The organism is Paenibacillus sambharensis (assembly GCF_003233845.1).
Classification (GTDB): Bacteria; Bacillota; Bacilli; order Paenibacillales; family Paenibacillaceae; genus Paenibacillus_I; species Paenibacillus_I sambharensis.
The window spans coordinates 169,801-227,471 of the sequence record NZ_QKRB01000044.1; the positions used below are offsets into that span (position 1 = coordinate 169,801).

The 57,671-nt window shown below is 53.8% G+C and carries 50 protein-coding genes and 1 riboswitch (2 of these 51 only partly in view); of the genes, 41 read left to right on the forward strand and 9 right to left on the reverse strand.

All coding sequences use genetic code 11. The features are described 5' to 3' along the window. The 5 genes from DNH61_RS12195 to groL form a co-directional block, all read left to right on the forward strand. On the forward strand, nt 1-295 hold the 3' portion of the coding sequence (locus tag DNH61_RS12195; protein WP_111146935.1) for an FAD-dependent oxidoreductase. The gene continues 884 nt to the left of window position 1, outside the view; the window shows 295 of its 1,179 coding nt (coding positions 885-1,179); its start codon lies off the left edge, out of view; it ends in the stop codon at nt 293-295. Further along, complete coding sequence (locus tag DNH61_RS12200) at nt 288-1,205, forward strand: PDZ domain-containing protein (RefSeq protein WP_111146936.1); 918 nt, start codon at nt 288-290, stop codon at nt 1,203-1,205. Before DNH61_RS12195 ends, DNH61_RS12200 begins: the two co-directional genes overlap by 8 nt. Beyond that, the gene (locus DNH61_RS12205; RefSeq protein ID WP_111146937.1) at nt 1,189-1,566 is read left to right on the forward strand and encodes a cupin domain-containing protein; all 378 of its coding nucleotides are present in this window, start codon (nt 1,189-1,191) and stop codon (nt 1,564-1,566) included. Before DNH61_RS12200 ends, DNH61_RS12205 begins: the two co-directional genes overlap by 17 nt. Nucleotides 1,567-1,775: 209 nt before the next feature. Further along, nucleotides 1,776-2,057, forward strand: coding sequence for a co-chaperone GroES (locus DNH61_RS12210; protein ID WP_111147347.1), 282 nt, complete (start codon nt 1,776-1,778; stop codon nt 2,055-2,057). 38 nt (nt 2,058-2,095) lie between these two features. Continuing rightward, nucleotides 2,096-3,745: a chaperonin GroEL gene (gene groL / locus DNH61_RS12215; protein ID WP_111146938.1), complete on the forward strand. Its 1,650-nt coding sequence runs from the start codon at nt 2,096-2,098 to the stop codon at nt 3,743-3,745. A 20-nt stretch (nt 3,746-3,765) separates the two neighbouring features. Here the strand turns inward: groL and DNH61_RS12220 are convergent, their stop codons facing one another. Beyond that, entirely contained in the window at nt 3,766-4,314 is a 549-nt protein-coding gene (locus DNH61_RS12220; RefSeq protein ID WP_111146939.1) for a hypothetical protein, read from the reverse strand. 199 nt (nt 4,315-4,513) lie between these two features. On the opposite strand from DNH61_RS12220, the gene DNH61_RS12225 reads away from it, so the two are divergent. Further along, nucleotides 4,514-5,437, forward strand: a complete 924-nt coding sequence (locus DNH61_RS12225; protein WP_181438683.1) for a glycosyltransferase family 2 protein — start codon at nt 4,514-4,516, stop codon at nt 5,435-5,437. Between the two features lie 61 nt (nt 5,438-5,498). On the opposite strand, the gene DNH61_RS12230 is transcribed toward DNH61_RS12225, so the two are convergent. Genes DNH61_RS12230 through lexA form a run of 3 tightly spaced genes read right to left on the reverse strand, consistent with a single transcriptional unit; the run spans nt 5,499 to nt 6,817 of the window. Continuing rightward, nucleotides 5,499-5,729, reverse strand: a complete 231-nt coding sequence (locus DNH61_RS12230; protein WP_111146941.1) for a hypothetical protein — start codon at nt 5,727-5,729, stop codon at nt 5,499-5,501. Further along, nucleotides 5,719-5,919 carry a hypothetical protein gene (locus tag DNH61_RS12235; RefSeq protein WP_111146942.1) on the reverse strand — a complete coding sequence of 67 codons (201 nt, stop codon included), beginning with the start codon at nt 5,917-5,919 and terminating at the stop codon, nt 5,719-5,721. The genes DNH61_RS12230 and DNH61_RS12235 overlap by 11 nt, the downstream gene beginning before the upstream one ends. A gap of 58 nt (nt 5,920-5,977) precedes the next feature. Further along, nucleotides 5,978-6,817, reverse strand: coding sequence for a transcriptional repressor LexA (gene lexA, locus DNH61_RS12240; protein ID WP_111146943.1), 840 nt, complete (start codon nt 6,815-6,817; stop codon nt 5,978-5,980). A gap of 298 nt (nt 6,818-7,115) precedes the next feature. Here lexA and DNH61_RS12245 point away from each other — a divergent pair, with 298 nt between their 5' ends. The 12 genes from DNH61_RS12245 to DNH61_RS12300 are packed head-to-tail and all read left to right on the forward strand — an operon-like array spanning nt 7,116 to nt 18,449. Continuing rightward, nucleotides 7,116-7,778: a helix-turn-helix transcriptional regulator gene (locus DNH61_RS12245; protein WP_111146944.1), complete on the forward strand. Its 663-nt coding sequence runs from the start codon at nt 7,116-7,118 to the stop codon at nt 7,776-7,778. Further along, a complete protein-coding gene (locus DNH61_RS12250; protein WP_111146945.1) occupies nt 7,775-8,629 on the forward strand; it encodes a hypothetical protein in 855 nt (284 codons plus the stop codon). Before DNH61_RS12245 ends, DNH61_RS12250 begins: the two co-directional genes overlap by 4 nt. Nucleotides 8,630-8,641: 12 nt before the next feature. Then, nucleotides 8,642-9,871, forward strand: a complete 1,230-nt coding sequence (locus tag DNH61_RS12255; RefSeq protein WP_111146946.1) for a beta-ketoacyl-[acyl-carrier-protein] synthase family protein — start codon at nt 8,642-8,644, stop codon at nt 9,869-9,871. After that, entirely contained in the window at nt 9,868-10,725 is an 858-nt protein-coding gene (locus tag DNH61_RS12260; RefSeq protein ID WP_181438684.1) for a beta-ketoacyl synthase N-terminal-like domain-containing protein, read from the forward strand. Before DNH61_RS12255 ends, DNH61_RS12260 begins: the two co-directional genes overlap by 4 nt. Continuing rightward, nucleotides 10,718-11,983 (forward strand): beta-ketoacyl synthase N-terminal-like domain-containing protein, encoded by a 1,266-nt coding sequence (locus DNH61_RS12265; protein ID WP_111146948.1) that lies wholly within the window; start codon nt 10,718-10,720, stop codon nt 11,981-11,983. Before DNH61_RS12260 ends, DNH61_RS12265 begins: the two co-directional genes overlap by 8 nt. A gap of 15 nt (nt 11,984-11,998) precedes the next feature. Next, the gene (fabG, locus tag DNH61_RS12270) at nt 11,999-12,757 is read left to right on the forward strand and encodes a 3-oxoacyl-ACP reductase FabG (protein WP_245948155.1); all 759 of its coding nucleotides are present in this window, start codon (nt 11,999-12,001) and stop codon (nt 12,755-12,757) included. Nucleotides 12,758-12,773: 16 nt separating this feature from the next. Continuing rightward, nucleotides 12,774-13,022 (forward strand): acyl carrier protein, encoded by a 249-nt coding sequence (locus DNH61_RS12275; RefSeq protein ID WP_111146949.1) that lies wholly within the window; start codon nt 12,774-12,776, stop codon nt 13,020-13,022. Next, nucleotides 13,019-14,065, forward strand: a complete 1,047-nt coding sequence (locus DNH61_RS12280; protein WP_245948156.1) for a DUF1702 family protein — start codon at nt 13,019-13,021, stop codon at nt 14,063-14,065. The genes DNH61_RS12275 and DNH61_RS12280 overlap by 4 nt, the downstream gene beginning before the upstream one ends. Beyond that, the gene (locus tag DNH61_RS12285; protein WP_111146950.1) at nt 14,056-15,798 is read left to right on the forward strand and encodes a CRTAC1 family protein; all 1,743 of its coding nucleotides are present in this window, start codon (nt 14,056-14,058) and stop codon (nt 15,796-15,798) included. Before DNH61_RS12280 ends, DNH61_RS12285 begins: the two co-directional genes overlap by 10 nt. Continuing rightward, complete coding sequence (locus DNH61_RS12290) at nt 15,795-16,595, forward strand: RnfABCDGE type electron transport complex subunit D (RefSeq protein ID WP_181438685.1); 801 nt, start codon at nt 15,795-15,797, stop codon at nt 16,593-16,595. The genes DNH61_RS12285 and DNH61_RS12290 overlap by 4 nt, the downstream gene beginning before the upstream one ends. 10 nt (nt 16,596-16,605) lie before the next feature. Then, nucleotides 16,606-17,526, forward strand: coding sequence for a YqaJ viral recombinase family nuclease (locus DNH61_RS12295; RefSeq protein WP_111146951.1), 921 nt, complete (start codon nt 16,606-16,608; stop codon nt 17,524-17,526). Nucleotides 17,527-17,534: 8 nt separating this feature from the next. After that, a complete protein-coding gene (locus tag DNH61_RS12300; RefSeq protein ID WP_146241007.1) occupies nt 17,535-18,449 on the forward strand; it encodes a hypothetical protein in 915 nt (304 codons plus the stop codon). Nucleotides 18,450-18,632: 183 nt separating this feature from the next. Here DNH61_RS12300 and DNH61_RS12305 read toward each other — a convergent pair whose 3' ends face one another. Beyond that, the gene (locus tag DNH61_RS12305; RefSeq protein WP_111146953.1) at nt 18,633-19,493 is read right to left on the reverse strand and encodes a PDZ domain-containing protein; all 861 of its coding nucleotides are present in this window, start codon (nt 19,491-19,493) and stop codon (nt 18,633-18,635) included. A 273-nt stretch (nt 19,494-19,766) separates the two neighbouring features. Here DNH61_RS12305 and DNH61_RS12310 point away from each other — a divergent pair, with 273 nt between their 5' ends. Beyond that, nucleotides 19,767-21,860 (forward strand): carbohydrate-binding domain-containing protein, encoded by a 2,094-nt coding sequence (locus DNH61_RS12310; protein ID WP_111147351.1) that lies wholly within the window; start codon nt 19,767-19,769, stop codon nt 21,858-21,860. A gap of 87 nt (nt 21,861-21,947) precedes the next feature. Here the strand turns inward: DNH61_RS12310 and DNH61_RS12315 are convergent, their stop codons facing one another. The 3 genes from DNH61_RS12315 to DNH61_RS12325 are packed head-to-tail and all read right to left on the reverse strand — an operon-like array spanning nt 21,948 to nt 23,038. Further along, the gene (locus DNH61_RS12315; RefSeq protein ID WP_111146954.1) at nt 21,948-22,517 is read right to left on the reverse strand and encodes a manganese catalase family protein; all 570 of its coding nucleotides are present in this window, start codon (nt 22,515-22,517) and stop codon (nt 21,948-21,950) included. Between the two features lie 18 nt (nt 22,518-22,535). Beyond that, on the reverse strand, nt 22,536-22,817 hold the full coding sequence (locus DNH61_RS12320) for a spore coat protein CotJB (RefSeq protein WP_111146955.1): 282 nt from the start codon (nt 22,815-22,817) through the stop codon (nt 22,536-22,538). Next, the gene (locus DNH61_RS12325; RefSeq protein ID WP_111146956.1) at nt 22,814-23,038 is read right to left on the reverse strand and encodes a spore coat associated protein CotJA; all 225 of its coding nucleotides are present in this window, start codon (nt 23,036-23,038) and stop codon (nt 22,814-22,816) included. The genes DNH61_RS12320 and DNH61_RS12325 overlap by 4 nt, the downstream gene beginning before the upstream one ends. A gap of 176 nt (nt 23,039-23,214) precedes the next feature. On the opposite strand from DNH61_RS12325, the gene DNH61_RS12330 reads away from it, so the two are divergent. From DNH61_RS12330 to DNH61_RS12350, 5 genes are all read left to right on the forward strand, one after another. Then, on the forward strand, nt 23,215-23,403 hold the full coding sequence (locus tag DNH61_RS12330; protein WP_111146957.1) for a hypothetical protein: 189 nt from the start codon (nt 23,215-23,217) through the stop codon (nt 23,401-23,403). 210 nt (nt 23,404-23,613) lie between these two features. After that, nucleotides 23,614-23,713: riboswitch (purine riboswitch) on the forward strand. Between the two features lie 62 nt (nt 23,714-23,775). Further along, nucleotides 23,776-25,074, forward strand: a complete 1,299-nt coding sequence (locus DNH61_RS12335; RefSeq protein WP_111146958.1) for an NCS2 family permease — start codon at nt 23,776-23,778, stop codon at nt 25,072-25,074. Nucleotides 25,075-25,195: 121 nt separating this feature from the next. Continuing rightward, nucleotides 25,196-27,187 (forward strand): DUF2207 domain-containing protein, encoded by a 1,992-nt coding sequence (locus DNH61_RS12340; RefSeq protein ID WP_111146959.1) that lies wholly within the window; start codon nt 25,196-25,198, stop codon nt 27,185-27,187. A 674-nt stretch (nt 27,188-27,861) separates the two neighbouring features. Continuing rightward, entirely contained in the window at nt 27,862-29,580 is a 1,719-nt protein-coding gene (locus DNH61_RS12345; RefSeq protein WP_111146960.1) for a carbohydrate-binding module family 20 domain-containing protein, read from the forward strand. 238 nt (nt 29,581-29,818) lie between these two features. Then, complete coding sequence (locus tag DNH61_RS12350) at nt 29,819-31,105, forward strand: voltage-gated chloride channel family protein (RefSeq protein ID WP_111146961.1); 1,287 nt, start codon at nt 29,819-29,821, stop codon at nt 31,103-31,105. Between the two features lie 25 nt (nt 31,106-31,130). On the opposite strand, the gene DNH61_RS12355 is transcribed toward DNH61_RS12350, so the two are convergent. Next, the gene (locus DNH61_RS12355; protein WP_111146962.1) at nt 31,131-31,649 is read right to left on the reverse strand and encodes a DUF421 domain-containing protein; all 519 of its coding nucleotides are present in this window, start codon (nt 31,647-31,649) and stop codon (nt 31,131-31,133) included. Nucleotides 31,650-32,000: 351 nt separating this feature from the next. On the opposite strand from DNH61_RS12355, the gene DNH61_RS12360 reads away from it, so the two are divergent. The 17 genes from DNH61_RS12360 to DNH61_RS12445 all read left to right on the forward strand — a co-directional run. Beyond that, entirely contained in the window at nt 32,001-32,774 is a 774-nt protein-coding gene (locus DNH61_RS12360; RefSeq protein WP_111146963.1) for a 2,3-dihydro-2,3-dihydroxybenzoate dehydrogenase, read from the forward strand. 24 nt (nt 32,775-32,798) lie between these two features. Continuing rightward, nucleotides 32,799-33,983 carry an isochorismate synthase DhbC gene (gene dhbC / locus DNH61_RS12365; RefSeq protein ID WP_111146964.1) on the forward strand — a complete coding sequence of 395 codons (1,185 nt, stop codon included), beginning with the start codon at nt 32,799-32,801 and terminating at the stop codon, nt 33,981-33,983. 24 nt (nt 33,984-34,007) lie between these two features. Further along, entirely contained in the window at nt 34,008-35,630 is a 1,623-nt protein-coding gene (locus tag DNH61_RS12370; protein ID WP_111146965.1) for a (2,3-dihydroxybenzoyl)adenylate synthase, read from the forward strand. Nucleotides 35,631-35,637: 7 nt separating this feature from the next. Next, nucleotides 35,638-36,561 carry an isochorismatase family protein gene (locus tag DNH61_RS12375; protein ID WP_111146966.1) on the forward strand — a complete coding sequence of 308 codons (924 nt, stop codon included), beginning with the start codon at nt 35,638-35,640 and terminating at the stop codon, nt 36,559-36,561. A gap of 16 nt (nt 36,562-36,577) precedes the next feature. Continuing rightward, nucleotides 36,578-43,783: an amino acid adenylation domain-containing protein gene (locus DNH61_RS12380; RefSeq protein WP_111147352.1), complete on the forward strand. Its 7,206-nt coding sequence runs from the start codon at nt 36,578-36,580 to the stop codon at nt 43,781-43,783. Next, a complete protein-coding gene (locus tag DNH61_RS12385; protein ID WP_111146967.1) occupies nt 43,780-44,004 on the forward strand; it encodes an MbtH family protein in 225 nt (74 codons plus the stop codon). Before DNH61_RS12380 ends, DNH61_RS12385 begins: the two co-directional genes overlap by 4 nt. Further along, nucleotides 44,004-45,416 carry an MDR family MFS transporter gene (locus DNH61_RS12390; protein WP_111146968.1) on the forward strand — a complete coding sequence of 471 codons (1,413 nt, stop codon included), beginning with the start codon at nt 44,004-44,006 and terminating at the stop codon, nt 45,414-45,416. The genes DNH61_RS12385 and DNH61_RS12390 overlap by 1 nt, the downstream gene beginning before the upstream one ends. 728 nt (nt 45,417-46,144) lie before the next feature. After that, complete coding sequence (locus tag DNH61_RS12395; RefSeq protein WP_281272387.1) at nt 46,145-46,669, forward strand: RNA polymerase sigma factor; 525 nt, start codon at nt 46,145-46,147, stop codon at nt 46,667-46,669. Beyond that, nucleotides 46,653-47,708: a hypothetical protein gene (locus tag DNH61_RS12400; protein WP_111146969.1), complete on the forward strand. Its 1,056-nt coding sequence runs from the start codon at nt 46,653-46,655 to the stop codon at nt 47,706-47,708. Before DNH61_RS12395 ends, DNH61_RS12400 begins: the two co-directional genes overlap by 17 nt. Nucleotides 47,709-48,785: 1,077 nt before the next feature. Then, on the forward strand, nt 48,786-49,550 hold the full coding sequence (locus tag DNH61_RS12410; RefSeq protein WP_111146971.1) for a hypothetical protein: 765 nt from the start codon (nt 48,786-48,788) through the stop codon (nt 49,548-49,550). A gap of 314 nt (nt 49,551-49,864) precedes the next feature. Continuing rightward, complete coding sequence (locus DNH61_RS12415; RefSeq protein WP_342771438.1) at nt 49,865-50,806, forward strand: ribose-phosphate diphosphokinase; 942 nt, start codon at nt 49,865-49,867, stop codon at nt 50,804-50,806. A gap of 181 nt (nt 50,807-50,987) precedes the next feature. Continuing rightward, nucleotides 50,988-51,473: a GAF domain-containing protein gene (locus DNH61_RS12420; RefSeq protein WP_111146973.1), complete on the forward strand. Its 486-nt coding sequence runs from the start codon at nt 50,988-50,990 to the stop codon at nt 51,471-51,473. 25 nt (nt 51,474-51,498) lie between these two features. Beyond that, nucleotides 51,499-53,793 (forward strand): PAS domain-containing sensor histidine kinase, encoded by a 2,295-nt coding sequence (locus DNH61_RS12425; RefSeq protein WP_111146974.1) that lies wholly within the window; start codon nt 51,499-51,501, stop codon nt 53,791-53,793. A gap of 37 nt (nt 53,794-53,830) precedes the next feature. Then, nucleotides 53,831-54,481 carry a response regulator transcription factor gene (locus tag DNH61_RS12430; RefSeq protein WP_342771439.1) on the forward strand — a complete coding sequence of 217 codons (651 nt, stop codon included), beginning with the start codon at nt 53,831-53,833 and terminating at the stop codon, nt 54,479-54,481. A 228-nt stretch (nt 54,482-54,709) separates the two neighbouring features. Further along, entirely contained in the window at nt 54,710-55,132 is a 423-nt protein-coding gene (locus tag DNH61_RS12435) for a chemotaxis protein CheW (protein WP_111146976.1), read from the forward strand. Nucleotides 55,133-55,146: 14 nt separating this feature from the next. Then, nucleotides 55,147-57,207, forward strand: a complete 2,061-nt coding sequence (locus DNH61_RS12440) for a chemotaxis protein CheA (RefSeq protein ID WP_245948159.1) — start codon at nt 55,147-55,149, stop codon at nt 57,205-57,207. 32 nt (nt 57,208-57,239) lie between these two features. Continuing rightward, on the forward strand, nt 57,240-57,671 hold the 5' portion of the coding sequence (locus DNH61_RS12445) for a chemotaxis protein CheW (RefSeq protein ID WP_181438686.1). It continues 36 nt past the right edge of the window; 432 of the gene's 468 nt are visible here — the first part of the coding sequence; the start codon lies at nt 57,240-57,242; the stop codon falls past the right edge of the window.

The window sequence follows — 57,671 nt, forward strand, 5'->3', positions numbered from 1 at the left end:
TAATGCGGTGTGCGGTGCGGAATATCTGGCTGAATCGCTGAACCGGTATTTAACTGGCAGCGCCTCCTGGGAGGATGCTATGCAAGGGTATGCCGCTCAAGTGAGAGAGAGAGTGCTTCCTCAATATGAAGCGGCATGGAAGACACTCGCCCGGGCATTCGTACCTGTCCCTGCCGAGGACGAGCATTATTTGAAGACGATCTGCACATTTCCGAGCCTTGTCCATGGACTTGGAGCCTATGCTCAACAAATCTATTCAGCTTTAATGGAAGGAGTGGCCGAGCAAGATGATTGAATGTCCCAAAGACCGCTCAGTGAATATGACATATATTGAAGCCCCGCTTGAAATGGTATGGCAGGCAGTTGCAACTCCCCACGGGAGTGACTGTTACTTAACCAATCGTGTGGAAACGACAGGAGACGCAGACCACGCGAAAGCAGGCGACCGGCTGACCTTGTACTACGGGGATATAACGAACAGAGCTTATGTCATGGAAGTTGAACCGCTTAAGCGATTTGTGCTGGCAGATGCCTACGAATCAATGGCTCCGGACGGAACAGTGGATCCATTCCGTGTGCGGACGACGTATACCTTTGAAGCCGAAGGGTCTTTCACGAAGCTGGTTCTTGAGGTGATGGGATTCGCTGACAATACGCATGGCCAATGGTTCAGAGAATGCCTGGAGATGGGCTGGCGCAGGTCGCTGGCCAACTTGAAGAGTGTGCTGGAACTCGGGATGGACCTTCGTACGGAGCTGTTCAGCTATCCTCGTCTGGGCATAACCAACTGCACGGTTAATGCCGAACAGGGCATCCGTACAGGTGTTAGGGAAGGACAGGGCAATTATCTGCTTGATGTCTTCCCGGGGGGGCCGGCCCAAGAGGCGGGCTTGCAAGCGGGGGATGTCATTGTGGCTATAGATGGCGTACAGGTGCCTGATTACCGCACCTACGTTAAGACAATTTCACGTTATTATGGACTGAACAAGCTGATTGAAATCACGTATATACGGGCCGGCAAGGAGTGCCGCGCGCATGTGAATGCGTCCATTGAGGACCAGTTCACCGGGCTGATTGAGGGCGGTGCAGATATGCAGGAGCTTGAGAAGGCCAGAAGGCAGCAGATTGCTAACGAAAGGTCGGCCTCTGGCTTGATCTGGAGCACGAATAAGGAGGGGGCAACCACCTATGACAGAGACAGGTAAGCACTTGATCGTACGCCAAGAAGATATGAAGTGGGAATACGGTATGTACCCCGATACCGAGATGACTTACTTGTGGGAGGAGGAGGGAACGGGCCGAGTCGTCTTCCTGGTTAAGGTGGCGCCGGGCTGCTCCATTCCTTTCCACAACCATCCCCGCCGTGAGGTGGCTTTCCTGGTGGAAGGGGAGTGCAGGCTGAATGATGATGTCATGAGAGCAGGTGATTTCCTGACTGCGGTGGCTGACGAGGCGCATGATGTCTATACGGAGACGGGCTGCACCTTCTTTATCTTCATTGACTACAACCTGAATAAGCACCAATTGGTACCCATTGCAGCTGGCAATCCGGCGGAGCCGGCTTAACGGAAACCTGTAATGAACCAAGACTGGATAAGGGCAAGCGGGATAATACCTGCTTGTCTTTGTTTTTTGGCTGTTCTGCATGCAGTCCGGCTGTTTTAGCCGAATTCATGAAAGTTAAGCAGAGAAATAAACGACAGGTTCAAGCAAAATAAGAAGTGTCCAGGAGCAATAAAATATGAATGACAACAGTATGGGAGGCAGGAACAAGCATGATAAGACCAGTAGGAGACCGGGTCATCATCGAACCGATTGAGCAGGAGGAGCAAACACCCGGAGGGATTGTGCTCCCGGGAACGGCCAAGGAGAAGCCGCAGGAAGGGAAGGTTATTGCTGCAGGCCCCGGCCTGTTCAGAGATGGCCAGCGAATGGAACCGGAAGTGAAGGCGGGCGACATCATCTTGTTCAGCGGGCACGCGGGCACAGAGATTAAACATGAGGGCAGAGCACTGCTTGTGCTGCAGGAGAGCGATGTTCTGGCTGTCATTTCTTAAGTGCATAGTGATTTCTTAATCATGGGGGAGGAAATATAATGGCAAAGACATTGGTGTTTGGGGAAGAAGCGCGGAGAGCTCTGCTGAGCGGTGTAGATGCTTTGGCTAATACGGTAAAGGTTACCCTTGGTCCCAAGGGTAGGAATGTGGTACTGGAGAAGAAGTTTGGGGGTCCGCTTATTACCAACGATGGTGTGACGATCGCCAAGGAGATTGAGCTGGAGGATCCGAATGAAAATATGGGCGCCCAGCTCCTGAAGGAGGTTGCGACCAAGACCAATGATATTGCGGGCGACGGAACGACCACAGCAACTGTACTGGCACAGGCTATGGTCCGCGAAGGTTTGAAGAACGTCGCTGCTGGCGCCAATCCCATGGTTATCCGCAGGGGGATGGAGAAGGCAGTCAAGGCAGCGGTTCATGAGCTGGTACGGATTTCGAAGCCGATAGAGGGCAAGCAGTCCATTGCTCAGGTGGCAGCTATCTCTGCTGCGGATGAAAGTGTAGGCGAGCTGATTGCAGAAGCGATGGAGAAGGTAGGGAAGGACGGGGTTATCACGGTAGAGGAGTCCAAGGGATTTCTTACCGAGATGGAGCTCACGGAGGGAATGCAGTTCGACCGCGGATACAGCTCCCCGTATCTGGTAACCGATCAGGAGAAGATGGAGGCGCTGCTGGATGATCCCTTCATCTTGATTACGGATAAGAAAATCAGCGCAATTCAGGATTTAATACCGGTATTGGAGCAGGTCATGCAGCATGGCAAGCCGCTGCTGGTCATTGCTGAGGATGTTGAGGGGGAGGCCTTGGCGGCGCTTGTCATCAATAAGCTGCGGGGTACCTTCAATTGTGTGGCGGTAAAAGCGCCAGGCTTCGGCGACCGGCGCAAGGACATCCTGCAGGACATTGCTGTTCTGACAGGCGGCCAGCTGATCAGTGAAGAGATCGGTCTTGAACTGAAGTCGGTCCGTCTTGACCAGCTTGGCCGCGCCCGTTCGGTACGGGTCACGAAGGAGAATACAGTCATTGTGGACGGCGGCGGGAGCCGGGGAGATATTGCTGAGAGAGCACAGCAGATCCGAACGCAGGCTGCAGAGGCAGCCTCGGATTTTGACAAGGAGAAGCTGTTGGAGCGTGTAGCGAAGCTGTCGGGAGGTGTAGCTGTCATCAAGGTGGGCGCTGCAACCGAGACGGAGATGAAGGAGCGTAAAATGCGTATCGAGGATGCTCTCCACTCGACCCGGGCGGCTGTTGAGGAAGGCATCGTGGCAGGAGGAGGGACGGCTCTGGTTAATGTGTCCGGTGCCGTAGCAGCCGCAGCGGCTCTTGAGGTGCCAGGCGATGAGCGAACAGGCGTAAACATCGTTCTGCGGGCTCTTGAAGAACCGGTTCGTATTATCGCGTCCAATGCAGGGAAGGAAGGCTCGGTCATTGCGGAACGGTTGAAGGGGGAAGCGGCCGGGATGGGCTATAACGCCGCTGCTGACGAATGGGTAGATATGCTGGAAGCGGGTATTGTCGATCCGGCGAAGGTTACCCGTTCCGCCCTCCAGCACGCAGCCTCAGTCGCTGCCATGATACTCACGACGGAATCGCTTGTAGCGGACAAGCCCGAGAAGGAAGCGACACAGGCCCCTGGCATGAGTGCCGGCATGGGCGGCATGGGCGGCATGGGCGGCATGATGTAATAAAAAGCGAACCCCCTAGGCTAGGGGGTTTTCGTTGCATCAGGGTCATGGTTAGTCCAAGACTCTAACTCTGCTTTGAAATCCGCGATATGGGAGTCATAGGCTTTGATACCCGGAAAGGTAACGTCTTCCGATACGGCTTTATATAGAGCTGACAGTTGTGCAGATGCCTGGTACAAACTGTATGCGGCATCCTTGAACTGGCTCGGTGCATATTCGCTTCTTAGCTTAAAGGCATCTATGACAATTATTTTAACCTCCGGAAGCTTTTCGGTCGCATCTTGAACTGTTAGAAACTCTGCTTCCTCCCCGATGGAAGCCCTTAGGCCCTCCATGCTCGCATAGATTTCATTTGCCTTTATTACAAAGCTTTCAGTGTGGCGATACTCCTGCGGTTGTGCAGCTGAGTCTTCATTAGCCGGTTGTTCTATGATTGAGGGATCGAACTGTTTGACTGCCTGGTCTCCATTTTTTAGCGCTTGTTTTCCGAGATCCACTGAAACATCAACGAGTTTTGAGCAGGCAGTCATGAACAGAAGAAGGCAAACAATAACTATTATTTTTTTCATGATTACGACTCCATTACTTTAATTTATGTACCACCGCATACAGCAATAGTAAGGGACATTGGTATAAATGGGAAGAACTATTGTGCATTTCTAGAAAATAGTGCCGGCAGATATGCAAAACCTTCAATCTGAGCCGAGTAAATGGACCTCCCCCAGTGGTAACATGAAGCGGAAAGAAGACAGCGGGGGGATGAGTGTTATGGTACAGGAGATGGAGGCAGCGCGCCTACACGTCATTATTCCGGTATACAACCAATCGTTTGCGCTCGCGCAGACGCTGTACGGGTTTACCAGACAGACCAAGCCTTATAACGAGTGCCGGATTACCGTGGTGGATGACGGGTCAGATGAACCGGTAGATGCCATTGTGGAGGCTTATTCCAATGAACTCAATATTCACTGCATCCGTCTTCCGAGGTCCGGGAGGGCAGCGGCACGCAATGCCGGTGTACAGGCTTCGAATGCCGACGCGGTCGTCTTCTGCGATGCAGACCGGATACCGCAGCCGGGATTCCTGCGTGCGCATGCACATGCCCAGCAGCAGGCAGGCGGGAGTGTGACGGTGGGGCATGTCCGGGAAATGTATGTGTCAAATCCTGAAGCCAACCGGGGCCTTATATTGAAGCGTTACGAGGATGACAGAATGCTGAGGACGCCCCAGTACTGCAGTCTCGTGTATGGGCTGTTCGGCGGGGATGGAAGCACCAACTCCCCTATTGCCTGGATTGCAACCTTGAGCGGGAACCTTTCTGTGCCGCTCAGTTGGGTCCTTGAGGCCGGAGGATTCGACGAAGACTTCAAGGAATGGGGATTTGAGCATATGGAGCTCGGATACCGACTGCATCGGCTGTACGGAACGTTTCGCTACGAGGCGCGAGCGGTCAACGTTCACATTGCCCATCCACGCGCGGGGCATTCCTATGCGTCACTGCTAACGAATAGTCATGCCGTGTTTGCAGCCAAGCATCGTGGCGACGAAGCGGTAAGCCGGTATTTGGATTTCATGCTCGGCAGGATAAGCCTCCGAAAGTATGAATCCATAGCAGGAGGGAACCGCGCGAATGGCGGGTCCCGGACCGGTCATGCGCATGACGGGTATGTGAGAATAACTAACGGCCTGTGATTACACACAAAAAAGGCGAAGCGGTGCTTCGCCTTCCCCGGTAAGCCTTCACGTCTGATGTTCAGGTCTCGGCAGTGAGGATATCAAGCATGATTCGCTTAATATCGGTATGATGCACATAAATCGTCTCGGCATGCACGTGTCCATCCTCGCGATTCTCCGTTAGCTGGAGCAGCTGGATATGATGATTCTCATCCATCCGGTAGGCTTTGGTCCAACAGAAGCACCCTGCATCATGCTGATAGAGAAGGGTGTATTCCCTGCTGCTATACGTAAGCGTGTTATTCCGCATACCGTTTCTCAGCTCCGGCGTGTTTAGCCAGACAGAGCGCGCTGCACAGCCATTCCCCGTAGTAATTCCAGTTGGGTTCCCCGCGGTAAATAGCGTTTCGGCAGCGGTCATACGCACAATCACAGAGCGGCTGCGGTTCCAAGGCCTGGGAGTCAGGCAGTCCAAATTCAAACCGATCAAAGGCTGGCATCAAGTATTCCTCCTTCAACATTTGTGTTGAATTCAGCATACGTCATGTCCCAGCCTGCTCACTCCTCTTTCGTTGCGCTGTGGTCTGGTTTCATTGCTCCGTTGTCTGCCGAGCGCATAATGCCGGTTACCTTGCCCAGTATATTGACCTTGCGCGAGAAGATCGGAGAATACCGGTTATTGGCCGGCTGCAGTCGGATATGCTCCTTCTCCAGATAGAAGGTCTTCAGGGTGGCCTCTTCGCTATCGACCAGAGCAACGACAATCTCGCCATTGTCGGCTGTATGCTGCTGCCTGACGACAACCAGGTCCCCGCTCAAGATGCCCTTATCAATCATACTATCCCCCTGTACGCGCAGCACAAAATGGTTCCCAGACCCGACCAGATGATTGGGCACGCTGATGTACTCCTCTATATTCTCCATAGCCAGAATAGGCGTACCGGCCGTAATCTTGCCGACCAGCGGCAGCTTGGTGAAGTACTCAGCAGCCAGAGATTTCTCCTGGACCAGACCTTCATTACTGGGCCCGTTACCTGCATAAATTGGCTTCATCTCCGATTGCTTCTGTTTGCTGGCCAGGTGTTCGGCTAAGGATTGGAGTAGGCGGAGATCCTCAACGGTCAACTGTGGGGCAAGCTGTTCAATTTGCTGAATGTAGGGGTTAAGGGCGGGTGGGCCTGAATGACGGGGCTCGCTGTTATTCATAAGCCAGTCAAGTGATACCTGAAAATGATTGGCGATGGCGATTAATGCTTTGGCTGTTGGTGTTGACTTCTTCTTGTCGCTTTCCCAGTCGCTGATATTGCCTGGCGACACGCCGATCAACTCGGCCATTCGAGCCATTGTCAACTGATGACTAAGCCGCAATTCTCGAATTTTACGGTTTATATTGTGCATCAATGTTCCTCCGGGAGGTTCTTGTAATCAAACATATGTTCTACCATTATGACAAACTATTGAACGGCTGCATAGAGTATTTTTCCCCTCTTTTTAGAAGAAATTTAACCTTATATGCGGTTGATTATAAACGCATATGCGATTATAATCAACGTAACTTACCTGCTTTCCTGCTACCAAGGGTCAAAAAAAACAAAATGATGAACAATTTTGGCAGATTTATTTGCTGCTGAACTTGTTACTATGGGAGTGGTTAGTCGACAGGTGGAAACGAATAGAACAGTTTGGTGGTGCATCGATGGATGACGTCCTGATTTGTATCTTTCACGATCAGAAAAGGGCTTTGCCCGCCGACCAATCGGATGTCTTGTCACGGCTTTCTAACATTGCCTATCCGGAAGACTATGATACCCTCCTTAGGCTGATCCGGCAAAAGCCTTACCGTCTGGTGGCAGTTATCACGATGGACAGCACGTTCCCGTCAGATTGGAAGCAGGTCGAAACCTTGCTGCCCTGCCCCTTCTTCCTTATGAGCGGCCTGAGCAGCTCGAACTTCCCGGCATTGATTGCGATGATTGAGAGCTTGAAGGACAGCCTGCGGATAACGGAGGTGAATGACGCCTTTTCGGAGTCCCTTGCGTTTATCGAGGAGCATTTGTGCGATCATCAGCTCACACTTGAGATGGTGGCTGCACAGATCTACGTCAGCAAGTATCATTACTCCCGTATTTTTCAGCGGTACATAGGGAGCGGGTTCAAGGAGTACGTCATCAATAAAAGGATGCAGAAAGCAATGAGTCTGCTGAGGAGAGGACATCAAGTTACGGAGGTATGCTTCGCAGTCGGGTACAACGATATTACACACTTTGGGAGGGTATTTAAGAAAACATTTGGCGGCAGTCCGTCGGCATTCCGGTTGAAGCATGAATATCCAAAAATGGACAAGGGAGTGATGGTATGAAACGAAAAACTAAAGTCCTGTGCGCAGCCGCTGCAGTTGCTGCAGCCGGTATCGCCGCGGCACTGTATCAATGGTGGACAGCTCCGTACGATCTGCCGGAAATATCCAGCAACCTGACAGTTGAGCAGTACGGGCTGGACCTCTCAGCCAACCGGCAGGCTCAGCAATCCATTAACGCGCTTCCAGCCGGGAACGAGGTGGAGCAGCTTAAGCAGTACATTAAGCAGGATCCTGGTATGATGGCGTATTCGAATAAACTGCGGATCCTCATGCTGGAGCGGGGGGAGACGGAGCAGTTCCTGGAATATGTTGAAGGCCTGGGGCCGCTTACGGATGCGCTTAAACTGCAGAAGGCACTGGCGTATGTTGACCTGCTTCAGAACCCGGACCTTGGCACAGCCGCCCTTGGACAAATCTCAACAAAATCCATCTCCGTGCTTAATAACCTGCTTGAAGACAGGCCGTATGATATGTTTACCCATTATGCGAGGGGATTAAACAACCTGTACTGGCCATCTGGCCTCCAGCGGACAGATAAAGCGATTCAGGATCTTGGCTACTGTCTGGCTGTGGCCAAACAGCTCGAGGGAACAATGGATCTGCCGTTATGGCCGCTCATCTATACGGCTTACGGAGATGCGCTCGTCAAGGACGGACAGGTGAAGGAGGGTATTCTGGTCTGGAAGGACGGGGAGGCGAAGTATAAGCAGGATAAGGAGCTGCAGCGGCGTGCCGCGTTGAATGAACAGGGCGCGCTGGAGGAAGTCAGGGCGGTAAGAGGTATTGATGAGTTCCGCCGTCCGGACCCGGCCATATCGGATTTAAGTATCGTCTGGACAAGCACACATTAGGAGAGAATCCACATGGGTAACTACGAAACAATTGTTATTACAGGCGTCGGTGCAGTGACCCCTGTGGGAATGACGGCCGAGAGTACCTGGCAGGCACTGCTGCAGGGCGTGTCGGGGGCACGGAGAATCAAGGCATTTGATCCGTCAGAGCACACTTGCCAAATTGGATGCGAAGTGGACGAGATTGAACACTTGACACTGCATCCGGCACCAGGAGGGCGGGCAACACGCCTGCTCCTCCCGGCTGTTGAGGATGCCCTCCACGAGGCACGCCTTAACATGGAAGAATTAGTTAAGGCCGAACGCCGCTCCGGTATTTGCATAGGCACGACTATGGGTGAAATATCTCCTTACGAGGAGGTTATGAATGGCCGCCAGCCGGGAAGTCCCGGGGGGCCAGGCGTCATTGTTGAACACATGAGGGATTACTTTGGCTTCAACGGACGCTGCTGGACCATAACGAATGCCTGTGCTGCTGGCAATCTTGCCATTGCCAGGGCGATGGATGAGCTGATGGCCGGCCGGGCTGATGTCATGGTGGCGGCTGGGGTGGACGCGATGTCCTGGGTGGCATTCACCGGATTTGCCAGCTTGCGGGCAATGACCCCTGATTTGTGCCGGCCTTTTGATGCTGAGCGTAAGGGCTTGATGCTTGGTGAAGGTTCGGGAGCCATTGTTCTGGAGCGCGAATCGGATGCGCGGCAGCGGGGAGCTAAACCCTTGGCCAGATTAATGGGATACGGGCTCAGCAGTGATGCTCACCATATCACGCAGCCTGACCCGGGAGCATGGGGCTCAATCCGGGCTATGAAGCGGGCGATTGAGATGGCTGGTATTAGTAAGGAGTCAATCGGTTATGTGAGTGCACATGGAACGGGCACACCAGCCAATGACCGCATGGAGTCCGTAGCCCTCCGTTCCGTATTCAATGACTCGATCGTGACAAGCTCCATTAAAGGCCATATTGGCCATACACTGGGTGCAGCCAGTGCGATTGAGGCTGTTGTCTGTGTCAAGGCACTGGCCTCAGGCTGGCTGCCGCCAACCATAAACATGCGCAGGCAGGACCCGGATTGTCCGGTTCGGGTCATTGCGAATGAGCCGCTTGCCATGCATACAAACTGCATTATGTCGAACGCTTATGCGTTTGGAGGCGTGAATTCATCCATAATTATCGGCAGGGCAGAGGTAGAAGGCCAGGATGAATGGCAGAATCAGCCTGGAAAGGAGGAAGCCAGTTGAGTGTTATAGCATTAACAGGGGCGGGCGTTATCAGTCCTTCTGGCGTAGGAACGGCGTTCCTGCCGAGGCCTGATGGTCTGGCAGCATGGGGCAGCTCCAAGCTTCCCGATCTGGACCCTGCCGATTACGGCTGGAAGGGGCTTAAACGAATGTCCAGAGCCGTCAAGTATGGGAGCTTGGCTGTAGGGGAGGCATTCCGCTCCGGGGGCGTCGAAACTCCGCTTGAAGGTGAGAGCAGTGAGCGCACCAGTCTGGTGGTATGCTCCAGCCACTCCAATCTTGAACCCATTGTCGCCATGTACCAGGATGCCCGTCAATACGGGGTAGGCCGGGTAAATCCCGGATTATTCCCCGAGACGGTCATGAATGCCTTCGCAGGCCACCTCTCCATTTACTTCCGCATTACAGGCACCAGTGTAACCCTCTCTGACGCCGTTCCTTCCGCTTCATCCGCTTTCCTGTATGCAGCTGACTTATTATCCTCCAATCAAGCAGATAGTGTGATGTGCTGTATGCTCACGCTTCATCCACCCTCCATGATGGCCCACGTAACGTATCACGAAGAAGGCGGGCCGGGTGCGGAATCTATCGTAGCGCTCCTGTTCCGGCGCGTAAACGATGCAGGGCCGTCAGCCGCTGTGCTCCGATGGGAAGCGGCTGAAACCTATACGCGTAATGACTGCGGGCCGGTTGTCAGGCCCTCTGACGGATTTCTGGCAGCCGCTTCCGCCTACCATGGTGTGGTAAGCGGGAAGATACAGGAGCAGCATTGGACAGTAAGTGGACGGACGGATGGCTACTACTCCTACTGTCTGACAGGTCCGCATAACAAGGGGGAGCGGGTTCATGCATAGTCCCTCAGTCGTCATCACTGGTACTGGCTGCCTGTCTTCTGCGGGAATCGGTTCATCCGCAGCCTGGGAATCGGTCAGGGACGCAAGGATCGGGCGATCAGACCGTGTTTACCTGATGGGGGATGGAAGGGAAAGGCGGTATCCGGTCTATGCTGCGCCAGAGCTTGATCTGCGTGACTGGGTGCTGCCAGCCGACTACAGCTGGCTGTCCGGAGAGGGCTTGCATGAGGACCGGGATTTCGTCATGGCTGTGGCGGCTGCTGCAATGGCGATGAATAATGCGGGCTTGTCGGAAGCCGACCGCCAGGATGCGGCACTTGTTCTCGGACACGAGAACCTGGGCGTTAACCGTCTGATTGACCGGATTCTAACCTCCCCATCCTATGCCGGGTCGGGTTCGCCATTCCTCTCGACAGACCCGGAGGGAGCTTTCGCGGAATACCGGGATTCCTTTTACCGGCTGCAGTCCTTCCCTTACTTGTTCTATATGGCCAAGGCACTGCGGATCAGGGGAATGACACTTGTCATGAATAATGCGTGCGCAACCGGATTGTATGCTCTGGAGGCGGGCAGTCAGCTGATTCGTTCCGGGCGGGCTGCCAGAGTAGTTGTAACCTGTTCCGATTATGCGCATCTTACGGAGCATCTGTGGCTGGAGGGCAAGAGCTTCGGCTCCGCCTGCGGCAGCTTGAAGCCCTATGATATCAGCCGCGACGGGTCGGTCCTGGGTGACGGCGCCGCTGCAGTTGTGCTTGAAGCAGGCTCGCAGGCCGGGCTGAATCCTGACCGTATTATGGCGAGCTATGCCTGCGCCGCCTTCAGGCAGGATACCTGGCATCTGACCCTGCCGGATGCTGTCTCCCATACGTATGCGGAGACGATCAGGCTGGCAGCGGAAGATGGCAGCGGCAAGCCGATCGACTTGATTGCTCCGCATGGCACGGGTAATGCGTTGTGGGACAAGTATGAGGCAGCACAGCTGCGCAGAGCGTTCGGGACCGTTCCCCCCGTAACCGCCTTCAAGGGCTGTATTGGCCATACGCTTGGTGCTAATGCCCTGCTTGAGACCATTCTGCTTCTGCACTGCATGAGAGACAGCGTGATACCCGCAGCGGCCGGCTGTGATGAGCCTGATCCGAAGCTTGAACTGCCTGTCGTAACGAAGGCCAGGAGCTGCAGGCTGAACAGAGTGATGAAGGCCGTTCCCGCATACGGCGGCTTTATGGCAGCGGCAGTCTTTGAGCAGGTAGACAGATAAGGGGGAGATGGGTGCTTGGGAATCCAATGGAACTTTGAAGGCAAGCGGGCGATTGTAACAGGCGGCTCGAGAGGAATTGGACGGGAAATGGTTAAGCTGCTGTCTCAGGCAGGCGCAGAAGTTATGTTTACGTACAGGAGCAGCGGGGAAGCCGCCGTCAGCCTGGAGAGGGAATGTGCCCCGCTTGGCCCATTGGTCCGGGCGGTTCCATGCAATCATGCCGTAGAAGACGAGATTCGCCGTTTCAGGGATGTCATTGCGGAGGAGTGGGATGACCGTCTGGATTATGTCGTTAATAATGTAGGAATCACCGCGGATAATCCAATGTTTCGTATGACATCGGCACAGTGGCACAGCGTGCTGAATACGAATCTCACCTCAATCTTTACGATGACGCAAGGATTAATACGCGTACTCTCCGCAGCACAGGGGAGCGTTGTCAATATGACCTCTGTGTCCGGTCTTACAGGTGCAGCCGGACAGGTCAACTATTCGGCAGCCAAGGCGGGGATTATCGGACTCACGAAGGCGATGGCCAAGGAAACGGCGGGGCTTGGCGTGCGGGTAAACGCCATAGCTCCAGGCTATGTGGCCACGGATATGTTTGGCCAGATGCCGGAGGCGAAGCAGAAGCGGGCTCAGCAGGCTGTACCGATGCGAAGGCTTGGACAGCCGGCAGAGGCTGCCGCGGCTGCCGCATTTCTCCTGTCGGATGCAGCCTCTTATATAACCGGGCATGTGCTGGTCGTAGATGGCGGCTTGACACTATCTTGATGAGAGGGGATTGGATATGAAGCAGGATATGAACAAGTTTAGTGCAAGACTGATTGAGCTGGTGAACCAGCTGACGGGTGAAGAATGGGAGCTGTCCTGTCTTGACCGCCCCCTGGAGGAGCTGGGTGTTGATTCGTTAATGGCGCTGGAGCTCGCCGTTCATCTTGAACGGGAATTCGGAATCCGGCTGGAGGAGGAAGAACTCGCCTCCTTAACGAGACTGTCTGATATTGTTGCCAAGGCCGAAGGTAAATACAGCCAATGATGACCAAGCTGGTGACAGGGCTGACATTGGCCGTACTTTTCGCCATAGCTGCCCCGCTTCTGTATCTCCGTTTGTTCCAAGTCAACATTCCCCGTATGACAAGAAGGTTTCACTTTCCGGAGAATCTTCTGTACAGTACACGGTTTCCAATTATCTTACGAGCCTTCCTCAGCGGTAATAACCGGGTGATCCGACCATTTCTGCGGCTGCAGAAGGTTCGGGCATCGCTTGAATCAGAGGACCCGTTTTACAAGGGATTTGCCTATGAAGGAACAGGTATGGGCTTTGGGGCCAAGGCTTCATTGTGGCCGGGCAGAGGCCGCAGATTTGAACGTTATATTCGTGAGCTCGACCCGCTGTACCTGTACCAGTATTATGTCGGGCTTGGCTGGTGGCTGCATATTCGTTACCGTTACCGGTTTGGCGGATATCGCAAATGGATGGAGACGCTGGACCCCCGCTATGCCCATATTGTATTCGATGGGGTGGGTTTTAGAGCTGCGCTGTTTGAATCTCAGGAAGACCCGTCGGTCCATCTGCAGTTTGAGAAATTCCCGCTGGACTGCCGCCGGGTGTGTCTTCAGGGTTACGGAAGAGGACTATGGTTCGTGAGCCAGTTCAACCTGGAAGCTGCGGTAGCAGCAATCGAACAGCTGCCAGCCTCTTACCGTCAGGATACTTACAGCGGGCTTGGCCTGGCGGTTGCTTACAGCCTATTCGACCGCATACCGTTTGGCATTGAATCGCAAGCCCGCGTACCATCCGGATATCGTGCTTCCTACTGCCAAGGGATGGCATTTGGCTGGGAGGCCAGGAAGCTGCAGAGTGAGGGGTTTTGGTACGAACAGCTGGAGAGCTTCACGGATGAATACGCGAAGTGTGCCGAGCGGTATGTAGATTGGGTGCGCGAAGCGGAGGTTCTCATGAAGCATAGAGCAGAGGACTTCGGCTCGTATTATACGAGGTGGATGGATCAGATGAGAATGCTGCTTAAGCAGCGGGGAACGCCGCAGGATGGGAGTGAGAAGGAAGCATGCTGTTAAATAAGAATAAGAGAATCGTCTATACCGCCGTGGCTCTATTGTCTATCCTGGTCACCGGCTGTACAAGCCAGAGCAAGCCGGTATCCCATGGCTTCTCATTCGAGGATGTAACGGAGGAATCGGGAATCACCTTCGCCCATGCCAAGGATACCTTCGATCCGAAGGTAGCGAATATTTTTCAGTGGCTGGCTTCCACCGGAGCAGGTGTGGCAGCGGCTGATTATGACGCAGACGGATGGATGGACCTTTACTTTATTAATAGTAAACGGGGGGAAGCCAACGCTCTCTATCGCAATAAGGGAGACGGCACCTTTGAGGAGGTCGCGGCTGCTGCTGGAGTTGCGGATGTCAACACACACGGGATGTCCGAGTCGGTGGTGTGGTTTGATTACAATAACAGCGGTTATCCGAGCCTGTTCATCGGCAGCTGGGGCAAGAGCAAGCTGTTCAGGAACAACGGAGACGGCACCTTTACGGAAATAACAGACACTGCAGGGGTCGGCTACAACGGTTATGTGAACAAGGTCATTACCCTGGACTATAACCGTGACGGATTCCTGGATCTCTATCTGGGATGCTATTTCAGAGAAACGGATGATCTATGGAACCTGAACTCTACCCGAATTATGCACAGCGACTTCGAACGGGCGCGCAATGGGGGAGCTAATGTACTTTATCGGAATAACGGAGACGGCACGTTTACAGATGTATCGGCTGAGCTTGGGGTGGACGATACGGGCTGGACACTGGCAACCGGCTCTGCTGACCTGAACCGTGATGGCTGGCCGGACCTGTACAATGCCAATGATTTCGGTCCGGATTCCCTGCTGCTGAATCAGGATGGCAAGGGCTTTAAGAAGGTGGTCCAGAAGCGCGGCATTGGCGACGATACCTTCAAGGGAATGAACGTCGACTTCGCAGACCTATTCCATGACGGCAGGCTGGCCTTCTATGTGAGTAATATCAGCAAGGAAACCTATCTGCTCGAAGGCAACCAGCTGTGGCACGAAGGCAAGGATGGGGTGTTCCGCGACCATGCTCCTGACCTCGGACTCAAGCAGTCAGGATTCTCGTGGGGGGCCAGATTTCTGGATGTCAACAACAGCGGCGAGATGAGCCTGATGGTGACCAACGGCTTCATATCCGCCAGCAAGAAGCGGGATTACTGGTATGACATGGGCATCCTGGCGACAACGCCTGGCGACATTGTGGAAGATACGAAGAATTGGCCTGACTTTGAAGATAAGTCCATGTCAGGGCATGAGCAGAAGAAGCTGTTCCTCAACGACGGTCAAACCTTTACAGACGTAGCCCAGGATGTAGGAATCACCTTTACCGAGGATGCACGCGGTGTCTCGGCGGTCGATCTGTGGAACCGCGGCAGTCTCGATCTTGTATTCGCCGTGCAGGACGGTCCTGCGCGTGTATACAAGAATCACAATGAAACCGGCCATCATTGGATCAAGCTGCATCTGATTGGAACACCGCCGAGCAACCGGGATGCAGTCGGTGCGAAGGTGACATTCACCGTGAACGGGGTATCCACTGTCATTGAACGCGATGGAGGGAACAGTCACGGAGGGCAGAGCGATCCGCGCATTCACTTTGGACTGAAGGAGGCAACAGCGGTCGACAGCATCCGGATTGAATGGCCCAGCGGCCGGGTGGAAGAGCTGGGTGACGTTCCGATTGACCGAATCACGACGATTGTTGAAGGAGCTGCTGCTGAATGATCATGCAGCTTAAACGGATAGATCCCCGCTATTATGTTCTCTTATTTCTGACAAGCTTCGTAGCCGCAGGCCAGCTGTTCCTTGGTTTCTTCCAGCAGTGGGACAGTATGTTTACCGCCGTTACGGCGGCAGTAGCGGCCGAGCTGGTGCTAACCCGGATGCTGCGCGGGCGATGGATCGTCCCGCTCAGCGCCCTCATTACCGGACTTGGCGTGAGCCTGCTGCTGAGCTCCCATCTGCTGTGGCCTTATGCGCTGGCATCTGTTCTGTCCATCGGCATTAAGCATACGGTCCGGATCGGCGGCAAGCACTTGTTTAACCCCAACAATGTGGCCATGTGCTTCATGCTCTGGTTCTTACCCCAGTATGCCGTCAGCACGCCCAAGCAGTGGACAAACGGGTACGAAATCATGGCTTTTATCCTGCTTCTCGGAGCTGTTGCAGCATACACGGCCGGGAGACTGGATACGGTGCTTGCCTTTATCTCGGGATTTGCGCTGTTTGCGGCTGTCCGCTCCTTCCTCTTTGGAGACCCCCTGTTTTTTGCTTTCGGGCCTATGCTCGGTGCATCCTTCCAGCTGTTCTGCTTCTTCATGATTACCGACCCGCAGACAACACCGCCAACACGCAGGGCCAGAGTTTTATTCGCTCTTGGAATCGCCGCCGTGGATGCAGCTCTGCGTGTCATGGAGGTTACGAATTCCCCATTTTATTCAGCATTTCTGATAGCCCTGTTCGTCGGACTGCCATACAGACTTTATAACCGCCGCCAAACAAGCAAGCTCGCTATGGAATAGGAGGGATACGATGGGTGGAAGTGTTGTAACCCATACCAGGCTAATGTCTGCGGAAGAACGTGATGCATGGAGAAGAACAGGAATTGGAGGCAGCGATATAGCAGCAGTGTTAGGAATGAATCCATGGAAAACTGCTTTGGAAGTATATCTGGACAAGATCGGCGAAGCCGGGCGGGAAGAACCGACTGAGAGAATGCAGCTGGGCCTTTCTATGAAAGGGGTCATTGCCAGGCAGTTCTCCGAACAGACCGGACTTCGGACGGTTCGCCGCAATATGATCTACGCGCATCCGCAGCACAGGCATCTCATTGCTACAGTCGACCGCTGGGTTGTCGGTGACGGTGCTGGTCTTCTCTGCAAATCTACGGGTGAATACAGCAGCCCCGAGTGGGACGGGGGCAAGGTCCCGCTTGTCCCGCTGCTTCAGTGCCAGCATTATATGGCTGTCATGGGAGCGGATCACTGGTGGGTGGCGGCTCTCGTTGGCGGCAATAAACTGAAGATTGTACGTATTGAACGGGATGAGGCTATGGTTCAGCGGATTATCAGTCAGGGCCTGCAGTTTTGGGAGGGCCATGTCAAAGCCGGGCGTCCGCCGGAGCTTGACGGCAGCGAAGGGGCTGTAAGGCTGCTGCGCAGGCAGTTCCCGCCTGATGATTCCTGTGTGGACAGCTGCAAGCTGCTGCCGCGTGAGGCGGAGGATTGGATCGCAAAGTACAGGAAGGCTGAAGCGGAGGAGAAATCGGCTTTCCGCCGGAAGACAGAAGCGGAGAACCGTCTCAAGCAGATGCTTGGACAGCATGAACGAGGGAAGGCGGGCAGCGTCCTCGTAGAGTGGCGAACCGTCCGTTCCCGGACAGGAAACCGGCAGCATTACCGCAGATTCAGGCTGACGGTGAACATGAACATGAATTTGCAGGAAACGGAGTGAGGATGCACGTGGCAGAACAACCGTATACTTTGCGAAGGCGAATCAGCTGGGCAGCGGCAGCGGTTATTATTGGAATCGTGGCCGCCGGCTTTTGGAATTACCATGTAGTTGACGATTTTGGCAAAAATGTCGTAGCCGCACCGTTAATCGGCGAGGACCCGGCTGCAGCGACCTATGAGGACAAGGGGGCAGGATTTGGCTTTCTGTTTGCGGCAGTCGCAGGGCTTGCGGCTACTTTTACAGCCTGCAACTGCGTTGTCTTCAGCATGCTGCCCGGCTTGACCTGCTCCAAGGCGGCCAGCCGTTTTACTGCAGTGCGGGCGCTGCTTGTCTTTCTGGCAGGCGTTACGGTGGTATGTGCCGCTTACGGCGTTTACATCGGGGCCTTGGGGGATGGGCAGCTCAGCCAGTATAATGAGCGGGAGGTGAGGTTATCTCAGGCCCAAACTACATTTACCATACTGGGATGTATGATGGTGATATGGAGCCTCATCACGTTTGGGTTTATGAATCGTGTTATATCCTGCTTGCCGGCTTCGATCAGGCGTTTCTTTGCTTCACCGATGACACAGGCCGGATTGATGGGCTTGATGTCAGGTTTCTTCGCGATAGGCAGACCGTACCCGGTGTTTCGGGATTTCCTCGCCTACGCCGCTGAGTCGGGAAGTGTCCTCTATGTCATGGCGGCCATGGTGGTTCAGGGCATCGGACAGTCGGTCGGCCTGATCCTCGTATTCGCCATTCTAATCGGCGGCTTCGGCAGGAAGCTGTCGGCGTGGACGGCAGCCCATCCGGAGAAGCTGCGTCTGATCAGCAGCGTGGCGCTAATGATCGGGGGCGCGTACTTCATCTACTATTGGGGCCTGGCATTTGCTTATGATATCGGGCGCTGGGGTTTTAAGCTGAACTGGTATGCGAATTAGACACCTGCCATATGCGTAACATGGGGGCTGTCCCATAAGTCATAACGACTTAGGGACAGCCCCCTTCCGCAGTTTATAGTTGGGATTTAACTGTCGTTTGGACCTGAGGGAGCTTGGAGAGGGTATGGCAGTCATAAGCGGCAGCAGATTTCATGTTCATGCAGTAAGGTTGCATGCGACTGCCTATACCCTGGATTGTCTCTTCCTCCGCGCTGCGACCTCGCTCAGCGGCTCCGCTTCAGGATCGACCATGCCGGTAAACTGATCATCATACGTGGGTTCTATATGTGTGGTGTACCGCTGGCCTTCCCAATAATACACCACTTCTACCGGAACAGGCGGTTTGCCGTACAGCTGTCCGAGCGCCACGACAAAATCCCGGTAGGTCGGGACAGCCCGCCCCCCGAGTTTCACGATTAATGCTCCATCACGGAGCCCGGCTTTCCAGGCAGGACCTCCCGGATAAGCAGTCCCAATATGGTTGCCTCCTTGGCGGTCAGGGTCAAGTCCCTGCCGGCAGAGCTGCTCGGCGGTTGCTGTATAGTTGAGCACGCCAAGACGCGGGTAATTAAAGACTTCGTTGCGAAGGTCGAGCCCCAGCTCTACGACTGTCTTGAGATGAAACAGCGACTGCCTCCAGCCCATCTCCCCGCACTCTCTGATCCACTGCATTGCTTCATCCCGGCCATAGCCATTCACGATTACCTCCAGTTCCGTGAAGCCGCTGCGCTCCTGCACGCGAAACGCAGTTTGCAATCTGTACGGCCACAGGCTGCCATCAGGCATTACAACTTCATACTGTTCGTCAAATGAGATGAGCTTATGTTCGATCCGCTCCACGCAGGAAGCCTTGTTGGTCAGCTCGCCAATGACAAGGACGACCGTGTCACCCGCCATGATCTCATCCCGCGGTGATGACAGAGAGGAGAGATCGGCCAGAAACTGTTTCCAGCCGGACACGGTAGCGACGTACCGCCATACTTCATCTGCTGCTGCCTCGATCCAGACCGTATTGCTCGTTGACGCGCCGTTATTCGTTAACATGCGATAACACCTCCGGCAGCAGTATATAACGCTCTGGGGCTGTTTGCTCGGTGTTAGTTGCAGGCGGCGCCAGAAACCTCTCTCTTCCTCAAGCCTCAGCTGCTGCCTCTTCAAACCCTCATTCCCCGAGTCCTGCTGCCGAACATTCAGTGATCTTTCAGATTTGTTTCAGGGCGGCTTCAGATTCGGCTGGTACAGTAGAGCTAGTCTTAAGCGGGCATGTCAAGCGAGGAGACATTCTTGGCGGGGCGTATGGATAAGGGGGAAGCGACAATGAACAGCAATGGAATCAAGATGAGGCTCGGCTCGGCGCTGCTGGCGGTTATGCTGCTGGCGGCCTGCAGTGATAGCAGCGGTGTACAGAGCACGGTGACTGAAGAGGCATCCGGTACAGCGGCGGCAGAGACGGCACAGACAGCCGTGACAGGTGCAGAAGATGCGGTGGCGACAGCGGCAGCCGATACGTTCCTGGTAACAGCGGATATGGTCTCCTATGAAGAAGAGGATCAGTTCATCGACTGGGAGGGCAGCAGCCCCCGCTATATCCAGCTTCAGGGTGATACAGCAGCTCTGCAGGGGGAAGGCGCAATCATATCGGGAAGCGCAATAACAATTGTGCTCCCGGGCACTTATGTCGTCAGCGGCCAGTTGAATGACGGTCAGATCGTCGTCGACCTGGAATCGGACGGCCTGGTCAGAATCGTGCTGAACGGTGCGGAGATCAACAGCTCAACAAGTGCGCCGGTCTATGTGAAGAAGGCGGAGAAGACGGTGATCTCCCTTCAGCCAGGCACAAGCAATACGCTAACGGACGAAGAGAATTACGTGCTTGATGATGCCGAGGAGGGCGAGCCTAATGCAGCAATTTTCAGCAAGGATGATCTTACGATCAACGGTACGGGTACACTGATAGTAGAAGGGCGATATAATAATGGCATCGTGGGCAAGGATGATCTGAAGATAACCGGCGGCACACTCATTATCCGTGCGGTCGACGATGGAATCATCGGGCGGGATGTTCTGGCGGTAACCGAAGCTGATATTCAGATTGAAGCTGGCGGAGACGGTATGAAGTCCACCAATGATAAGGATGCGGATAAAGGCTTTATACTGCTGGCGGGCGGCACCTACCGGGTAACAGCGGGTGCAGACGGCATTCAGGCCGAGACGTCGATGCTGGTAACCGGCGGAGAGTACAGCTTGACTACCGGCGGCGGAAGTGTGAACAGCAGCAAGCAGGCAGACGCGGGACAGTGGGGCGGCGACCGGGGACAAGCGGGGGCAAGGAACCCTCAGGCCCAGCAGGCGCAGCAGAGCACACAAGTTCAGCAGAGCACAGAGACGCAGACCAGCACCACGGATTCCACGAGCGCAAAGGCCATCAAGGCAGCCTCGGATATTACGATCAGCGGCGGCAGCTTCACGATTGATTCTGCGGATGACGCCGTTCACAGCAACGGTACGGTTCATATCAATGACGGCCTGCTTAATATCACCTCAGGCGACGACGGCATTCATGCGGATTCGCAGGTGAGTATTGCCGGCGGCACAACGACGATTACGAAGAGCTACGAGGGAATAGAAGGCAAGCTGATCAGCATGACAGGCGGAGAGGTGCATGTAACAGCAAGCGATGACGGGGTTAATGCGGCAGGCGGGAATGACGGCTCCTCCCTTAACGGCCGTGCTGGACAGAATAGCTTCAGTGCTGCCGGTGACGCGGCGCTTTACATCAGCGGCGGCAATCTCACCGTGGATGCAGCGGGTGACGGGCTTGATGCGAATGGCTCCATGTATATGTCAGGCGGGACGGTTATCGTTAATGGTCCGACGGGCAGCGGGAACAGTGCGCTCGATTATGACGGCGTATTCGAGGTCAGCGGGGGAACGCTTATCGCAGCAGGCAGCTCGGGCATGACACAGGCTCCTTCCGAAGGATCCAGCCAGTATTCCGTCCTGATGTCGTTCACGCAGATGCAGGCGGCAGGCACGATCGTCCATGTGCAAAATGCCAGCGGCGAGGCGGTCTTCACCTTCGCTCCGGCAAAGGATTATCAGTCCATTGTGATTTCGTCGCCGGAGCTGAGCAAGGATGAGACGTATACACTCTACACCGGGGGATCGGCATCTGGTAATGCAGCGGATGGTTTATACGCGGAAGGGACCTATCAGCAGGGTACCGAGGTTGTCAGCTTTACACTGACGAAGCCTGTCACTTATATGTCGGAGTCAGGAGAGACAGAGGCCCAGGCAGCAGGGCCGGGAGGCGGCGGCTTCGGCGGCGGGCGCGGCGGCGGAGCCGGCATGGGCCGCGACCGGAGCGGAGTTCCCGCGGCGCCTCCAGCTTCCGCAGCAAGTGCGGGTTAAGCACAGCACAGAGTAGGCCTATCAGGTTTCGCATGAAGAAGAGCGCTGGATGCGGCAATGACCCGCCCGGCGCTCTTTTTCCTGCTGCTAAAATATTTTCTTCGTCTGCTGATCGGCCTTGAGCATCTCTGCCGCCTCCCGGAACCGCTGGGAATGCACGATTTCCCGTTCGCGGAGGAAGGTGAGGCTGTCGATCAGGTCGACGTCATCGGTCATGTTGATCAGCCATTGGTAAGTAGCGCGCGCTTTTTCCTCTGCTGCCACGTCCTCGTAGAGGTCGGCAATCGGATCGCCCTTCGCCTGAAAATAAGTCGCTGTAAACGGCGCACCGGCGGCATTGTGGAAGAAGAGGGCCTTATCGTGATTGGCATAATGCGCCCCGAGGCCCGCTTCGATGAGCTGATCGGGCGTGGCATCCTTGGTCAGCTTGTAGATCATGGTGGCGATCATCTCCAGGTGGGCAAGCTCTTCGGTTCCAATGTCGTTCACGATCGCAATGACCTTCTCCGGGAGCGTGTAGCGTTGATTCAAATACCGCAGGGCCGCGGCCAGCTCGCCGTCAGCGCCGCCATACTGCTCGATCAAGTACCTTGCCATCATGGGGTCGCATTTGCTGACGCGAACGGGGTACTGCAGCTTTTTCTCATAGATCCACATGCCTCTGCCTCCTTCGTATTAGACCTGCCAAGGCCAAGGTGCTTCCTTCCACGCGAAAGGCGAAGGGGAATAGCTGTTGCCGAAGTGATAGAGCGGCCCGAACATAGACTGAAAATGATGCTTCAGCGTCATGCTCTTCTGCACGAACTGATTGTACTGCGCGATAGCGGATTGATCGTCCGGATGGGTGTCCAGGTAGAGGTTCAGCTCAACCAATACGAAATCCGTCTCCTGGATCTCCTGCATAAGCTCGTAATACTTGTGCTTCTGCTCATCCGTCCAGCTGGAGGCATGGGTCATTCCCGGTTCCCTCCTTGCTCATAGGGATTGGTATACGGCGCGAACAGTGCAGGCCACAGTGTTCCATGCCTGAGGGCTTCCTTCGGCTGGAACTGCGGCAGGCCGCAGGGCTGGAAGCCCATATAGAGCTGCGGCGGCGTCTCGTAGGTCTTGACACGGACCGGCGGGCAGGGATCGAAGGGACCGACGAAGGGCGTATAGCTTTTTCTGGTTGTATACATGGGTAACTCCTCCCGGTTTAAGGCTCTTATTCTTATCTCTATGCGGGCGTAGGGCTGTTTCATACGTCTGGTTTGGCAGGCGCAGGCCGGTTAGGGACAGCAGGCAGCGGAGGAAGAATATCGGCGGTACAGCATGGGGAAGCTAACGGAAGCTCTCATGGAAGGAGGAATTAAAAGTGAGCAACCGAATTGAAGAAATCAGAGCGGACCAGCAAAATTTCCTCGACAAGACCGATGACGAAGTGAAGGAAGTTCCATCGCACACGACGACCAATGACGATGCGGTGGAAGCGATGGTATCGCACCTGAACAAATATGACGAGCAGGAAGAGTACCAGAAGCCGGAAAATCAGGAGAACAAATAACCTGAAGAGAACGGCGCAAGCAAGAGGTCCCTTGGGGGATTTCGCGTTAAGGGGGGGCAGCCGGAGTAAATCTGGCCGTCCTTTTTTTATATGGGGAAGGTTAAGCGGGAAAACAACCCGAACGATATCGGTCGCGCAAACCAAAACGTTCGGAAAAATAGCGAAAATCCTTATGAGAACCATTGACACTCTGCTTTCAATCCAGTATTCTATCAAAGGCATGAAAAAACTCGTATATCCTCAATAATATGGTTTGAGGGTTTCTACTAGGAGCCAATAATTCCTAACTACGAGTATGGGATCCGTGTATTTCAACGCATCCTATACAGGAGTTGGGATTTTTTATATTCAGGAACATGGAGGCAGGAACGAATGGACAGATGGTTTGCGCTTAAGGAACGCGGCACATCGGTGGGAACTGAGATGCTGGCTGGTATTACAACCTTTTTTACCATGGTGTATATCGTCATTGTGAACCCGGGTATATTGAGCCAGGCGGGACTGGACTTTAACGGCGTCTTCATCGCCACAGTGCTCGCCAGTATCGTGGGCACGCTGATTATGGGACTCTGGGCCAACTACCCGATTGTCATTGCGCCGGGCATGGGGCTGAATGCGTACTTCGCCTTTACGGTGGTTGGGGGCGGAGAAGTCAGCTGGCAGGCAGCATTGGGCGCCGTCTTCGTGGCCGGGATTATCTTCGTGCTGCTGTCGCTGACCTCCTTCCGCTTTATGCTGCTGGATGCGATACCGCAGAGCTTGAAGCATGCCATCACGGCAGGCATAGGCCTGTTCATTACCTTCATCGGCTTGCAAAATTCCGGCATCGTAGCGGATTCGCCTTCCACGCTGCTCACGATCGGCAATCTGACGGAACCGATGACGCTGCTTACCATCATCGGCCTTACGATTACGGTTGTGCTGATGTCCTATGGGGTGAAGGGCTACCTGTTTGTCGGGATGCTGATCACGGGCATCATTGCCTGGTTCATGGGCCTTATGGATCTGCCGTCCAGCTGGGTAGGCCTGCCGACAGGCTTGTCCGCGACAGCGATGCAGATGGACATCGGCGGGGTGATCTCGAACGGCTTGTATGGGGTTATCTTCACCTTCCTCCTGATCACATTGTTTGATACGACAGGCACGATGCTCGGCGTGGCCGAGCAGGCCGGACTGCTGAAGAATAACAAGTTCCCGCGTTCAAGGGGCGCACTGCTGGCGGATGCCGTCGGCACGACCACTGGTGCCATGCTGGGCACAAGCCCGACATCCGCTTATATCGAATCCAGCGCGGGTGTTGCGGTAGGCGGCCGGACAGGACTGACAGCAGTAGTCGTGAGCGCGCTGCTCGGACTGACGCTGTTCTTCACGCCGGTGATCTCGGTATTGGCCGCTATTCCGGCAATTACGGCCCCGGCACTCATTATCGTCGGCTTCCTGATGATCAGCACGCTGCAGAAGATCGACTGGAGCGATTTTGAAGTGGTCTTCCCGGCCTTCCTGATCATTGTGCTGATGCCGCTGACTTACAGCATCGCAACGGGTATCGGTGTCGGCTTCATCGCGTATCCGATACTGAAGGCAGTCCGCGGCAAGTGGCGCGATGTACATCCGATCTTCTATCTGTTCGCAGTTTTGTTTGCCGTCCAGCTTGCGTTCTTTGCTCATTAACGGGCATGCGAGGCAGCAATAGAATCATAAGTTTACCGACCCTCTTGCAGGCGACCTGCAAGGGGGTTTTTTACCTTCCATAATGCGCTATAATTTTGTTTAACAACGGGAGGGAAATGGGATGAATAGGCGTTTGACAGCTGCGGGGCTAGTGACGGCGGTATTAGGTCTGATGCTGCTCTTGGGAGGATGCAGCTCCGCTAATGAGTATTCAATCAATCAAGCAGATATTATAGCGGAGCTCCTGCCTGACGGTGACTTGTATGTAGAGGAGCTGTTCACCTATACGGTCCGCGGGGAGTATGACAGGATAAGCCGTTATATGGATAACTACGGGGATTCGAACATCGAGTTCTTCGAGGCTTACATGCCCCCGGATGACCGCGAGCTCGGTAATTTCGGTTATGAGGGTCTGGAGCGTTATCCGGTTTCCTTGGATGCCAAGCGAGGCTCTTATTACGCCGATGTGCATGCAAAGGATGAAACGGTGCAGGTGTATTACCGCTACCGGCTTGATCAGGAAGCCGTGAAATACCCGGACGGCGGAGAGCTCGATTGGACCGTGCTAGCGCATAATGAAGCGGATCATCATAACGTAACCGTAATCGTGCGTGCACGGGAGCATGTGAATGAACCTCTAGTCGGCTACGCTTACGACCGTTCCGGAGGTTTCCTGGCGGACGCAGCAGACCGGCAGGTCCGGTATGAGAACAAGCTGCTGCCGGAGCAGGACACGGTGAGACTGAAGGTATTCTTCAGAGCGGAAGCGGTCCCGGATACGGAAGTGACGGCGGGAACAACACGGGCGGAACGGATGCTTGAGGAGACGGCGCTGAAGCAGCAGTTCGCGAAGCGGGATGATCGGCTCGATGCCGGCCGTGAAGCAACGCTATGGCTCAGCTGCATCGCAGCTGCAGGTGCTGCGTTCTATGCGCTCTCGCTGCGCAGGCTTACAGCCTGGTGGAGAGGACGGCAGGTCTCGCACGAGCAGCTCGAACAGATGGACCCGGTCCGACTCGTTCACCTTTACAGGAAGGGTGAACTCAGAATGCCGGATGTGCTCGCGGGCGTTTTTTTCCTGCGCCGCAGGGGGATGGTCGATATCTCCATGGTTGAGTCGGGTACACGATTTCAGGAGGATCGGAAAGCGCCGAAGCAGCTGCCGCAGTTTGCATTCAGGGGGAGCCGTTCTAGACTAAGGGGGGCGGAGCGGCATCTGGTCAGCTGGCTGTTCGGCGGGACAGGCGTGTTAGATCTTGAGAAAATCTCGGGGCCAACGGCGGCCGAACGCAGACAGAAGGGCTCCATGAAGCCATACATACAGCGTATCCGGCGGTTTAGAAGAGCGTTCACCCGGTGGCGGATGCTCTTGGAAGCACAGGAAGGACAGACGAAAAAGATGGTGGGAATCGGAGAATACAAGCCGGGGAGGTTCATTTTTTCTGCGCTGGCTCTTGTCCATCTGATCGTAGTCATCTACTTGTATATGGCGGATGTACAGCCGCTAGGATGGATCGCTGTATTGGCGCTCGTTCTTGGGGGAAGTGCCGTCTGGCTTACATTGCGCACCCGTCATAAGGGCTTCATGACCGCATACTTGGCCGCTTGTTTCTTTGCGGTCGCCCAGATTGTGCACGAACCGGTGGTCATGGAGTATTTTAACTTCGTGCTGCTGTCACTGATCCTTGTATGGCTGCTCCCGGGCAGAGTAACAGATCGTGACTCGGAAGCGTTCCGGAGCGCCATCAAGCGATATCGCCAGAGGCTGGCAAGGGGCGGCGACGGAGGAAGTGATCCGGCTGGTCTCGAACGGATGATGGAGGATGCGCTGCTGCTTGGCGTGGGCCTGCGATTCTTGAAGCATGCTGGGAATAATCAGGCGGGTCCCGGCTTCTATTCGGCATCTCCATTGTTCGACCCTGCTGCGCATGAAGCAATCAACTATGCCTTTATTCACTCGTGGAAGCATATAGAGCGGAAGCTGTCTGGATCAGGCGGAGGCGGATACGGAGATGGCGGGAGCGGCTTCTATGGAGACGGGGGCTTCGGCGGAGACAGCGGCAGTGATGGAGGGAGTGACAGTGGAGGAGACGGCGGAGGCGGCGGAGATTGAGTATCTTATATGTCTGGTACCTGCCAATCCTCGAGCGTTGGTTAGGGGAGAGTTCAGAGCAGAATAGACGACTGTGACGTATCGGGGCTGTCTCGAAAGTCATAATGACTGCGGGACGCCCTTTATTTGGCGAAAATTTCAGGAGCGGTCAAGGCTGTGAAGCAGCCTGAGTTTGGCGCAAACGGTTGCGTCATATTTCGTGATAAGCAAGCCAGAAGGCTCGGTGTTATATGGGGATGGAGAATAGACCTTTGAACCAGGGTTAGCAGCTGAAACTGCCTGATATATAAGGGGAAATGAGTCCGGCGAATGTGGGGTAATTCCCTTATTGAAGAAAAAAGGTTGACAGATTATTCACATGGATGCCATAATTAGGCCTAAGAAATGCAAGCGTTTGCATTTGATCTGTTGTAAGTGTTACATAGGGTTATACCCATAAGGTTATCCTCATCTACGTTGTAACTGTGAGAGAAATACGGCTGCCGCGCCGTACCTCGCAAGCCCATCGTTATCTAGTCAAAGGATACTTCAGCTTCGAGCGACGCATCCTGGGACTTTTTATTATCAAGTATTATGTAAGCGCATCCAAAGTGAACCCAAAGGAAGCTGGTCACTTCAAATCCGTTATTTACAGCGAAATGCTGTAAAAATATAAGCTTAAAGGAGATGTGTTAATGAGAAAGATGGCAAGACCGTTCTGGAAGTATGTGCTGTCTCTTGCGCTGCTGCTTCAAATTGTAGGTGCTGCCGGTGTGCCGCAGGCGAATGCTGCGAATTCGTACGGGCTGCCGGCAACGACGAAGGAAGGGGTTATTTTTCACGCCTGGAACTGGTCGTTCGATAACATTCGGAACAATCTCCCAGCGCTTGCTGCTGCAGGCTTCAAGTCCGTTCAGACATCCCCGATCCAGGGAAGCAAGGAACCGACGATGCAAGGCAGCAGCTGGTGGGTGCTGTATCAGCCCATTAACTTCAAGATCGGCAACGCTCAGCTTGGAGACCGGGAGGCTTTCCGCAGACTGTGTGAAGAGGCTGAGAAGTACGGCATCAACATTATTGTAGACGTGGTTGCCAACCATACCGGGAATGCAGGAGGAGGCAGTCTGCAGTACCAGCCTGCAGCCAATGTTGATCCGGCAATCAAGAATAACTCGAATTTCTGGCATGAAGCCAGAGGAGTTGAAGATTGGAACAACCGCTGGCAGGTTACGCAGTGGGGCATCGGCCTTCCGGACTTGAATACGTCCAATCAGCAGCTTCAGGACATGATCATTGCCTTCCTCAATGATGCGATTTCGCTAGGGGCTGACGGCTTCCGCTTCGATGCAGCCAAGCACATTGAGCTTCCGAACGAGACGGGCGGTTCGAACTTCTGGACGCGGGTGCTCGGTTCGCTTCAGAACAAGGAAAACCTCTATATCTATGGTGAGGTTCTGCAGGGCGGCGCGGACAACTTCGCTGGCTATGCCAACTATATGAACGTAACGCCTTCGGAGTACGGACATCAAGTCCGGAACGCAGTCGGCTTCAGCAGCAGTAAGAACGTGAATTATGCCCAGCACTACGGCGTCAGTGTGAGTCCGTCCAAGCTGGTGACATGGGTGGAGACGCATGACACCTACGCGAACGATTCAGCAGAGTCGACCAACATGAATCAATGGCAGACCGAGATGGGCTGGGCCATGATCGCTGCCAGAGCAGAGGCGACATCGCTGTACTTCAACCGCCCGGCAGGCAGCGGAAAATTTGGCAGTCCGCTTGGCGCCCCCGGCAACGACTGGTGGAAGGACCCGGACATAGCAGCGGTGAATAAATTCCGCAATGCTATGGTGGGTCAGCCGGAGTATCTGCGGACGCAGGGCAATGAGATTATGCTGATCGAGCGCGGTACGAAAGGGATGACAATCGTTAACCTCGGCGGCACAGCGCAGATCAATTCGCCTACAGCGCTCGCAAGCGGCACGTATACGAACAAAGCCAGCGGCGGCGGCACATTTACGGCAGCGAACGGCCGTATTACAGGAACGCTCGGGGCAGGACAGATTGCTGTACTGTATGGCGCAGGAGACCAGCCGGGCACCGGAACTGAGAACGAGATGGTCAACGTGACCTTCAATGTCCAGAATGCGACGACTGTGATGGGGCAGAATGTGTTTATCGTTGGCAATATTCCTGCACTCGGCAGCTGGAATCCAGCGAATGCAGTAGGTCCTGCCAGCCCTGCGAATTATCCGACCTGGACGATTACCATTCCGCTGCCGAAAGGGACAGCCATCGAGTTCAAGGCGATCAAGAAGGATGCCAGCAATAATGTAGTGTGGGGAAGCGGAGCGAACCGGACATACACCGTATCGGCGAGCAATCCTACGGTAACCTTCAATTTTAATAATTGACAGCGTTTGCAAGGAGGGCCTGGCGGCCCTCTTCTTCTTGAGCGGCGGCAGATGAATGATGAACAGCATTTACAGGCATCTTTAGAGGAATGTATTCGAGATATTACAAGGGCGGAGCTCCATGATGGAGCTTCGTCTATTTTTTGGGCATAAATGTCCCATACACTGCCACACTATAGACAACCATTCCCACGCGAGGCGGCTTGCTGGGGAGAGATCATGACAAGGGGACATGGCGATGAATACAGATGCAAGCAGGACAGGTGCCACCTCCTATCTCCTGTTAATGGCGAAGTGGCTGTTCTGGGGGAGCTTAATCGGCGCGGCAGCGGGCTGTACAACTGCCTTCCTGATCACTATGAATGATATTGTGACGGATACCCGGAAGGCTTCCGCTTGGCTGCATTACCTGCTGCCTCTCGGAGGCGCTGTCATAGGATTTCTCTACCGGTACTTCGGAAGCGGATCCAGGGCGGGTAACGATCTCATTCTGGAATACATCCATGAAGGCGCCAAGAAAGTGCCGCTGCGAATGGGGCCGATTGTATTTGTCGGGACATTCATTACCCACCTGCTGGGGGGATCAACGGGCAGGGAAGGAGCCGCCATTCAGATGGCGGGAAGCCTCGCGGAGGCGGTCAACCGGATCTTCCGGGTCAATAAGGAGGACCGGCGGATTCTGCTGATTGCCGCAATAAGCGGCGGCTTCGGCTCAGCGTTCGGTACGCCGATTACCGGGGTGGTATTCGGGATGGAGGTAGTCGCCCTTGGGCGCATGCGCTACGACGCGGTTGTGCCCTGCTTCATCGCCAGTCTGCTGGGACATTTGGTGACCACCCTCTGGGGAATCAAGCATGAGCATCATGTGATCAAGCAGCTGCCGGAGATGACAGCCCTGACCTTCGGGAAAGTCTTCCTGCTCGCTGCTTTATTCAGCTTGGCCAGTGTGCTGTACAGCCAGATCAGGCACGGTGTATACCATTACTGCAGCAAGCATCTACCAAACCTCATTATCCGCGGCTTCCTGGGCGGGTTGGTTATTGTCGGGCTGACCCTGCTGATTGGGTCAAGAGACTATCTCGGACGTGGTCTGCCGATGATCGATCAAGCTTTCGAAGGAACGGTTCCGCCGCTCGCCTTCTTCAGCAAAATCATCTTCACAGCTATTACCATGGGCACGGGCTTCCGCGGCGGAGAGGTCATTCCGCTCTTCTTTATCGGCTCCACGCTCGGCAATGTGCTTGCGCCGCTGTTTGCGCTGCCGGTCAGCTTCGCGGCTGCTCTCGGCCTAGTCGGCGTATTTTGTGGAGCGGCCCAAGCGCCGCTCGCCTGCTTTGTGCTGAGTCTGGAGCTGTTCGGCGGCAAGGGGATGTTCTATTTCTTCATCGTATGTATCGTAAGCCACCTGTTATCAGGTTATCACAGCATCTATCCGACGCAGCAGGTATACGAGCCGAAGAGCCGGATGTTTAATTTGAAGCCGGGGGAGACGATTTCGAGTGTGGAGAAGGGCAGGAGAAAATAGAGAGGTGTTGAAGGCTGTGGAGCTGTCAAGGTCGTTTACTGGAATCCTTGAGGGCCTGCAGCATCTGCTCCAACTCTCCAACGGTCACTGGTCTTGCATGCCGCATCAGCTCATACCCGATTCGCCCGTTAACTTCAATGGTGGCGCTCTTCAGATCGGATATCTGCAGGTTGCCGAGCTGACGGAGCCTCATCTCCAGCTGGTGCTGGGTGATCCGCAGCTTTCGAAGCGCCTTGGCATCCACCGTGCCCTCGCGGACCACGACTGTCGTTCTGCCCGTCATCAGCCGTTCAAACCAGGGAAGCTTGAACTCCAGATACTCAAGCAGCATCAGGTAGAGCAGGAAGAGACCAACCGTAGCGGCGGAGCGCCAGACAGCCTTCTCTAGAATACCCTGGGCCAGCAGATTGCCGATCGAGATCATGATAACCGTCGTGGCTGCCGTCATCTGCGATATGGAGCGGCGTCCCGAGAACCGCAGCATCAGAATGCCGAACAGAACGATGAATGCGCTTTTCCACACAATATGCCAGGTAATATCCATAAAAGCCCTCCCTACATCCTTATTATGCCAACTGGCAATAGGGTTATTCTTGTTGGGAGAGCGGGTTTTTTATTGTCTGTAAACGAATGATTTATGGCCTGTACGTGGCGTGATCAGACTGCATGACAAGGCATGGATCTAACTATTGTCCAAGGAATTTCTGGATATTGTCTATGTTAGAACCGGGTAACTTGCCTTATCATTGACTATGATAATCATTATCACTGGGAGGGAGCGGATGACATAGCCAGCAATTATCACACAACATCAGCAGGCGATATTAATCACATTAACTAAATGAGAATGAAATTCATTATCACAATATAACAAAGGCTGGTGAGTCATTCTGTCGTGAAGGACAAAGTGGTTTTGGTAACTGGAGCTGCCCAAGGAATCGGCTGTGCGGTCTCAAGGGCATTGGCTGAGCAAGGCGCTGTCGTTGTTCTCGCAGATCACAATGAAGCAGTTTTGCATGAGCTTGAAGACGGGCTGGCGGCTGATGGTCTATCGGGCGTCCCGCTTGTTATGAACGTGAGCGATAGCAGAGCGGTCAATGATACGGTCGAAAGAGTGGAGCGGGAGACAGGTCCCATCCACAGTCTTGTCAACGTCGCGGGCGTGCTGCGGACCGGTCTTATTGCATCCTACAGCGATGAAGACTGGGCGGCTACCTTCGCCGTGAACACCACGGGTGTGTTTAACGTCTCGCGAGCTGTGCTTCGTCACATGATTCCGCGCAGATCAGGCTCGATCGTGACCGTGAGCTCCAATGCGGCAGGTGTACCCCGGATGCAGATGGCTGCTTATGCGGCTTCCAAGGCCGCGGCGACCCATTTTACCAAGTGCCTCGGGCTTGAGGCCGCAGGCTACGGCATTCGCTGCAATGTTGTGTCTCCCGGTTCCACCGATACCCCTATGCTGAAGGGCTTGTGGGCGGATACCGCGGGTGATGCGAAGCAGGCGATAGCCGGCTCGCTGGAATCGTACCGTACGGGAATTCCTCTGCAGCGAATCGGCGCGCCGGCGGATATTGCGGGTGCTGTACTCTTTTTGCTGTCGGATAGCGCTCGTCATATCACAATGGAAGATCTCCGCGTAGATGGCGGAGCAACGCTAGGTATCTAATTTCATGAGAAAGGGGTTGTATTGATGATTCCACAGCACCAGACTGCCCTTGCTTCGGCCGAGGGGCTGCTTAATCGATATCATTCAGGCAATTGTTTCTTTCTGTCATCCCCGCAGGGTACCCTGCTTACGGAAGGTGAGCTGGCTGTTGTAACAGGAGAGGAGCAGCAGTTTCAAGCCTCGCTGGTGTCACAGAAAGTGAAGATCATATGGGAAGAGTTGAAGCGGAGCGGATACGACAATCCCATGATAGTCGGCGCCGTTCCCTTTGCTCCCGGTAAGCCTGCCAGGCTGATCGTTCCGGAGAAGGTGTTCTGGGAGGACCGGACACAGATGGATGCGGATGCGGGCAGCGGGGACCAGCAGTCCCCGGGAACGGTTCTGAAGCTGGAGGAGGAACCATCTCCTGCTGACTATATGGACGGCGTAGAGAGGGCACTCGGGAAAATAAGAGCCGGCGAGCTGAGCAAGGTGGTCCTGTCCAGAACGCTGCGGCTGACTGCCGCAGCTGACGTCGATCCGGCACAGCTGCTGCGGCAGCTGGCTGCGAATCGTTCGGGGAGCTACACATTTGCGGTAGACCTGCCGCATGCTACCTTAATCGGCGCCAGCCCGGAGCTGCTCGTCTCCCGCAGGGGGAAAATGATGATTACGAATCCGCTGGCAGGCTCGGCGGCCAGAAGCGCCGACCCTGTAGAGGACCAGCGGCGCGCGGCCAGCCTGCTGACCTCCGGGAAGGATTTGCATGAGCATGCTGTTGTGGTCGAGGGAATTGTTGAGGCACTGCGTCCATTTTGCCGTACATTGGAAGCCCCGGAGCGGCCATCACTCATTCAGACGCCAACGATGTGGCATTTATCCAGTGAAATCAAGGGCGAGCTGCTGGACCCGGCAATTACCTCGCTCGATCTTGCGGCGGCACTGCATCCAACACCTGCTGTCTGCGGTGCGCCTACCGAAGCGGCCAGGGAGGCTATTGAGGAAATTGAACCCTTTGACCGCGGATTCTACACAGGCATGGTCGGCTGGTGCGACTCGAGAGGCGATGGAGAATGGATCGTGACCATCCGCTGCGCGGAGGTGAGCGGCCGTGATCTGCGGCTGTTTGCGGGGGCAGGCATTGTGGAGGGATCGGAGGCTGCGGCGGAGCTGCAGGAAACCTCCGCTAAGTTTAGAACCATGCTTCATGCCATGGGGCTGGATAATTAGAGGGTTACGACAGGAGGGAAGAACATGCTGCACAATTGTCCTGACTGGCCGGAAGCAGCAGCGGATTGGTACCGGAAGAACGGTTGCTGGCAGGGGAAGACGTTCGGGGATATGCTCCGCGAGCGGGCCGTGCTGTATGGGGAGCATACGGCCGTGATCTGCCGGGATGAGCGTTTAAGTTACGAGGATCTGGACGACAGGGTTGACCGGTTGGCCTTTGGCCTGGGCAAGCTGGGGATTAAGCCGCTGGACCGGGTCGTGGTCCAGCTTCCGAATATTCCGCAGTTTGTAGAAGTCATCTTTGCCTTATTCCGGCTTGGAGCGGTCCCGGTAATGGCGCTGCCTTCCCATCGCAGCAGCGAAATTACGTATTTCTGCAGGTTTGCAGAGGCAGCTGCTTATGTAATTCCCGATACGTATGCAGGGTTCGATTACAGGAGGCTGGCTGCGGAAGTCCAGAGGGATGTACCGCATGTACGGGAAGTGATCGTTGCGGGAGAACCGGAAGGCTTTATGAGCCTTAATGATCTATATAAGGAGTCCGGCAGCCTGCCGGCTGTCCGCTCAGATGATATCGTCTTGTTCCAGCTGTCCGGCGGAAGCACAGGTCTGCCCAAGCTCATTCCCCGCAGGCATGATGATTATATGTACAGTCTCAAGGCCAGCGTGGAGGTATGCGGGCTGGATCACAACAGTGTTTATCTGGCGGCGCTGCCTGCTGCGCATAATTTCCCGCTCAGCTCGCCGGGAGTTCTGGGCACGCTGTATGCGGGCGGGACGGTCGTGTTTAGTCCGGGGCCGAGCCCAGATGAGGCATTTCCGGTCATCGCGCAGGAGCGTGTTACCATAACGGCGCTTGTCCCGCCCCTTGCCCTTCAGTGGCTTGAGGCAGTGGAGACCAGGCAGGTTGATCTCTCCAGCTTGCAGATCCTGCAGGTTGGCGGGGCAAAATTCAGCGCGGAAGCCGCCAGGAGGGTCAAGCCGACGCTCGGCTGCACGCTGCAGCAGGTTTTTGGCATGGCGGAAGGGCTTGTTAACTATACAAGGCTGGATGACCCTGAGGAGGTCGTCATTCATACGCAGGGCAGACCGATGTCGGTATACGATGAGATTCGCATCGTGGACGAGGATGACCACGAGGTGGAGAGGGGCCAGACGGGACAGCTGCTGACGCGCGGACCGTATACGATTCCCGGCTATTATAATGCGGAGGAGCATAACGCGAAGGTATTTACCAGCGACGGATTTTACCGCACAGGCGACTTGGCCAGACTGACTCCGCAGGGCAACCTGGTCGTGGAGGGGCGGGTTAAGGATCAGATCAACCGCGGAGGCGAGAAGGTAGCGGCTGAAGAAGTCGAAAATCACCTGCTCGCGCACCCTTCCGTTCATGATGCCGCGGTTGTCTCTATGCCAGATGCCTTTCTTGGCGAGCGGACATGTGCCTTCGTCATTGCCCGTGAACCGAAGCCTTCGGCCGCTCAGCTCCGGTCATTCATCCGGCAGCGCGGGCTTGCCGCCTACAAGATTCCTGACCGGGTGGAGTTTATTGATTCGTTCCCGCTCACGCCGTTTGGGAAGGTGAGCAAGAAGGAGCTGCGGAACACGATTAACCAACTGATGATGGTATCTGAAGAAAGGAAGTGAGAACCTGATGGCCATTCCAGTTATAAGATCTTATCCGATGCCGCTGGCAGCGGATTTGCCTGCTACGAGGGTTTCATGGAAGCCCGAGCCCGGCCGGTCGGCGCTGCTCATTCACGATATGCAGAACTATTTTCTGCGGACATTTGAGAAGGATACTTCACCGCTATCGGATTTGCTTGTGAACATCCGGGTCTTGAAGGAACGGTGCCGGGAGCTTGGAATACCGGTCATTTACTCTGCACAGCCCGGAGGACAGTCGCTGGAGCAAAGAGGTCTGCTTCAGGATTTCTGGGGCTCGGGGATACCGGAAGGGGAGGAGCCGGAGAGGATTGTTGACGAGCTTGCTCCCTCCGCCGATGACATTCTGCTGACCAAATGGCGCTACAGCGCATTTCAGAAAACAGAGCTGTATGAGCTTCTGCAGGAGCAGGGCCGCGACCAGCTGCTTATTTGCGGGGTATATGCGCATATCGGCTGCATGCTGACCGCCTCCGAGGCATTTATGAAGGACATTCAGCCGTTCCTCATCGCAGACAGCGTTGCTGATTTTTCGCAGGAGCATCATGAGATGGCGATAACTTATGCAGCTGACCGCTGTGCCGTGGTGATGTCAACCGCGGATCTGCTGGAGACGCTTGGCTTCAAGGCAGCTTCCAAGGCTGATACTGAGCTTCCGCTTACGGAGGAGAGTATCCGCATGCAGATTGCGGAGCTGCTCCAGATCGCTCCTTCGGAAATTTCGAATGAAGATAATCTCCTGGATTTGGGGCTCGATTCGATCCGGATTATGAGTCTGGTGGAGAGCTGGCGCCGTGCAGGCATTGAGATTACATTCGTAGAGCTGGCGGAAAACCCGACAATCGCCTACTGGTGTAGCCTTGTCTGCCAAGCCCGTGAGACCGTGCCCCCTAATGCAGATTATCTATCATGAGAGGCGGGATATGGAAATGATTACTGCACAAGCCGTGCGTTGGCGGTTAACCGGTGCGCAGGCCGGCATTTGGTTTGCGCAGCAGCTGGACCCGGCTAATCCGATATTTAACGCAGGGGAATATGTTGAAATTGAAGGCGCTGTTGATCCGGGGCGGTTTGAAGCTGCACTGCGGCAGGCTGTTCGGGAGACAGAGGCGCTGCATCTTCGCTTTGGAGAGGATGCGGATGGTCCATGGCAGACGCTTGAGTCTGCGGCAGATTGGCCGCTGCATAAGCTTGATGTGAGCGCAGAAGACGATCCGCATGGAGCGGCGTTAGCATGGATGCGGGATGATCTAGCCAGGCCCGTTGACCTTGCATGCGGCCTGCTGTTTGCGGAGGCATTGTTCAAGGTGGCGGAGGACCGGTATATCTGGTACCAGCGCATTCATCATCTCGTCATGGACGGCTACGGCTTTGCTCTAATTGCACAGAGGGTGGCAGCGCTGTATACGGCGATGATGAGTGGCACTTCTCTCACGAGAGGCGGATTCGGTTCCCTGCACCGTGTAGTAGAAGAGGATGCGGCGTACCGCTCATCGGCAAAATACGGGCAGGACCGCGAGTTTTGGCTGCAGCGGTTTCAAGACCGGCCGGAGGTGGTGAGCTTAGCGGAACGTGCTCCCCGGACCTCGGACAGCTTTATCCGCCAGAGCGGGCATGTATCTGTTCAAAGCGTCCGCCGCCTGACGGAGCTGGCTGGCCGCGCAGGGGCAGGCTGGCATGATGCCGTGACTGCGGCGACGGCCATCTATATGCACCGCATGACAGGAATGCAGGATGTGGTGCTTGGCCTGCCGATGATGGGAAGAATGGGCTCCGCCTCGGTCAACATACCGGGAATGGTTATGAATATCGTACCGCTGCGGCTGAGGGTTCTTTCTGATAGGAGTGTTGGTGACCTGATCAGGCAGGTGTCCGGTGAAATCCGTGAAGCAAGACGGCATCAGAAATACAGGCATGAGGAAATCAGACGCGATCTCAAGCTGCTTGGAGACAACCATCGGCTGTTTGGCCCGATGGTCAACGTGATGCCGTTTCGCAGCGGACTAAGCTTTGCGGAGCATCACGGTGTTACGCACAATTTGTCAGCAGGCCCGGTTGATGATCTGTCCATTCATGTGTATGACCGGCTGGACGGGGAGCGGGTCCGGATCGATATGGATGCGAATCCAGCGGTGTACAGCAGGGAAGAAGCTGCAGCACATCACAGCCGGCTGCTGCGTTTGCTGGAAGCGGTCTCCTGCGCGGAAGCTGCGGCCACCTTGGGCAGCATCGATTTCCTGCCGGCTTGGGAACGTGAGCTGGTGCTCCATACCTGGAACGAGACGGAACGGGAGCTGCCGGCTGTGTCTGTCTCCCGCTTGGTTGAAGCACAGGCTCTGCGGACACCTGATTCCGATGCCGTGATTTGCCGGGAAGGCGTACTCAGCTACAGGGAGCTGAATGAGCGGGCCAACCGGCTGGCGCATCTGCTGAAGAAACAGGGAATCGGGGCAGAGAAGCTGGTCGCTCTGGCTATGCCGAGATCGGCTGACTTAATAATAAGTATGCTTGCCGTCATGAAATGCGGGGCGGCTTACGTGCCGCTCGATCTGGATTACCCGCAAGATCGTGTAGCCTATATGCTGGAGCATGCCAATCCGTCATGTGTTCTAACAACCTCGCATTTGGCTCAGCGCCTGCCTGGAGCAGATCAGATACCGCAGGTTGTTCTTGATGACAGCGGTACGGAGGAGGCCTTACTGGCTGAACAGCACACGGAGCTTCTATTAGAGGAGGGAAATAGCGGACGCTCATTGCTACATCCTGCTTATGTGATCTATACATCCGGATCGACGGGGAAGCCGAAAGGTGTCGTCGTTCCCGTGCAGGGCCTGCTTAATTTCCTGTTGTCGATGAAGGACCGTTTTGCCTTAAGCAGCCAGGACCGGCTCCTCGCCGTGACGACCGTCGCATTCGATATATCCGCATTAGAAATATTCCTTCCGCTTCTGAGCGGTGCAGCGGTCGTGCTCGCGGACAAGGAAGCTGTGCTGGACCCGCCTGCTCTTGCGGCGATGCTGGCTGAGCAGGGCATTACGGTCATGCAGGCAACGCCGGCGCTATGGCACAGCCTCTTGACCAATCAGCCGGGAAGCCTGCGCAAGTTGCGGGTATTAGTCGGCGGAGAAGCGCTGCCGGGACATCTTCTGCATGCCCTTCATGCTTGCGAATGCGAGGTTACGAATTTATACGGCCCGACGGAGACAACCGTGTGGTCTACAGCTGCAGCAATTGGACCTGGCCATGAAGGCGCACCTACCATCGGCAAGCCGATATGGAATACGCAGATCTATATTCTGGATGGCGGCCTGCAGCCGGTCCCGCCGGGAATTACGGGCGACTTGTATATTGCCGGAACTGGGCTGGCCAGAGGATATTTGGGCAGGCCGGATTTGACAGCTGAACGGTTTGTAGCCGATCCCTTCGGCCCTCCGGGAGCCCGTATGTACCGCACCGGAGATATTGCCCGCTGGCTGGAGGACGGTTCGCTGGACTATATCGGCCGGGCCGACCATCAGGTCAAGGTTCGCGGCTTCCGCATTGAACTAGGGGAAATCGAAGCCGTATTAATCCGTCACCCTGATGTGAGCCGGGCGGCGGTGATCGTCCGTGAAGACGAGGCGGGGGATAAGCGGCTTGTTGCTTATGTGGCCTCTGCTTCATCTGCGTGTGCAGGGGCTTCGGAGCTTAGGGATTTTGTGCGGAAGACGCTTCCGGAGTATATGGTGCCGTCGGCTGTCGTACAGCTTCCGGAGCTTCCGCTTACACCGAATGGCAAGCTGGACCGCAAGGCGCTCCCGGCACCGGGACCGTCGCTTGCTCTCTCGGGCCGTGATCCAAGGACGCCGCAGGAAGCCATTCTGTGTGATTTGTTCGCAGAGGTGCTGTCGCTTCCACGTGCAGGCATCGACGACAGCTTCTTCGAGCTTGGAGGCCACTCCCTGCTGGCTGCCCGTCTGATGAGCCGTATACGGGAGGTCCTGGGGGTAGAGCTTGGAATCAGCCACCTGTTTGATGCCCCCAGCGTGTCCGGACTTGCCCGGCGGCTGGATCAGGCGAGAGCTGCTAGACCGCCGCTCTTACCATATGAGAGGCCAGAAGTGATTCCACTTTCCCTGGCGCAGCGCAGGCTGTGGTTCCTCCACTGTCTGGAAGGGCCCAGCCCGACCTATAACATCCCGCTGGTCATAACCATGTCAGGGGCACTCAATCTGGGAGCCCTTCAGGCCGCGCTTGGTGATGTGGTACAGCGTCATGAGATGCTGCGGACGCTGTTCCCAGAAGCCAAAGGAACTGCGAGCCAGCTGATCCTGAATGAGACGGAGGCTGTGCCGGAGCTGAAGATTATGCACATAGAGGAGGGTGAGCTGGAGGAGCGGCTAACTGAGGCGGCAGGCTACTGCTTCGATCTGGCATCGGAGCCTGCTTTCCGCGCTGAGCTGTTCGTAAAGGGGGAGAAGGAGCATGTTCTGCTGCTGCTCCTGCACCATATAGCCGGCGACGGCTGGTCCTTGAATCCGTTATGCCATGACCTGTCTTCCGCCTATGCATCCAGGTGCCGGGGAGAGGCGCCGGAGTGGGAGCCGCTTCCGGTGCAGTATGCGGACTATGCGCTGTGGCAGCAGCAGTGGCTGGACAGCGGAAACGATGAAGACAGCCTGTATGCCAATCAGCTTGCTTACTGGCGCAAGGCGCTTGAGAATCTGCCGGAGCAGCTGGAGCTTCCTGTGGACAGCCAGCTTGCTTCTCTGGCGGAGGGCAGCAGCCGGGGCGGCACGGTGGACGTGCACATTCACCCAGAGCTTCATGGTCGTCTGGCGGAGCTTGCGAAGAAGCATCATGTCAGCTTGTTTATGGTGCTTCAATCCGCACTGGCCGCTCTGCTGACAAGGCTTGGCGCCGGTACCGATATCCCGATTGGCTGCCCCATTGCGGGACGCAATGACGATGCAATGAACGAGCTTATCGGCTTCTTCGTCAATACGCTGGTGCTCCGTACGGATACATCAGGAGATCCGTCATTTGGCCAGCTGCTTGACCGGGTCCGCAAGGTCAATCTGGACGCGTATGAGCATCAGGATATTCCCTTCGACCGCCTTGTTGAGGTGCTTAATCCTGCCAGGGCCAAAGGACGGAACCCCCTGTTCCAGATCATGCTGGCGTTTCAGAGCACGCCGGATGCTGTTATGGATATGCCGGGCTTGGCAGCGGACGTCAAGCTCCGTGCGTCAGGCTCGGCCAAGTTCGATCTGACCCTTGAGCTTAGCGAACGGCGGGGAGAGGGCGGAGCACCAGAGGGAGTGGAAGGGCTGTTTGAATACAGAGCCGACTTGTTCAAGAGGAGCTCGATGGAGCGTCTATCCTCGCGGCTGGTCCAGCTTCTGGAGGCCGTTGTCCAGCATCCTGATCAACCGATTGGCCGCCTAGACCTGCTTCTGCCGGAGGAGCGTGCCCGCTTGGAAGACAGCAGAACAGAGATGCCAGGGCCAGTTCCCGACAAATGTTTGCCCGAGCTGTTTGAATATCAGGCGTCGCTTCATGCGGATGCGGTGGCGGTCACCTGCGAGGAGGCATCGCTCCGTTACAGTGAACTGAACGAACAAGCCAACCGGCTCGCACATCTGCTTGCTGCGCAGGGTATAGGGCCTGAGCAGATTGTGGCGCTGGCGATGCCGCGGTCACTCGATATGGCGGTTGCGCTGCTGGCGGTTATCAAAGCAGGAGCCTGCTATCTGCCCCTTGATCCATCCTATCCGCAAGACCGTCTTGCCTATATGCTGGACGACGCTGCGCCCGCCTGTATTCTGACAGTCCGCAGCGCCATGTCGGCGGCAGCGGATGCGGGTAACACGCCTGTCATTATGCTGGATGATCCGGATACAGAGCAGGCCTTAAGCTGTCAGCCTGCATCCAACCTGACTAATGGGGAGCGTACAGCGCCTCTGCTGCCGCAGCACCCGGCCTATATCATCTACACCTCGGGCTCGACAGGCAAGCCGAAGGGTGTGGTCATTCCGCATCAGAACGTCGTCCGGCTGTTCCGTGCGACGGATGCGTGGTATGGCTTCCATTCCAACGATGTATGGACCCTGTTCCATTCCTATGCATTTGATTTTTCCGTGTGGGAGCTGTGGGGGGCGCTGCTGTATGGGGGAAGGCTCGTTGTTGTCCCGTATTCGGTGAGCCGATCGCCGGATGAATTTCTGAAGCTGCTCGCCCGGGAGAAGGTAACGGTTCTGAATCAGACACCGTCGGCATTCTACCAGCTGATGCAGGCTGACCGGGATAACCCGGAGGCGGGCCAAGAGCTTGCTCTGCGCTACTGTATATTCGGCGGGGAAGCACTTGAGCTGAGCCGGCTGGAAGACTGGTATTCTCGCCACGCGGATCATGCGCCGAGGCTGGTCAATATGTACGGAATAACGGAAACAACCGTTCATGTCAGCTATATCGCGCTTGACCGGGATCATGCGGCGAAGGGAAGCGCCAGCCTTATCGGCTGCAGTATCCCCGACCTTCGTGTCTACGTGCTGGATAACTACCTGCAGCCTGTGCCGACAGGGGTTGTCGGGGAGATGTATGTTGCCGGAGCAGGACTTGCCCGCGGGTACTGGAACCGGCCGGGGTTTACCGCTGAGCGCTTTGTCGCAGATCCGTACGGCGAGCCCGGCAGCCGGATGTACCGCACAGGCGACCTTGCCAGACTGTTAGAAGATGGCACATTCGATTACATCGGCCGTGCGGATCATCAGGTGAAGATTCGCGGCTTCCGAATCGAACTGGGCGAGATTGAGGCAGCCGCTGCAAGGCATGAAGCCGTGGCACAAGCGGCGGTCATTGTCCGGGAGGATCAGCCGGGAGATAAGCGTCTGACGGCTTACGTCGTGCCGGCAGCTGGAGCGGCTGTGGAAGGAAGCGAGCTTAAGCGCTTCGTTGGCCGTTTTGTACCGGATTATATGGTTCCTTCCGCCGTTGTGGAGATGGACCAGCTGCCGCTTACGCCTAATGGCAAGCTGGACCGCAAGGCGCTTCCGGCTCCCGATTTGTCAGGGGAAGTGTCAGGGAGAGGGCCGCGCACTCCGCAGGAGGAAATTCTGTGCGACCTGTTTGCCGAAGTACTGGGCCTGCCCCGTGTGGGTATTGATGACAGCTTCTTCGACCTGGGCGGTCATTCGCTGCTTGCGATTCAGCTTATCAATGGCATACGTGAAGCGTTAGGTGTGGAGCCGGGAATCGGCATATTATTCGAAGCCCAGAGTGTAGCCGCGCTTGCCGAGCGGCTGGAGATGGGAACGGGCCAGGCATCACTCAATATCCTGCTGCCGTTCCGTACGCAAGGGAAGCGTTCCCCAATATTCTGTGTTCATCCTGCTGGGGGACTCAGCTGGTGTTATTCCGGGCTGATGAAATACCTGGGTCCCGACTATCCTCTCTACGGCATCCAGGCCCGGGGCATTGGGGAGGAGCAGGGCCTGCCGCAATCGCTGGATGAGATGGCCGCAGATTATATCCGGCATATCCGTACCGTGCAGCCGGCAGGGCCTTATTATCTGCTGGGCTGGTCACTGGGAGGCAATGTGATTCAGGCGATGGCGGCCCAGCTGGAGCAGCAGGGCGAGGAGGTAGCGCTGCTGGTCATGCTGGATGCTTACCCGAATCACTACCTGCCGATCCGGGCTACACCGGACGAACAGGAGGTTCTGGCTGCGCTGCTCGCACTGGGAGGCTATGACCCGGATATGGTAGGGGATGGACCGCTGAATTTGGAGGCTGTCATTAAACTCCTTCGCAGTCACAGCAGTGCGCTTGCCAGCCTGGATGAGGCCACCATTGTGAAGATGAGAGATACGTATGCCAACTCTGTCCGGATTCTGCTCAAGTATGCCCCGGGGAGGTCCCGAGGAGATGTGCTGTTCTTCCGCTCAACCCTCATACCCGACTGGTTCACGCCGATCTATCCTGACGCATGGGATCCTTACGTTGAAGGAAGGATCGAACACTACGATATGGCCTGCAAGCATAAGGATTTATGCCAGCCGGAGCCGCTTGCGGAGATCGGCCGGATCCTGGCAGGAAAGCTGCAGGAGATGTATGAAGGCAAACAATCTAACATGCGGGAGGTTAGCAATCGATGAGCAATCCTTTTGAAAATCCGGAAGGTTCATACCACGTGCTGGTGAATGAAGAGGGTCAATTCTCACTCTGGCCTTCCTTCATTGGGGTGCCTCAAGGGTGGAAAATCGTCTGCGAGCGCCAAAGCCGCCAGGCTAGCCTGGACTTCATTAATGCGGGCTGGACTGACATGAGGCCGAACAGTATTCGGCCATTGGAGAGTGCCGGTGAACGCAGGGGATGATGAACCGTCCGCTGTCTCCGAGGGTCGTAGTCGGTATTGTATATGTTATTGCGATGTTCATGGTCTCCATGGATGCGACGATTGTGAATGTCGCCCTGGTGACGATCAGTGAGGAACTGCAGGCGCCTGCCTCCCACATGGGAACCATCAATGTTGGATACCTCGTCAGTCTGGCGTTATGCCTGCCGGTTTCCGGATGGCTTGGGGACCGGTTCGGCACCAAGCGTGTCTTCCTGCTCGCACTGGGGACGTTTACGCTTGCTTCGGTATTATGCGGCATTGCCGGTAATTTAACTGAGCTGAACCTGGCCCGGATGCTTCAAGGCGCAGCAGGCGGGCTGCTGACCCCTGTCGGTATGGCGATATTATTCCGGACGTTTCCGGCTCATGAACGGCCGAGAATATCCAGAATCCTGATCATTCCCATTGCGCTTGCGCCTGCGATGGGGCCGGTAATCGGCGGGTTTCTGGTTGAAGCTATCTCCTGGCGCTGGGCCTTCTATGTGAATTTGCCATTTGGCTGCTTTGCTCTGCTGTTCGGCCTTGTGTTTCTGAAGGAGCACAAGGCTGACAGCCTGCGCCGGCTTGACTGGCGGGGTCTGCTGCTTAGTACGCCGGGGTTTGCCATGCTCATGTATGCTCTGACGCAGGGTTCAGTCAGAGGCTGGGACACACCGGCCATTGCCGTGACGGGCCTGAGCGGAGTTCTGCTGCTGATCTTGTTCGTCACTATCGAGCTGCGGACGAAGCAGCCCATGCTTGAAGTGCGCTTGTTCTCAGACCGCCTGTTCAGAACGATGGGCCTGAACGCCTTCTTCGTCTCAGCGGGACTGCTCGGCATGCTGTACGTGTTTCCGCTGATGTATCAGGATGCGTTTGACGCGTCGGCACTGGAGGCTGGACTTACGACATTTCCCGAGGCGCTCGGTCTGATGGTCTCGTCACAGTTTGTACCGTGGTTCTTGAAGAGGCTCGGCCCCAGGCGGATGGTGAGCATTGCCCTGCTGTCTGCTATTGTGATGTTTCTGCTGCTCAGCCTGGTTCAGCAGGATACGAATCCATGGCTGATCCGCATGCTGCTGTTTTGTACCGGCTTCTTTCTGGGGAATGCGGTCGGGGTCATTCAGGCCACTGCTTTCACGGGAATCCCGCCTGTATCCATGGGCCAGGCATCGACCTTGTTTCAAGTGCAGAACCGACTGGGCTCTGCGCTTGGCGTCGCAATTCTAAGCAGTATCATCGCGGGCTTCGGTACGAATGCTTCCGGCGGGGAAGCGTTCTCGTATAAGCTGGCGCTGCTTGTGTCAACAGGCTTCCTGCTGGTCGCGCTGCTGTTCGCCCGCCGCATTCATGATACAGACGCTGCGGCAGTGCTGCGCAAGCCTGAGCCTGCGAAGAAGATGACCGCTTAAGGAATCCGGCCAGACGGTGGCCGAAGGGTGGCTGCAGTGGCAGCCGGAGTTGCAGTTGCAGTAACAGTCGCGCATTTGCACTCGCGCCCGCAGCTGTATCCGCAACCGCACCTGCTATCAGGAATGCCCCATCCACACTTTTCTGTCATTGTAGACAGCAATAGCTGCACGCCGGTCTGGTTTCGCCCGATTTCGGGTGTGACCAGGCCGGCGTGTTTTTTGGTGGCTTGGTTGGACGTGCCGTTTGATTGGACGTGCCTCGGTCATTACCTCGTCGTGTCTCGGCGAGAGGCCCGCCGCTGCTGTGCAGCTAACGAACCTGAGAAACGCCAGTGGCTAACGAACCTGACAAACGCTATTCGTGCAAATTTGCAGCCTTCTCCATCGTAAGGAATCTCAGCCACCTTAATGGCGAGTTTTCGCTAGATTTTCTTGATTATTGGAGAAATAACGCTGCTCATGTTCGTTAGAGATTGGAAACCGTCATTTTCCGGCTAATAGGGTGTGTCAGTTTCGTTAGAGCATGTCCCTGGCTGCTTAGAGCATGAGCCCCGCTGCTGCTGGGATTATGTAAGTCCGATACCGCTGCTTTCCGCTTACGACAATCAGCCGTTGGATGTTGACCAAACGATGAAGGATTGACCTCGTATACTGTAGCGGACCATTATTTATTTACCAGATGGGATATTTCCTGTTGCCTAATCGTTTAATAAGCAGGAGGTGAGGGAGTGGGGCGAGATTCTTCCTTGCACACGGAATACACGGATTACGAGGTATCCCAAATCTACCAGCGGAATGTGGAATCGATTTACAGGCTTTGTTTTATATACTTGAAAAATGCTGCCGATGCGGAGGATGCTGTGCAATCCGTATTCTTGAAGTTAATTAAGAGCGGAAAAGTCTTCACAGACGGGGAACATGAAAAAGCGTGGCTAATTGTTACAGCCAAGAATTACTGCAAAGACTTATTAAAGAGCTGGTGGAAATTCCGCCGGGTTCGGATGGAGACTCTGCCTGAAGTTTCTTATTGGGATGATCGTGAGGAAGGCGGCGAGATTTTGAAGCAGCTGCTTGCGCTGCCGCCAAAATACAAAGAAGTGCTGTATCTCTACTACTTCGAAGGATATTCTGTCAAAGATATTGCTGAAATGCTGAGCCGAAAAGAAAGCACTGTGCAAACGCAGTGGTTTAATGGGCGGAAGCGTCTAAGACTAAGCTTGAAAGGAGGAAATCATTATGCCGAATTCAATTAACAGACTGTTTCAGGCCTGTTCCCCCACCGAAGATCAGAAGGCGAAGATGTACCGTACGATTATGGAGGAACAGAGGCGGTCATCAAATAATACAATTGTTTCCCCAGCCTTCAGCTGGAAGTGGTGGGGGCGGTCCGCAGCAGCCTTTGCAATTATTGTGGTGGTGAGTGTTTATGCATTTGTAAGTATGAAGGAGGAAGCGGCCTTTGCTTTATACGCTTATGGGACAGATACAGAGATTACAGACTCAGGCGTCGAGCTGTCCACGGGTATCATCAAGGATGACGGCTCCATGCAGGGACAGCTGCTGCAGTTCCATGTGCAGGGAGATGATATTGAGAAGATTCGCTTCTCCAGCAAACATCAATATATGGATTTTACCGACTGGACTGGGAAGAGACCGGAACGCAGTATGAAAAAGCAGTTTACCGTAACCTATGGCGCGAGTGAATCGGACTACGATTATCTAGTCATCAATTGGCATCCCGAGCTTACAATTCGTGAGTTGACTGATCACCCTGATCGCACGATAGCTGGTTTAAGCGAAGAGCTGCAGCAGGACTTAATTGTAATGGAAATTGAGTACAGGGATGGAGCAACGGCCACCAAAGCCATCTATATTACCTTACAGAACAATGGGAAAATCTCAGCCAGTCTGCAAGATTACATTGTGACGGAAGAGGACGCATTTGTACATTCCCCCTCTCCTGGGGCTATACCTCAAATGAAGTCTAAAGAAGCCGGTGAGCCGCAGAATATGGATAGTGTTGAGTATACGGAAGAGGAGATCAAGGCAGCTGAAAAGATTGCATGGAAGTACTACACCCGCTTTCCAAAAGATCGAGAGATCGTGCAGTTGAACCATACGGACGGATTTGGGCAGGTTAGCAATTTTATTCCGGATGAGTATAAGAACTGGCAGATCATTGTTTTTCAGGCTTATGAGAAATCCATGTACCCTGCTGATACGGCCAGACACATTCTGCTTGCCAGAGAGAATTCCTCGGAGGAATGGATTGTCATTAATGAAGGGTATTGAGTGAGTGGGGGAGTACACAGGAAAGCTGAGGTAAACGTAAAGAGCATGCCGCATATCGGCCAACCGCGGTTATAACGGGCTGTATTTAGAAGGTCACCCTGGATAGAGCATAAAGCATGCTGGGTGAAGAGATCAAGCCGATCTCTATCCTTTACTTGGGTACTGCTTTCTTGCTTTTCAATTTGCTATGAGCTTTCTCACATTGTGACTGGTAGATTTTGTTGTATAACTATAAGTGACAAAGGAGGAAAATAATAAATATGGTAAAGTTACACATCTATGCTTGTACCTTGCTTTTCTCTTCGGTGCTATTGATATGCACACGCTACATTACGGTTGCTCTATTCACACAGCAGGGATCGCAATCGCAGGTTAATTTTGCGGTCTACCAACAGGGATTTGAACTAATTGGAAACAAACTATCGACCCTTTCGGACGGGCTGTTATTTTTCAGTATACTTTTCTTTCTGGCTGACCTGCTAGTGATGCTGCTGAAGAAGAAAGTCCGACACGACAATGAGAACTGTTAACCTGGCTGTTATGGTTGCAGTTTAGTACTATACCCCAGTACAAGTATCGGAGAGGATATGCAAAAAAAAGGGCTAGTGTTATCAAAAAGTATGAGTTAATCCAATCTTACATATAGGATTAACTGTAGGAACAAGCAACGCAATTAGAGCACCATGCAGATACTAGATTCGTTACTGATTTTGGCATGGGAATAGCAAGAGTTGAAACGGTGTTTTCCGCAAAGGGGATAACAGGAAGCGGAGTAATGGGGGATCGCCGTAGGTTCAATTGGTGAGGAAAACCAACATACTGTATTTTTAACTGCAGACTATTGATTGGATATTGTAGCGCCAGAAGAGAAGAATTGTAGCACCTTGAACAACGGTGGTTATGGCTAAATGTCAGAACCCTCAAGGTCCATTGCAGATGTAACAAGTGCAACCGCCCTGCTGTAGAGCAAGTATATGAATAAACCGTCTAAAGTTAATGCCGTAAGTGCTATTAGCAGCCATTCATATCCGTATAAGTTTTCTAAATTGTCAAATAAGATTAATGGAGGGCTACGTTATGAATGTTATGAAAAAAAGAATGGGACGCATAGGAATTGTAATCGCACTACTATTTAGTGTATTTTCCACAGGAGCAATGGCATCAAACGCAGAGAATGGACCTGTAAGCGACGAAGTAGAGCTTATAACAGCTTATGAAGTAACAGAGAACGGCCTTGTCGAAATCAGCAAGGATAAGTATCTGGAAATCGTTCGTGAGAACGAAAAGCGGGAGAAGGACCAACGAAAAGGAAAATATATGCAGAAGAAAGAGGCACAGGAGTCCAAGAAATGTGATGAAGTAACAATTGCTTGTACAGGTGACTTTTTTGTTTTCAGTAGATCAGGTACTAATAGCTCTGTTCTGATGAATAGCAAGAAAGAGATTATTTCTCAGCGAAAGTACAATGATACTGTTGATAATATGTCATGGGGATTTATCTCTAGTACAATGACAACCTATCAAGCCAATATCTCGTTAACCATTGGTAAGAAGGATGCAATTACTGCAGTGATAGGTGGCAGTTGGCAGCAGTCAAAAATGTACAGTGATACTGTTACGGCTACGATTCGTCCAGGCTATACAGCATGGGTAGAATTTACACCTTACATGAAGAATGATTGGGGTTACTTGGAGAAGTGGAACTACTGTGCATTTCCTTCCTACTCGGAGTGGTATACAGGAACCAAAGAATGGGTAGATCTGTACACCCCAACCACCTTGTCGAACGGCCAGTCGAATGGGTTTGTTACTGTAGTGGCAAGACAAGGTAAGCTCACATAAGGATAGGCACGGAAGGGAACCGCCCCTTCCTTTTTTTTTATCTAACACCGTACATATATGCGTTTAAAGCCAAGCCGCCCTTTATCGGTGGCCTTCTGTATTTATTCAGTCGCGGGTTTTCCGCCTAGCCTCGACGAAGAAATATTATGGGAGATTCGACCAGTGGATTTACCGTTACTCCGTATGTGCCGCCAATTCGCTGGATATTGTATTTTATCAATCATTTTCAGTATACTTATTTACACACTTGGTAACCAATCAGGATGGTTACGCATGGTTGGAACGGACTGGATTGACTATAGAGGAGGATCTTGGTGAAACAAATTAAAATTTTCTCTGGAACTTCGAATCGTATACTGACCAATCAAATCTGCCAGTTTCTCAATATGGAGCCTGGTAAAGTCGATATATCGCGGTTTAAGAGCGGTGAGATTTACGTGAGATATCAGGAGCCGCTTCGCACGTGTGATATTTTTATTGTTCATTCCCTGTCCCATCCGATTAATGAAAATATTGTTGAGCTGCTGGTCATGATTGATGCAGCCAAGCGTGCTTCAGCGCAAACCATTAACCTGATCATCCCTTACTTTGGATATGCAAGACACGCAAGAAAAAAGGCGCCCCGTGAGCCCATTACAGCAAAAATGATAGCGGACATCCTTACAAAAGTAGGGGCTGACCGCGTCATCACGGTTGATTTGAACTCCGATGCGATTCAGGGCTTCTTCAAAATCCCTGTCGACCACCTTACTGTACTTGATCTCATGACACAGAAGCTGAACAGCCTTAACATTCCAAACCCTGTCGTGGTCTCACCCGATGCAGCCCGGGCGAAAATGACCGAAGTCGTGGCGAGCCGGTTAGACGTGCCTTTCGCTATTATGATCAACAACAAACGTCAGGGATCCACCAGTCAAGTCCAGGTCATTGGAGAAGTTGAGGGCCGAACGCCAATTATTGTGGATGACATTATTGACACGGGCCGGACTGTTCTTAACGTAGTAGACGAGCTGGCTGCAAGAGGCGCAAACAAAGCTTATGTTATCGCCTCGCACGGACTGTTATCAGACGACTGCGTAACTAAACTAACAGACAATTCCAATATCGAACACGTCATGATCTCCGATACGATTGAGCATGATTTAGAGGGATACCCCAAGTTCTCCATACTCAGCATGGCTGAGATTTTTGGTACGGCTGTTCAAATAATTGCCGAGGGTGGATCCATTGACAAGCTAGTGAACCGCAAGAAGTAATGAAACTGAATAATTATGATAAACGGTCGGTGTGAGCTGTGCGCTCATGCAGGCCGTTTTTTTAATTGATTCCATCCCTTGCTATGGAAGAAAGTAACGCTGAAAAACAGCAAGGATTCCAAGTAAAATGATAAGCGGGACTAAACGAATTGAAGCGCAGGCTCAGGAGGTAGTTAGGGATATGAAACCGATTGCAGAACTGAAAAGATCCAAACGTTTTGCAGCTGCAGCCTCAAATGTATTAGCGATTCTGCAAGAGACGATGGGATTGAATACTATATTCATCGCTGTTAATGACCAGATGATCAATATCATTATAAAGGCAAGCAACAGAGATGAAATAATGATTAAAGAGGGAGCCGAGCTGGCTTTTGAGGAAACATACTGCAAGCTGGTAACCGGCAACGGACGGTTTCCCACAATCATACCGGATACGGGCAGTGATCCATTGACAGGTGTGCTGAATGTCACCAGTGTTCTTGGCAGCTGCTCCTTTGTTGGTATTCCTTTGAGTGTTGGGGAGAATGGGCCAGCAGTCGGAACGATCTGCGCGATGGACAGACGGGCGGGTGCCGTAAAGGATAAGGATATACAGATGCTACAGCAAGCGGGGGAGCTGCTCTCCAGATTAATAGAGTATGAATTGAACGGACAGCCGGAGATATAGATTTAGAGAGAAGGTGCAGAGCACGTTGAATTATGATGAGGATCTATTTACCCAAAGCTTTATGTTTGCGCCTATTGGTCTTGGGCTGGTGAATCTAGAGGGTGAGTGGCTTAGAGTTAATCCGGCATTATGCAGCATGCTTGGTTATGAGGAGCAGGAACTGTTAAAGCTGTCTTTTCAGGATATAACGCATCCAGAGGATTTGGCAGCCGACCTTGCTCTGGTAGAGGAGACACTATCTGGACAAAGACGAAGCTATCGGATGGAAAAGCGCTACTATGCGAAGGACGGACAAATCTTATGGGTCCAGCTGGACGTCTCTTTGGTTCGGACAAATGAAGGTGAGCCCCAGTTCTTTATCTCACAAATCCAGGATATTTCAGAGAGAAAGCAGATAGTGGAGGAGCTTGAGGAGACCAAGACCAGACTGCAGCAGGTGATGGACAGCATGAGAATCGGGCTCTGGTCACTTGATCTGGTGAATAATGACTTTGTGTGCTCGGATAATGTACCTGTGTTGTGCGGAATAAGTGAGCAGGAACTCAAGGACAATCCGCTGCAGTGGAATCATAACGTTCATGAGGATGATTATCCACACACAACCTTTGATTATCTGATGGGGCAGTTGTCATCAGGCGACCAAGTGGTAATTGAATACCGGAAAATATTCAGCCGCGGCGAGCAGCGTTGGCATCAGATGAGACTTTACCCACAATTTCATGGAGACAAGATGACTTCGATTAAGGGTCTGATTACAGATATTACGTCCCAGAAGGAAACAGAGCGCTCTCTTGCGGACAGTGAGAACCGCTACAAGCTTATTGCCGAACATACTAATGATCTGATTGAAATTCTAGATGAGCATGGTGTAATCTTGTATGCCTCTCCCTCACACCAAAGAATCCTCGGGTATAATCCGGATGAGCTGGTCGGGCGGCATGTGACCGAACTGCTCGATCCGAAGTGTCATGAGAGAGCTGCAGAAGCGATATGTGCCCAGGCTAACTCCAATCATAATCAGATAGTTGATGTTGATATCATCCATCATTCTGGACATATTATGCATTATGAGTCTCAAGGGACGAGGTACTGGGATGAACGGGAACGAGCCGTTAAGATTATTGCGGCCGGACGGCATATCGGTGAACGCAAGCGTTATGAGCTTGAATTGCAGCGCCGTAAGGAGCTGTATCTGAAGCTGCAGGACAGCCTTGACCGGTTTACAGCCGAGATTGGCCAGGTTATCCAGAAGGATGATCTGAATGAACGGTTTGTTCAAGAGCTCAAATCTATTATGTGTACGGATAAGGTAGCGCTTCTCCGCTACGAGCGGGCATCGTCGGGGTACCACATTCTTCATGGTTCCAATGATTGCGGCCTGGAGATTGATGGGCAGAGAATTGAGGTTGATAAGCAGCGGATCAAGGTGGGAGAGTTGATCAGGGAAGGCAGTGTATATTTATCCATTATCAGTGAAAGTGCGGACTCCATCGTCCTCGTCTGCGTGACTGAGCCCGAAATAGAGGATGAGGCTATGCTGGTCTGGCTCCAAACCATTATTCGATTTATGAACGTGCTGTATCAGAACTTTCGGACGATTGAAGATTTGATGAATGAGCTTAGTGGATTGGAGACGTCTCTGAAAGATAACCCCGTGTGGCTGTCGAGACTGCTCTTCCGGCAGTCGGAGAGCGAGCGGTCCCGCCTGTCTCAAGATTTACATGATGGTGCTTTGCAAGGGCTCATTCTGTGGTACCGCAAGCTGGAGCTGATCGATATGGCAGGGGATAAAGCGGCGTTGAACCGGCAGGTTGATGAGATTCGTGAAGGGCTGCTGGACATTGTCTACCAAATCCGGCTGACCTGTAATGAGCTGCGTCCCCCATTTATACGGGAGTGGGGCATTATTGAGGCTCTTCAAGCCTTGTTTGCGGACACTCAGAGAAGAGCAGACTTTGCCATAGAATTTCGTACGAACAGCGGGAAGCTTCCCTTAAGTGAAGAGCATGCGGTCAGTCTGTACCGTATCGTACAGGAGCTGCTGGCCAACGCGGAGAAGCATTCGATGGCTGCATCGGTAAGTATATCCCTTAACAGCGGGGAATCAGGCGTACTGCTCCGCTATGAGGATAACGGAGTAGGGACAGGCAACCAGTCTGTAAATCTGCTTCCTACCTATTCACGGGGAATGGGCATTTATGGAATGAAGGAACGCGTCCGGGTAATGGGCGGAACAATCAAGTTTCGTTCAGGGCTGGAAGGCTTTGCCGTCGATATTTGGCTGTCTGGCCAGGGATACCACGGACACTGCTCAGATTAGAGAAATGGTGGGACAGCATCTAAAGGAGCGGTTGCAAGTGAACCTGTTGATTGTGGATGATCACCCATCCGTTATAGAAGGCACGAAAGTTATGCTGCAGCAAAGCGGGGATGTGAAGGTAACGATGGAAACTTCCCCCAGCAGAGTGCTGGAGGAGCTGCCCATTCACCGTTATGATGTCATGTTGATTGACTTATTCATGCGTGAAGCGGACGGACGGGAGATAAACGGAATCGATCTTGCTTCGGAAATATTGAGAGTATCTCCCGAAGAGGTCATCTTGATTTATACCGGCTTTGACATCAGCCCGCATCTGAATCGACTCATCGAATCGGGGATCTCAGGCTTTGTGTCGAAGACAGCGACTTCAGAACAGCTAATGACCGGAATCCGGTGTGCCATGCGGCGAGAGGTCGTCCTGCCGATTACCACATTCAGACAGCTGCGGCAGATGAATAGCGAGGCGGTATCAGAGGTCAATTCCGCCATGCCGGCTGTAACGGAGCGGGAGATTGCCATCCTTCAGCAGATAGCCATGGGCAGGGGCAACCGTGTAATCGCGGACAGCATGGCGATGAGCCAGCGGTCACTGGAATATATTCTTACGCAGCTGTTTCAGAAGCTCGGGGTTAAATCGCGGGTTGAGGCGGTTAGCAAAGCGGAACTGATCGGCATTCTGCCGCGTTGAACGTATTAACGATTTGTTGAAGAGTCTTCTTGTCACTTAGTGATAAGAAGGCTCTTTTGACATTTTCACCTGCAAAGTCACGCAAAAAAAGTTTGCGCGGACGCGCAAGCTTTTTTCGGTTACCAATGTCGAAATATGTTGTACTATGTAGAAAACTGCCCGGCAGTATCATAATAGCCAATAACATAGGGCGGGCGAATTATTACTAGGACAAGAGGTGTCGGTGAATTGGAAGGGGCACAGAAGCAGTATGTGGTCATTGAATTGGGAATTGAGAAATATGCGTTCCCGATTTCAGAAATCTATGAAATTATCAAGATGCAGAAAATTACTGAGGTCCCTAACAGCAAGGTGTTTTTGGAAGGTGTAACGAACCTGCGCGGGAAGATTGTTCCGATCATCAGTCTTCGTAAAAAATTTATAATGAAGGAATGTGACCGGACCAAATCCTCACGCATTGTGGTTGTTAATCATAGAGACGGAATTGTCGGAATTATTGTGGATGGCGTTCGGCAGGTAACGCGGTTTCTAGACATTCAGCCGGCTGCCGAGACCGTGACCGGTCTGGATGGACGCTATTTTGAGGGAATAGGAAGCTCGGAAGAAGGACTTGTCAGCATCTTAAATATAGAACAGGTACTGGGCCAGTAGGAGGTTGACTGCAGGTGAGCGGTCTGAATCGAACGGAGCTTATGGCTTTTTTTCTAGCCGAAGTGGATGAACAGCTGTTTGTGCTGGAGCAAGAAATTCTTAGATTGGAAGAAGATAAGAACTCGCCGGAAATCATCCAGACCATATTTCGGGTTGCCCATACCCTGAAGGGCTCGTCGGCCGCAATGGGATTTGATGTAATGAAGCAGCTCACACATGAGATGGAGAACGTCTTGGATAAAATCCGCCATCGGCAGATGACTGTTAATCATGCGGTAGTGAATGTGCTGTTCCGGTGTCTGGATCATCTTGGAGCACTGAAGAAGCAAATCGAAACAGAGGGACAATGCTCGGCAGACATTGCCGCCATCGTTAAACAGCTTCATCAATTCGAGCATCAGAACGCTGCGGCTGAGCAGGAGAAGTCACAGGAACAGGAGTCTGGTGGCTGGATGGAACTGAATCCGGAACAGCTTAAAGAGGCAGTTGAGCATGGGTTCCAGATCTGGATTTGTGAGGTGCACTTCAACGAAGAGTGTGAAATGCGGGTGGCTAGGGGGCTTATTATTCAGAATAATCTGAATGATATAGGCCGTGTACTGGCAGTGTGTCCTCCCTTGGTGTCTGATTCGGAGTCGGCCATTCATTCGATCCGGTTTGCGGTCGCTGCAGAAGGCGGAGCAGAGACACTCAAGAGTGTGATTGACGGAACGGCGGATGTACAAGAGGTTCAGATCAGTCCTTTTCCGGTCGTTAAGCCTCTTGCAGCTGTACCGGTAGAGGAGCCTGCCAAGGGAAGAGAGGAACAGCGGAATCCTGCTCAGGCGAAGCCGAAGGCGGAGGAAGAGATCCGAAAGGTCGGCCAGACCATCCGGGTAGATGTAGAGCGCTTGGAGAATCTGATGAACCTGGTCGGTGAGCTGGTTATAGACCAGACAAGGATTGCTCAAGTTGGCGCTGTGCTGGGAGACAGATTCGCAGCAGACGAGACAGTGGATGAGCTTGAACAGATCTCCAATCATATTTCCCGTGTGATCGGAGAGCTGCAGGAGAGTGTGATGAAGACCCGAATGCTGCCTATTGAGCAGCTGTTCAACCGGTTCCCGAGAATGGTGCGGGACCTGTCTCAAACACTAGACAAAGAGATTAATCTGATCATTGAGGGCAAGGAGACGGAGCTCGACCGTACGGTCATTGAGGAAATTGGGGACCCGCTGATCCACTTGATCCGCAATGCGATCGATCATGGGGTTGAGGATGCAGACCAGCGGCGAACAAGCGGCAAGCCCGTTAGAGGTACGATCCGCGTAACGGCTCACCATCAGGAGAATCAGGTGGTCATTACAGTGGAGGATGACGGGGCCGGGATAGATGCGGAGAAAATCAAACAGTCTGCATTGCGCAAGGAGCTCATTACTGCGCAGCAGGCGGAGAACATGAAGGAATCAGAGCTTGTGCAGCTGGTCTTCCTTCCAGGATTCTCAACAGCCAAGGCGGTCAGCGACATATCCGGCCGCGGGGTTGGCATGGATATCGTACGCAGCCACATAGAGAAGCTGAACGGCATAATCGATGTAGAGACTTCAATAGGCGAGGGCACGACATTTACGATCAAGCTGCCGTTAACACTGGCTATACTGAGGGGTCTGCTGATCAAGCTGGCCAAAACCACATACGCGCTGCCGATGAGCAGTGTTATCGAAATTATGAGACTGCCGCATACCGAGATTGACTCCATCAAGGGACAGAATGTGGTGAAGGTGCGGGACAAGGTTATTCCGCTGGTCTGGCTGCACGATGCCTTCCATCTCCCCCGCAGCAGCAGAAACAGTAACAACTTGTTCATTGTCATCGTCGGTTCGGCGGAGAAACGGCTGGGCCTGGTAGTCGATGAGCTGATTGGTAACCAGGAGATTGTAGTCAAATCAATGGGCTCCTATATTGGCAAGCTGGATGGGGTATCAGGGGCAACTATTCTTGGAGATGGCAGTGTGGCCCTTATTTTGGACGTGACAGGTGTTTTCAAGCTGACAGGGAAGGAGTCGCAGCTCTTATCGGCAGAGCTTCCTGTCTGATGAATCTGCGAGGAGAACAGGGGGGTGTAGATGTGCCGGCAGATGGAAGGAGCGGGCAGCTGGTTACGTTTCGGGTCGGGACGGAAGAGTTCGGAGTCCCGATCATGGATGTGTATGAAATTATATTTGTTCCCGATATAACCTGCATTCCGAGATCCCCAGAGGCATTTATCGGAGTTATTAATCTCCGTGGAGAAATTATTCCGGTTATCGATATGGGAATTCAATTTTGGGGTGAGAAGGCAGATACAAGCAGGAAGCGTCGCATTATCGTGACAAGCTCACATCACCGCATAGTCGGACTGCTGGTAGATGAAGTAACCGAGGTGCTCAGAGTAGAGGAATCAAACAGAGTCTCTGCGCCCGGCTTGATGCATACAGCGCAGACAGCTTATATGAAAGCTATATACAACATGGACAGCCGGATTATCGTGCAATTGGACCTGGATCAACTGTTGAAACAT

What these genes read in the sequence shown, in the direction of transcription:
- DNH61_RS12225 (WP_181438683.1), top strand. Translation starts at nt 4,514, where the DNA reads ATGGTACAGGAGATGGAGGCAGCGCGCCTACACGTCATTATTCCGGTA.
- DNH61_RS12255 (WP_111146946.1), top strand. Translation starts at nt 8,642, where the DNA reads ATGGGTAACTACGAAACAATTGTTATTACAGGCGTCGGTGCAGTGACC.
- groL (WP_111146938.1), top strand. Translation starts at nt 2,096, where the DNA reads ATGGCAAAGACATTGGTGTTTGGGGAAGAAGCGCGGAGAGCTCTGCTG.
- DNH61_RS12285 (WP_111146950.1), top strand. Translation starts at nt 14,056, where the DNA reads ATGCTGTTAAATAAGAATAAGAGAATCGTCTATACCGCCGTGGCTCTA.
- DNH61_RS12305 (WP_111146953.1), bottom strand. Translation starts at nt 19,493, where the DNA reads ATGTTAACGAATAACGGCGCGTCAACGAGCAATACGGTCTGGATCGAG.
- DNH61_RS12205 (WP_111146937.1), top strand. Translation starts at nt 1,189, where the DNA reads ATGACAGAGACAGGTAAGCACTTGATCGTACGCCAAGAAGATATGAAG.
- lexA (WP_111146943.1), bottom strand. Translation starts at nt 6,817, where the DNA reads ATGCACAATATAAACCGTAAAATTCGAGAATTGCGGCTTAGTCATCAG.
- DNH61_RS12410 (WP_111146971.1), top strand. Translation starts at nt 48,786, where the DNA reads ATGAATGTTATGAAAAAAAGAATGGGACGCATAGGAATTGTAATCGCA.
- DNH61_RS12200 (WP_111146936.1), top strand. Translation starts at nt 288, where the DNA reads ATGATTGAATGTCCCAAAGACCGCTCAGTGAATATGACATATATTGAA.
- DNH61_RS12295 (WP_111146951.1), top strand. Translation starts at nt 16,606, where the DNA reads ATGGGTGGAAGTGTTGTAACCCATACCAGGCTAATGTCTGCGGAAGAA.
- DNH61_RS12230 (WP_111146941.1), bottom strand. Translation starts at nt 5,729, where the DNA reads ATGCGGAATAACACGCTTACGTATAGCAGCAGGGAATACACCCTTCTC.
- DNH61_RS12380 (WP_111147352.1), top strand. Translation starts at nt 36,578, where the DNA reads ATGATTACTGCACAAGCCGTGCGTTGGCGGTTAACCGGTGCGCAGGCC.
- DNH61_RS12250 (WP_111146945.1), top strand. Translation starts at nt 7,775, where the DNA reads ATGAAACGAAAAACTAAAGTCCTGTGCGCAGCCGCTGCAGTTGCTGCA.
- DNH61_RS12335 (WP_111146958.1), top strand. Translation starts at nt 23,776, where the DNA reads ATGGACAGATGGTTTGCGCTTAAGGAACGCGGCACATCGGTGGGAACT.
- DNH61_RS12210 (WP_111147347.1), top strand. Translation starts at nt 1,776, where the DNA reads ATGATAAGACCAGTAGGAGACCGGGTCATCATCGAACCGATTGAGCAG.
- DNH61_RS12355 (WP_111146962.1), bottom strand. Translation starts at nt 31,649, where the DNA reads ATGGATATTACCTGGCATATTGTGTGGAAAAGCGCATTCATCGTTCTG.
- DNH61_RS12370 (WP_111146965.1), top strand. Translation starts at nt 34,008, where the DNA reads ATGCTGCACAATTGTCCTGACTGGCCGGAAGCAGCAGCGGATTGGTAC.
- DNH61_RS12320 (WP_111146955.1), bottom strand. Translation starts at nt 22,817, where the DNA reads ATGACCCATGCCTCCAGCTGGACGGATGAGCAGAAGCACAAGTATTAC.
- DNH61_RS12420 (WP_111146973.1), top strand. Translation starts at nt 50,988, where the DNA reads ATGAAACCGATTGCAGAACTGAAAAGATCCAAACGTTTTGCAGCTGCA.
- DNH61_RS12385 (WP_111146967.1), top strand. Translation starts at nt 43,780, where the DNA reads ATGAGCAATCCTTTTGAAAATCCGGAAGGTTCATACCACGTGCTGGTG.
- DNH61_RS12345 (WP_111146960.1), top strand. Translation starts at nt 27,862, where the DNA reads ATGAGAAAGATGGCAAGACCGTTCTGGAAGTATGTGCTGTCTCTTGCG.
- DNH61_RS12325 (WP_111146956.1), bottom strand. Translation starts at nt 23,038, where the DNA reads ATGTATACAACCAGAAAAAGCTATACGCCCTTCGTCGGTCCCTTCGAT.
- DNH61_RS12390 (WP_111146968.1), top strand. Translation starts at nt 44,004, where the DNA reads ATGAACCGTCCGCTGTCTCCGAGGGTCGTAGTCGGTATTGTATATGTT.
- DNH61_RS12400 (WP_111146969.1), top strand. Translation starts at nt 46,653, where the DNA reads ATGCCGAATTCAATTAACAGACTGTTTCAGGCCTGTTCCCCCACCGAA.
- DNH61_RS12280 (WP_245948156.1), top strand. Translation starts at nt 13,019, where the DNA reads ATGATGACCAAGCTGGTGACAGGGCTGACATTGGCCGTACTTTTCGCC.
- DNH61_RS12235 (WP_111146942.1), bottom strand. Translation starts at nt 5,919, where the DNA reads ATGCCAGCCTTTGATCGGTTTGAATTTGGACTGCCTGACTCCCAGGCC.
- DNH61_RS12315 (WP_111146954.1), bottom strand. Translation starts at nt 22,517, where the DNA reads ATGTGGATCTATGAGAAAAAGCTGCAGTACCCCGTTCGCGTCAGCAAA.
- DNH61_RS12245 (WP_111146944.1), top strand. Translation starts at nt 7,116, where the DNA reads ATGGATGACGTCCTGATTTGTATCTTTCACGATCAGAAAAGGGCTTTG.
- DNH61_RS12290 (WP_181438685.1), top strand. Translation starts at nt 15,795, where the DNA reads ATGATCATGCAGCTTAAACGGATAGATCCCCGCTATTATGTTCTCTTA.
- DNH61_RS12340 (WP_111146959.1), top strand. Translation starts at nt 25,196, where the DNA reads ATGAATAGGCGTTTGACAGCTGCGGGGCTAGTGACGGCGGTATTAGGT.
- DNH61_RS12375 (WP_111146966.1), top strand. Translation starts at nt 35,638, where the DNA reads ATGGCCATTCCAGTTATAAGATCTTATCCGATGCCGCTGGCAGCGGAT.
- DNH61_RS12350 (WP_111146961.1), top strand. Translation starts at nt 29,819, where the DNA reads ATGAATACAGATGCAAGCAGGACAGGTGCCACCTCCTATCTCCTGTTA.
- DNH61_RS12275 (WP_111146949.1), top strand. Translation starts at nt 12,774, where the DNA reads ATGAAGCAGGATATGAACAAGTTTAGTGCAAGACTGATTGAGCTGGTG.
- DNH61_RS12220 (WP_111146939.1), bottom strand. Translation starts at nt 4,314, where the DNA reads ATGAAAAAAATAATAGTTATTGTTTGCCTTCTTCTGTTCATGACTGCC.
- dhbC (WP_111146964.1), top strand. Translation starts at nt 32,799, where the DNA reads ATGATTCCACAGCACCAGACTGCCCTTGCTTCGGCCGAGGGGCTGCTT.
- DNH61_RS12265 (WP_111146948.1), top strand. Translation starts at nt 10,718, where the DNA reads ATGCATAGTCCCTCAGTCGTCATCACTGGTACTGGCTGCCTGTCTTCT.
- DNH61_RS12310 (WP_111147351.1), top strand. Translation starts at nt 19,767, where the DNA reads ATGAACAGCAATGGAATCAAGATGAGGCTCGGCTCGGCGCTGCTGGCG.